Below are 57671 nucleotides of genomic sequence, written 5' to 3'. Positions count from 1 at the left end.
CACAATCCTATTGATGGTGTAAATATTAAGTTTGTAAGCGAATACGACGAAGTTACAGCGAAGGTTAATGAAGGTGTAGTTGAATACTCGCTTATTGAAGATCAGAACTACATGGTATATGTAGACGATCCTAGATATACAATAGATTCCTTCCCTATGACTATGAAGGACAAGTCTGAGTGGGGAGCAGCAAAGTATGCATTTAATCACTTCAGCTGCGGTAGTGTCAATGAGCTTATCCTAAAGCCTAAGAGCGAAGAGGGTAAGAATAACACACAGCTTATCGATATTGATAACACTACAGCTGTGACTGGTTTACACTTCGGAAATGGAGAGTATCTGGTTAGCGTTAGAAAGCTACCTAACGAAACTGTAAAGGGTCTTGAAGGAAAGGATTATGAAGTCCTAGACATCGATATGATCAACATGTATCGTACCGAGCTGTCGAAGCTTGTAAGAGGAAACTTCAAGATCAGCAGACTGGTTCCAGATGGTAAGGATGTGAAGCAGGTTTACTACGTTGATAAAGAGGGTAAGCTTGTAAAGGTTCCATTCAAGCAGATCTTAGCATCTGACGGTGGATACATCGTAGCGTTTGACATGCCTTCGATGTCGCTTTACAACAATGTTATCGAGTACACTGACCACAAGCAGGCAGAGCCTGAAAAGCCAGTAACACCAGCGGAGCCTGAGAAGCCTGTTACACCTGAAAAACCAGTAAATCCTGTAAACCCAGGAAACAATCAGGGAGATAACAATAGCACACAGCCAAACGTGCCAACTCCAGGTAATAATGGCGGAAATACTAACGTTTCGCCTGAGTATTATGTAGCGAATGGAAATCTCGCTTGGAATGGTGATGATAACGGTCTGCTCATAGTTGTTAAGTCTAAGACTGATGACGAAAAGACTTTTGAGAGATTCAAGGGCGTTGAGATCGATGGTAAGGTTGTAGATCCAAGCAACTACGACGTTGTAAAGGGAAGTGCAAGAATTACCTTACATGCATCATACTTAAGATCTCTAAGACCAGGAAAGCATGCTGTAACCGCTCGTTTCAGCAACGGTTCTGTAAATTCGGAGTTTGCAGTAGTTTCTCGCGCAGCTAATAAGGCTCCTAACGGAAAAGCTACTCTAAATGGAAAGAACATCAGAACTGTAGTTAAAACAGGTGACTCAGCAGGATTTGAGTTTATGTTTGCTTTCGTAATTGCAAGCATGCTACTAGGCGTTGTGGTTGCTATGAGGAAGAAAAACGCATAGCTCAAAATGTAAACTAGGGAACAAAAGCATTATCGAATGAGATGGAGTGCTATGCTCCATCTCATTTTTTAAACTACTTGAAAGAGAGAAAATGGGGAATGCAGAAACGCTTATTTGATAATAAGCTGCTAAGTATTATTGCGGTTATTATCCTCTCTCTTGCTTTAGCTATAGGGCTCGCAAGCTGCGGTGCTGATAAGAGCGAGAAGGGGAGAGGTAAAAAGAAGGTAGAAGTTACAAAGGAAAAGTCTGCATCTGGCAAATCATCAGATAGCTCTAAGTCTGACAACGAAGGCGAGAGTGAAGCAAGTGGTAGTGATGATTCCAGTAGCAAAACACGAGAAGAGGAAAAAGCAAAGGAAAAGAAAAAAGAGAAAGAAAAGGCAAAGGAAAAAGAGCGGGCAAAAGAGGAGAAGTCGAAAAAAGACAGTAGCGACTCTAGCCATAGTAGCTCATCCCATTCAAAGAAAAAGTGGGTGCCTGCAGTATATAAGACGGTTACGCATCCAGCGGTGACGCGTCAACAGAAATTTATCGATTATTACACTTGTCAGTGCGGTGCCACTTTCAAAACAAATGCAGAGTGGCAGTCTCATAGGCCAAAGCCTTGAAATGGACTACATACATATGCGGCTCCGCATGTGACGACCAAAACAGTTGTCGTTAAAGAGGCATACACCGAGCAGGTGCTTGTCAGTGAAGGACACTGGGAATAAGTTATTACTTTAAGGAATTAAAATGAAAATTCGTGTATACTATAGAGTAATGTATGAATAAGGCAGGTCTATAGTATGAAAGATATTCAAAATATTAAAATTCGTGAGGCGAAGCGTTCCGACATAGCTGAGGTTGGGCGCATCCTATCAGAGAACTATCATGATACATATGCAAATATACTGGATAAGAGATATTTAAGCTCTGTGAACCCTGAGAGTGCAGCGAGCAGAATGGACGCATACTTCCTTGCACCGGGAAATGAAATGTTTGTTGCTGAACTCTTATCCGATGGTGAAGAGGCTGGTGCTGGTGAAATTGTCGGTTTCGTAGCGGGCACACCCTCGCCAGATGTACTTGGTGCATTCTGGCTTGAGATGCTTCACATCAAGGCTTCCTACAGGGATTTCGGTATTGGACGAAGGCTCCTGTTTACGATGGGAAGCAGATCTGCGAGCACCGGATATTCGCAGATGGTAATAGATGTATTTGCAGGGAATACCAAGGCAGAAGAGATATATAAGCATTATGGAGCTAGGCAGATTGATGAGTTTTATCAAGATGTAGAAGGCTTTGGAGTGCTATCGTCCTTATTGAGCTTGGACGACTTGTCGGTGTTCCAAGGATAGGGGGATAGCGTGGATATAATAGTTAAAATGGTTACTTCGGCACAATTTATTAGCAGCATAGTCATCATCTTAGTCACCATCATTGCGACGCTCGTCATAGAGCATACGCATAAGCTCTATGTCAAAAAGACCAACAATACGGTGCAGATGAACGCGATAGTAAGATCGACGTTTAGACTCATGAAAACCGTAACATGGATAATTGCAGCATTGGCGGTACTCGAAGTGAATAATATACGGGTTACATCCATTATCGCCGGTGTCGGTGTTGCTGGTGCAGTCTTCGGCATGGCGATGCAAGACGTGTTCAAGGATGTTCTAATGGGTATGCATATAATTAATGACAAAGCCTTTAAAGTTGGTGATGTTATTAAGATTGATGACGATGAAGGTATAGTTACGCTGTTCACCCTTCAAACCACACAGTACACGAGCCTAAATACCGGAGACAATGTCACTATCTGTAACAGAAATATCACTAAAGTGGGCATAACTAATGGTGTATACGATATAGATATCGGCCTCAGATACGATGAAGATCCGGAGCATGTCAGGGAGGTTCTGACGGACTGCGCTAAAAAGATCAAAGCAATTAAGGGTATTAAGAATTCTGAGTACCTAGCTGTTCAGAGCTTCGATGCAACATCTGCAATATATAGAATCAGATATTGGTGTAAACCGAAGGACAAGTGGGTAACGAGAAGAGCTGCTATGGGCGTGCTGCAGAAGTGCCTGCTTGAATCAGATATCGTGCTTCCTTATAGTCAGCTCGATGTGCATGTGAACGATTCTGATGGTAAGTAAAATCCTATCAATTACAGCACTTGCAATATATTATTCACAAGTTAATTAATATTCCAAAAGACTCCTCTTGACGCATTTGCGATGAGAGGAGTCTTTTTTGAATGCAAAATTAACAGTTCTAAGAATATAAACTGGAAACCAGTGTACGCGATAAAGTGCAAATTTTCTGCATCGGTTTATCGTTGAAATTTCAATGGTTTTAGCAAATGTTAGTGAAATATCACAAAAATATATGATAAATTTGTTTAAATTACAAAAAATGGTGTTATAATACAGCATATTAAATTTCTAGATTTAATGTAACCATTGGGGTTAAAGGATTATAAGATTTTTATATCTTTACAATAAATTGTGAAACACAGTTCAAATGTAGGGGATTAGGGATGAGCGATAATAAAATTTTGAAGAGAGCAAACGAGCTCTTTGAAGAGATTAGGACCATTCGCAGAGATGTACATAAGCATCCAGAGCTTGGTTACCACGAAAACAGAACTTCGGCACTTATAAAAGCAAAGTTGCGTGAGTACGGAGTAGATAATATCGAGCAACCGACACCTACTTCTGTAGTTGCGACAATCGTTGGTAGAAAGGGCGAAGGAAAGACGATTGCCCTAAGAACTGATATCGACGCACTACCGATTAACGAGGAAACCGGACTTGAGTTTGCTAGTGAAAACGATGGAGTCATGCATGCATGTGGACATGATTTTCATGTATCGATGATGCTTGGCAATGCCGAGATGCTCTCCGAGATGCGAGATGAATTCTGCGGAAGGGTTAAGATTATCTTCCAGCACAGTGAAGATACTCAACCAGGAGGCGCAAAGGAGCTAGTAGCAAAGGGTGTTATGGAAGATGTGGATGCCATAGTTGGGCTACACGTACTACCAGACGAAAACCCTGAAGAGTATGGCAAGGTGTGTTTTAGAAGTGGACCGATGACCACATCTGCAGACCTCGTCCAAGTGACGGTGACAGGCCTTGGAGGTCATAGTTCACAGCCACATCTACTTCATGATCCAGTGCTTGCAGCCTCTCAGATGATCGTTCTGCTACAGCAGATTCAAGCAAGATATACAGATGCTAATGAGACGGCGATTCTGCCGATAACATATATTCGCGGTGATAGTGCTATCAATGTAGTTCCTGAGAGAGTTGAATTTGGTGGAGCTGCACGCACGTATAACAATGAAGTTAGAAAAGTGATTGAGGATCAGGTGTATAAGATTGGAAGAGGCGTCGCAGAGATGTCAGGATGTACTGTAGATGTCAATTATGTAAAGGGATATGCTCCAGTGATAAACGACAAAGAGCTTACAGCTTTATCAAGAGTGGCAACTGCAGATGCCATCGGGGAAGATAGGGTAATCGATTTAGAGAGACCGATGAACTTCAGCGAGGACTTCAGCGCCTACTCTGATGTGAGTGGAAAGCCTGGTACATTTATGATTTTAAAGGCTGGAAATGCAGGACATTATGCTCCGCTACATAATCCAGCTAGCACATTAAACGAGGAGACGATTCCTTACGGAATGGCGGCGATGGTTGCGACCGCTATTAGATATTTAAACGAAGACTGTAGCGCGTAATGCGTAATGTAAGGCAGTTCATAAAAGTTTATAGAGCTGATTAACAGCTTTGTAATATAGGCAGTATAGCCATGGGGTTAGGGCTATTGCCAAATAGATTAATTTATAGGATGTTATTTTTTTAGAAAACAGAAAGGACTAGAGAAACATGGTATTTTATAATGCACTATTAGCATTCGTGTTGATGGCTATCTGTTATGCCGTTGGTGAGTGGATTGCAACTGCTACCAAGGCTTGGGTACCATCCGTATTCGCATCAGCAATCCTGTATCTATTCGGATACTGGACTTTCTTCCCTAAGACAATAGGTACAGATTCTGGACTCGTTCCATTTGCAGCAACAGTAGCTATGATGCTGCTTATCGTACATATCGGTACAATCATCAGTGTTAAACATCTGCTGGAGCAGTGGAAGACTATCGTTGTATGTCTAGCTGGTCTCGCAGGAATGGTGCTCTTCAGCTGGTACCTCGCACCGATGTTTATGGATAAAACCTTGATGATAGCTGGTCTACCTCCACTAACTGGTGGAATCGTTGCCGCTACAACTATGCAGATGGCTGCTCATGCAAAAGGCTTAGAGGTAGCTGCTACATTTGCGGTAACCATCTACTGCGTGCAGGGATTTGCAGGCTATCCACTTACAGCGATCATGCTACATAAGTTTGGAAACAAGGAGCTTGCTAAACTCAGAAGTGGAGAAATTGTTCTCACAGAGGAGCAAAAGGAAGCTAACAGGCAGATCGGAATGACGGTTGTAAACGATGATTCTAAGGTTAAGAAGCTACTTCCAAGAGTTCCGGATAAGTACAATACGCCAGTATTCATGCTTTGCAAGCTAGGTCTAGTTGCGTGGTTCGCATCGCTCGCAGGACAGCTAAAGTTCGGTAGCGTTGTAATTTCTCCAGCAATATGGGCTCTAGTATTCGGTGTAATCTTCTGTGCGGTAGGGTTCCTGGATACGAACATTTTGAACAGAGCAAATTCATACTGGATCAGCATGTTTGCACTTATGATGATTGTGTTCGACGGACTTAAGAATCTAACCCCAGCAATGCTTAAGTCAATCATAGGACCGATGGTTATACTCATCGTTATAGGTGTTGTAGGTATGGCTGTATTCTCGTTCATCATCGCAAAAGTATTCAAGATGTCATTCTATCTTGCTTTTGCAAATGGTTTGACAGCACTTTATGGATTCCCAGCAGATGCGATCATCTCAGAGTCAACATGTGAGGCTCTATCTGATGATCCAGATGAGGTTAACTATCTCATGAGCAAGATCTTTCCATCGATGATCGTTGGCGGATTCACTACAGTAACTATCACATCTGTTTTCTTGGCTGGTATATTCGCTACACTTCTATAAGTGAGAATAGGCTTAACTAGGAAAACAATATTTGGGCCGCAGAAAGCGGCCTGATCTTATCTCAGGCTGTGAGAACATTAATAGGCTAGAAAAGGCCTGCCAGGGCACAATACGTATACAATAATCTTTTTTAAAATATAGGGGGTAATATCATGGGTATGAAAGAAGTTGCAGAAAAATATTCCGACTATCAAGTTGAGATGAGACGTTGGTTCCATAACAACGCCGAAGTGAGTGAAAAGGAATATGAGACGGCAAAAAAAATCAGAGAAGAACTCGATAAGATGGGTGTTGAATGGGAACACTGCGGTCTTGAGACTTCGACTTTAGCAACAATTAAAGGTGCGAAGCCTGGTAAGACTGTACTGCTCAGAGGAGATATTGACGCCCTATCAGTAACCGAGGAAACAGGACTTCCTTTTGCATCCAAGACAAAGGGAGTTATGCACGCATGTGGCCATGACTGTCACATCTCGATGCTTCTTACAGCAGCACACATTTTAAATGATATGAAGGATGAGCTCTGCGGAACAGTTAAGCTCGCATGGCAGTCTTCTGAAGAAGTTGCAACTGGTGCTAAAGCCATGGTAGAAGATGGTGCACTAGATGGTGTAGATGCATGCTTTGCTGTGCATGTCTGGGGTAACGTTCCAGCTGGTCATATCAGCTGCGATGCAGGACCAAGAATGGGTGCTGCTAGAATGTTTGAAATCGATGTTCAGGGCAACTCTGGACACGGAGCTCAGCCGGATTTAGCTGTTGATGCTATCGTCGCTGGCTCCGCAATTGTCGGAAGTCTTCAGACTATCGTTTCAAGAAAACTCGCACCTGCTGAACCAGCAGTAGTTACAGTTGGAACATTTAATGCAGGTGAGAGATGGAATGTAATCGCAGGATCCGCTAAGCTTACAGGTACGACTAGATGCTTCAGCTATGATGTATTTAATAAGTTCCCTGAGTACGTAGAGCAGGTCGCAACAGATACAGCTAAGGCTTACGGATGCACAGCTGAGGTTAGAGATACACTCCTCGTACCACCAACTGTCAACGACGAGGGTATGTCAGCGCTTGCTAGAGCCGTGGCACAGGATATAATTGGGGAGGAAGCTCCTATACACGTTCCGCCAACAGCTGGAGGTGAGGATTTCGCTTACTTCATGGAAAAAGTTCCAGGATGTGTGCTACTACTCGGTGTTGCAGATGAGGCTTCTGGTGCTTGCTACGTTCAGCATCACAGCAAGTTCACTGTATATGAGCCTGAGCTTATAAGGGGCGCTCAGATTTACGCTAAGGTAGCTATGGACTTTAACGCAGGTAGAGAAGTTTAGAAATCAATAGTTTGATAGTTTGATTCAATCAAGTACGAATTAGAATGATGTTAGAGCCACATAGACAAAGTGATTATGAGGTGCTAATACAGGGTTAGATACAAATACATAGAATATGAATATCAAAATGGTTAGATGTTAACCAGCAAGCAAAAAGCACTGCAGTCCGTAGGCTACAGTGCTTTTTCAATTGCATAAAGTGGTGCGCCCGAGCGGATTCGAACCGCTGACCATTTCATTCGGAGTGAACTACTCTATCCCCTGAGCTACGGGCGCGCATAATCCGCAGTCCTGCGGATTATATCGTACGAATCGATATGCCTCAAATGTCCGAAGCCTTAAGCCTTGCTGTTTAAGCTGATTCAGAACACTAGAGCAAATCAATCATATCTAGTTTATACCGTTCTGTGCATTGAGCTCCTCAGCATCAGGCATCGACTGCATCGCTTCTAGGACAATCTCGAACAATTCATTGAGCTCGACGCCCATCATATCGGCTCCACGCTTTATTACATCTCTATCGCAGCCTGCTGCAAACTTCTTGTCCTTGAATTTCTTCTTAACCGACTTAACATCCATATCCTTGCAGCTGCGAGACGGTCTGAGTAAAGTCGCTGCGCCGATGAGACCGGTGAGCTCATCTGAAGCAAATAGAAATTTTTCCATCTCGTGTGTCGGCTCGACATCTACGCAGATGCCGTAGCCGTGGCTACATACTGCATGAACGAGCTCCTCTGGTGTATTGATCTCAGCGAGCAGTTCAGGTGCTTTCTTGCAGTGCTCTTCCGGCCATTTCTCAAAATCCACATCGTGAAGCAGTCCAGCTAGACCCCAGAAATCCGGATCATAGCCGTGCTTTTCGGCATAATAACGCATCACTCCCTCTACTGTAACAGCATGGTGGAGATGGAACGGCTCTTCGTTATATTTTTTTACCAGCTCCCAAGCGGAGTCTCTATTGAAATTACCTGACATAATATCCCTCCAATCCAAAATCCCTAAAATAAAATATACTCACCAAGGTGTTATAAAGCCATACATAACCCCCTGCATTATACGGCTTTTACGTTAGCAAATATGTAGAATATTATAGCAGAAAATGATATAATATGCGACATTGTAGTGTGTAAAAACGCACACATTAATTCTACAGAATCGCTGAAATTTAAGCGTGTTAGACGGTATGTGCAAGTTGCTGAGCGATGAGCACGGCTAACTATATGATATGAAAATAGGGGACGAAGATGGGAAATACGTTATATCTGATAAGACATGGCGATACAGAGGGGACACTTAAGGATTTGTTTTATGGAAGCACTGATTTACCTCTCGCTGAGCAAGGTGTACAGCAGATTAAAATGCTCTGTGATAAGGGGGCATATCCTAAAGCGGATGGTGCTAAGCTCTATACATCTGGGATGCTGAGAACTGAGCAGACATTTGAGCACATATACGGGGACATTGATCACGAAATTATTTCCGATCTCAGAGAGGTTGGAGTTGGCATATTTGAGATGAAGACAATGGATGAGGTTCTCCAGCATGATGAAGCTAGAGCTTGGCTTGAGGGTGAGAAGGAGTACATGGATTTTCCTGAAGGTGAGACTAATGATGGATTTATTGAGCGTGTATCCCGTGGTCTTGAAGTGTTAAAAAGTGATGTAACGCACTCGGATGTCATAGGGGTGTTCCATGGTGCCGTCATTTTTACATGCATGGAGATGATGTTTCCATCTGTGAAAGAGAAAGCGTGGCACTGGACACCTAATCCCGCAAGTGGGTATGCGGTAACTTTTGAAGATGGAAAGCCAGCTAGATATAGTGAAATCGGATAGAAAGATGGTTCTCTCGCTCTGCGAGAGAGCTTTTTTCGTTGTTTCATCACTTATCTACAGTTTAATGTAGTATAATTAATCGGATACACACAGATATAGGAGAGTGAATCAAGTTAAATGACACCATACATTATAAGTATTGTGATTTTGCTCGTGTTATCGGGCATTTTTTCCGCCACTGAGACGGCGTTCACTTCGGTGAGCAAGATAAAGATGAAGAATCTGGCGAGCGATGACAACGAGAGTGCGAAGCTCGTACTGGAGATAACGGAGAACTTCGATAAGTTCCTCACCACGATTTTAATAGGCAACAATATTGCCAATATCGCGACGACTTCAATAGCCACGGTTATGTTCATCAAGCTATATGGTCACTACGGAGCGACTATTTCGACCGTTGTTGTGACGGTTTTGGTCTTGGTGTTCGGGGAGATATCACCTAAGAATATCGCCAAGGATAAGGCGGAAGGGATATCTCTATTCATGGCACCGGCTGTAAAGGTCATGATGTTCCTATTTACACCGCTCAACTGGGTGTTTGGTGTATGGAAGAAGCTAGTTGACAAGGTTTTCAAGATTTCACCTGAGCAGGTTTACACAGAGGATGAACTCAAGACAATTGTCGAGGAGGCCAAGACTGGCGGGAGCATCGAAGAATCGCAGAGCGAACTTATCACTAATGCAATCGAGTTCGCTGACTTAGAAGCGATAGACATAATCACACCTCGAATAGATATTATCGCTATCGAGCTCGGTTCACCTATCGATGAGATAGCTAAGCTTTTCAAAGATACAGGTCTTTCGAGACTCCCGGTGTTCGAAGATGATCTCGATAATATCATCGGAATTCTCAATCAGAAGGACTTCCATAACTATGTAGTGGGCGAGGGCAAGAGCGTAAATCTCTATGTAAAGCCGGTTGCATACGTAGCTGAGTCGATTAAAGCATCTGTACTTCTCAAAAAGATGCAGGCAAAGGCAACTCACATGGCGATTATCGTCGATGAATATGGCGGGACTACAGGCCTCGTAACTATGGAGGATATCATCGAAGAGCTAGTCGGAAAGATATATGACGAGCATGATACCGTCGAGATGAGAGAGGTGACAGACTTAATAGACGGTTCATATTCTGTAGCTGGAGGAACTAATGTTGAAAAATTCTTTGAACTACAGGGGGAAGATATAGACATAGATGCGACGACGGTAAATGGTTGGGCGATGATTGAGCTAGACCGCATCCCAAAGGTTGGAGATACATTCGAGTATGAATCGAAACACAAGCTTTTCAAGGTCAGAGTCACAAGAGCGGATGCCAAGAGAGCACTTAGACTTCATATTCGCGTCGAAGACAAGCCTCACGAAGACGAGGATGACAACTAGGATACATAGCTAAGACAATTAGTATTAAAAGCATATATAAGGTATTATCGAGAAGGAAGGGAGCCACGTAAATGGGTTTAGTAGAAAAGATATTTGGAGACCTCAACAAGAGAGAGGTCAAGAAGATAGAGAAAATCGTAGATGTGATTGAGTCTTACGATGAACAGATGCAGAAGCTCACTGATGAGGAGCTTCGCGCTAAGACAGAGGAGTTCAAGAAGCGTCTAGGAACTATCAGAGAAGATGGCGATGAAGGTCCTTTTGAGACCGTAGATGACATTTTGCCAGAGGCATTTGCTGTGTGCCGCGAGGGTGCGGTTAGAAGTCTCGGCATGAAGCATTTCCGTGTGCAGCTAATAGGTGGTGTGGTACTTCATCAAGGAAGAATCGCTGAGATGAAGACTGGTGAAGGTAAGACTCTCGTGGCTACGCTCGCTGCATATCTGAATGCGCTAACTGGTAAGGGGGTTCATGTAGTCACCGTAAATGATTACCTCGCAAAGCGAGATGCTGACTGGATGGGAAAGCTATATACATTCCTTGGACTTACAGTTGGCTGTGTTATCAATTCGCTTGAGGGAGATGATCGCAAGGCTGCGTATTTGGCAGATATCACATACGGCACGAACAATGAGTTCGGTTTTGACTACCTGCGCGATAATATGGTTACTTATCAGGAAGAACTAACTCAGCGTGAGCTTAATTTTGCCATCGTCGATGAGGTGGACTCAATCCTAGTCGATGAAGCTCGTACTCCACTTATCATCTCCGGTAAAGGTGTTGATTCAAGCGATATGTATCGCACTGCAAATGTATTCGTCAAGACTCTCATCCGTGACACTACGAGCGATGAGGAAGAGGGTGAGAACGGAGTGCATGGGGATTACACGGTGGATGAGAAGGACAAGCAGGTTGCCCTTAATGAGGCCGGTATAAAGGCTGCAGAGGAGTATTTCGGCATCGAGAACTTCTCAGATCCAGACAATATGGAGCTTAACCACTATGTAAATCAGGCTCTACATGCTAATTATCTCATGAAGCGCGACGTGGATTATATCGTTAAGGATGGTGAGATTCTCATCGTCGATGAGTTTACTGGGCGTCTGATGTACGGTAGACGTTTCTCAAACGGATTACACCAGGCTATCGAAGCTAAGGAAGGTGTATCAGTTAGGTCAGAGTCCAAGACTCTCGCGACAATTACGCTCCAAAACTACTTCCGTATGTACAAGAAGCTATCTGGTATGACGGGTACTGCCAAGACAGAGGAAGATGAATTTAGAGATATCTACAATATGGACGTTGTTGTCATTCCGACTAACAAGCCTATTGCGAGAACAGACCTAGACGACTCCGTGTATGCTCGTCAGACTGGTAAATACAAAGCTATCGTCGAAAGAGTTGCAGAAGCGCATGAGACAGGACAGCCTGTTCTCGTAGGTACTATTTCTATTGAGATATCAGAGCTAATCAGTGAGATGCTCAAAAAGAAAGGCATCAAGCACAGCGTACTCAATGCTAAGCACCATGAAAAGGAAGCTGAGATCGTAGCTGAAGCAGGCCGTAAGGGTGCTGTTACAATCGCTACCAACATGGCTGGTCGTGGTACCGATATCATACTTGGCGGAAATCCAGACTTTGAGGCTAGACGCGAGATGAAGAAGCTAGAGTACACTCCTGAGCAGATTGCATTCGCAACAGGTTTTGAAAAGTCTGATGACGAAGAACTAAATGCCGCTAGAGAGAAATATCAGGAACTACTGAAGCAGTTTGCCGCTGAGAGAAAGGATGAGCAAGAGGAAGTAAGAGAGCTCGGGGGACTCTGCATCATCGGTACGGAGAGACATGAATCAAGACGTATTGATAACCAGCTACGTGGACGTTCTGGACGTCAGGGAGACCCTGGTGTTACACAGTTCTTCATTTCACTTGAGGATGACCTGATGAGACTCTTTGGTGGAGAGAAGATGCAGAGAATTGTCGAGACTGTTGGCCTTAGCGACGAAGATGCACTTGAAGCAAAGGTGCTTTCGAGAAGAATTGAAACCGCTCAGAAGAAGATCGAGGGAAAGAACTTCGGTATTCGTAAGTATGTCCTTCAGTACGACGACGTCATGAACAGACAGAGATCGCAGATATATGAGCAGCGTAAAATGGTACTCGACGGAGAGAATCTGCGTGACTATATAATGGGAATGGTGGAAGAGCTAGTAAATGGCATAGTTGCACCGATTACCATGGAGACTCGTTTCTCAGAGGACTGGGATATGGACGAGATATTCTACGGCTGTGAGCAGATTACCCCGGCCTTTAAGGGTAGACTCAGCTATACAGATGAGGAACTGAGAGATCTCGATGAGGATAAGCTTCGCGAGGATATCATGAATGTCTTTGAGGAGATATATCGTGAGAAGGAAGAGGAAGTTGGCATCGAGCATATGCGTGAAGTTGAGCGCATGATTATGCTCAGAGTTGTTGATAACCGCTGGATGGACCACATCGATGCGATGGAACAGCTCAAGAACGGAATTGGACTTCGCGGATACGGCCAGCAGGATCCTGCGGTTGCTTATGCAAAAGAAGGCTTCGGCATGTTCGAGGAGATGATTGCGGATATCCGTGAGGAGACTGTAAAATACTGCTTCAATGTAACCGTTGAGACCCGAACTGAACGCCGTACAGTTTCGAGGGATGAGGTTGAACGCAAGGAAGAGTATTATGATGAGGATATTGCAGCTGCTCATGGGGATGAACAGCAGTATCGCGATAACGGAGAACATGTTCAGGAACCGGTTCACCGCGACAGCCCTAAGATAGGTAGAAACGATCCATGCCCTTGCGGATCTGGCAAGAAGTACAAGAATTGCTGCGGAAAGTTTCAATAAGGAAACCCGATATAATTAGCAATGTATGATGTGAGTTCTGCAGTGAGAGCAGGGCTATAGAGTTTAGCTCAATTGATGCGCGATGCTGCTTACTGCGGCTACGCGCATCTGTCATAGATGAGAGGAATTACTATGATTGAATTGGATGAGATAAGACAGGCTTTACCGAACGAACTAGCAAAGCTTAAGGAGATTGGAGACTATCTTTGACCCAGATAGTCTTAGAAATAATATAGCGAGCATGGAGCAGGAGATGCTTAAGCCTGGTTTCTGGGACGCTCCTGATGATGCACAGAAACTGATGAAGAGGAAAAAGCATCTCGAAAGTGAGCTCGAGCGGTATGAAGGTCTACTCAAGGGATTTAATGATATATCTGAGATGATTGAGCTAGCTGAGGAGTACGAGGATTACTCTGAAGCCAAGAATATAATCAAGGAATACAAGAGGCTATGTGAGGAGATGGAAGATCTTGAGCTCAGCAGACTCCTGACCGGTAAATACGATGATAAGGATGCGATCCTCAGCATTCATGCTGGTACTGGTGGAGTGGATGCTATGGATTGGGCTGAGATGCTGATGAGGATGTATCTAAGGTATGCAGATCAGCACGGTTTCAAGACGGATGTCGTTGACATACAGAATGATACGCTAGCTGGTATTAAGAGCTGCACAATCGTCGTCAGCGGAATCAATGCATATGGATATTTACGCAGTGAGGCGGGTGTGCATAGACTCGTGCGCATATCACCGTTTAACTCTGCGGGCAAGAGACAGACTTCATTTGCTGCGGTTGAAGTCGTTCCAGACCTTGGGGATAGCGTTGAGGTTAATATCGATCCTAAGGATCTCAAGATTGATAAGTATAGGAGCTCCGGTGCTGGTGGTCAGCACGTCAATACTACGGATTCTGCCATTCGCATAACGCACCTCCCTACAAACATAGTTGTAACGTGCCAGAATGAACGCTCTCAGCTATACAATAAGGAGATGGCGATGAAGATATTGGCTTCGAGGCTCCAGCAGTTAGCTGAAGCAGAGCACAAGGAAAACCTTAATGAACTAAAGGGCGACATGAGTCAGGTAACTTGGGGTGCGCAGATTAGGTCATATGTGTTTCAACCTTATACGATGGTGAAGGACCATAGAACCAATGCAGAGGTTGGCAATATAAATGCTGTAATGGATGGTGAGCTTGACGAATTTATCAAGGCCAAGCTAACGCAGGAAGCGAAGGAGAGAAACATATAATGAAGAAATACATAGTGTTTGATTTCGATGGAACGCTCCTCGATACCGATCAACTTATCGTCGATTCGTGGCAGGCGGTTTTTAAGAGATTTAGAGGCAAGGAAGCGGATGAAAACCTCATACTTTCAACCTTTGGCGAGACTGTAGCTAATACGACTAAAGAGCTTTTTGCAGACGAAGATGTAGATGAAGTTTTAGCGGTATACCGAGGATATCAGGCGGAGCACAGCAAGGGAGCCTATAAATTATACCCTGGCGTAGAGGAACTCCTCGGCGAGCTCAAAAGACGTGGCTACTCATTATCTATCGTTACTTCAAGGCTTGGAAATACAGCGATGCAGTATCTAGGAGAGATGGGTATTAAGGATAATTTCGATGTCATCATCACAGCGGATGATGTCACTAGTCATAAGCCAGAGCCAGGTCCGCTTCTTGAAGCACTAAGGCGGCTCGGAGCAAAGCGTGAAGAGGCAATAATGATAGGTGATACGAGATTTGACATTGGCTGCTCTATCAATGCCGGAGTAGACAGCATCCTGGTATGCTGGGGGCGTAGAGGTGGTAACGTTCCGCTGGGCGGAATAGAGCCTATGTACAGAATAAGCAAACCTGAGGAGTTATTTGAAATAATCGAGGGATGAGATGCTGAACCTATTTATGGCACGAGAGTGCATGAACAAGGAGAAGTTCATATACGAGAATATAAAAGGCAAGACGTATGTATTGGTTCCGAACCAGTACACCCTTGTCGCGGAAGAACAGGCACTTAAGTACACATGTAGTGCCTGTCTTCTTGATATTGAAATTCTTTCATTAAATAGATTAGGTCAGAGGATAATGGAAGAGTACGGTAAGGAGAATATCGAAATTCTCGACAAGTATGGTCGCCATATGCTTCTGTACAAGATTATAAAGTCGCATAAAGATGAGCTTGAAGTATTTAAAGCTTCAGCTGAACAGAGCGGATTTATAGATATGGTCAATGACTTCATCGCTGATTTCAAGCAGCAAGACTGCTCACTAGATGAACTCAAATATGCAATCGATTCAGATAGTAACAGTGAGCTGCTTTCACACAAGCTGCATGAATTGATGCTTATAATCGATGAATATGAGTCGGAGCTAGAAGGTAGATACATAGATTCTGAAGACTATATCTCGATGTATGTATCGTTAATCGGAGAGTCGACGCTACTTGATAATCATTCGGTATGGGTGTATGGATTTGATACTCTTGCGCCCAAGTCGATGGATGCTCTAATCGAGATGGCAAAGCGTGTAGATGTCAATATTATGGTCAATATCAGTGACTTTGATCTAGACAACATCCTGATAGCAGCGCTGACATCTAGGGCGGATTCGGCGGGTGTAGCAATATCAAAGGAATATGTGCCTGATGAATATAGAGCATATGGTAGAGAGACACTCGACTATTTGGAGGAGAATCTATTTAGGACCGCGTTAAGCTCGAGAGAGTCCGTAATGAAGGTGCCGGATGAAGATACGGTAAATGATGAAGTAAGACTTGTTGAGTGCGCAAACCCTTTCTATGAAGCGGAGAGTGCCGCCTCATATATATATGAGCTAATTCGCGATAAAGGATACAGGATGAATGATATTGCTGTAATCTGTAATGATGATTCATCTAGGAAACCCATAATTCGCAGAACTTTTGAGGAGTACGGGATCCCACTTTTTGTCGATTCCAGAAGGACAATTACTGATTCGATGGCTGCGAGGTTTATAGTGAGCCTTCTAGAGTTTGTGCTTCAGGGGTATAGGACTTCAGCTCTGTTCGTAATGCTCAAGACTGAACTTACGAGTATTGAGAGAGAAGATATCGAAATGCTGGAGAATTATGCGCGTAATTACAAGATACGTGGTAATATGTGGACTAGAGCATTTAAGTACGGACATTTCGAGTATACTGAAGAAGAATTCGAAAGGCTTGAGAGCACGAGAAACTACATAATGGAGCAAGTTGCGAAGCTTCGTGAGATAGCGGAGAGTTCAGGGACAGTTGCTGAATTCGTGTTTGATTTGATTAAAATCTTGGAAGAGGAATGGGAGCTGCCAAGCAGATTGCAGGCTGTATCTGAAGCTCAGGCTGAAGAGGGATATAACGAGGAGGCGCAGAATACCGCCCAGAGCTATGAGGCTTGCGTCAAGATTCTGGAACAATTAGCAGCCGTTTTGGGCGATGAAACCTTTGATAAAACAAGGTCCGAAGAGATATTGCAGCTCTACAAAAAAGGTCTTGAATCCGTTGACATCGGAATTATTCCACCTGCACTGGACGGAATAATTATGGGATCTATGATTAGGACAAGACCAGGACCGCTTAAAGCGATGGTTGTTCTTGCAGCCAATGAAGGTGTACTTCCCATGGAGCCTGCTTCGGAGGGGATTTTCTCTGTAGATGAAAAGGAATTTTTTAAGGAGCACAATTTCCCTATTGGTCATCTTGATGAACTAAAGATGACTGAGGAAAACGTGGCTATGTATAGGCTAATTTCAAAGCCGTACGAGAGATTATACATGAGCTGGTCGCTTTCTGATTCGGAGGGGCAGGACTGTAAACCATCTTCGCTTGTTGATGCGTTCAGGTCGGCGCTGCCATCAATCAAGATTCACAAAGATGTCATCTCAAGTGGATTAGATATAAATGTCATAAATAATCCAAAGACAGCTATGCGCCACTTGCTCAACTATCTGAAGGGTAGGCGGTCACTAGAGCATCTAGCAGATGAGAAAAAAGCTAAGATGATTACTGATTCGATAATTGCTTGGTATCGAAAAAATGATCCGGAGACATTCGATGCAGCCATGAATGCCGCGAGAGATGATAACTCTGCGGAGCCTATTTCCAGTGTTATGGCGGAGCGGTTGTTCGCTAGGCCTCATGGTGACTTCTCGTTCTCACCGACTAGAATCGAGAGCTTTAATCACTGCCCGTTCAAGCATTTTGTATCATATGGTTTAAGACCCAGAGAAGATCGTGAGTTTAGCGGTTCCTCTCGTGAGATAGGGGATATATACCACGAATGCATCATGAGGGTCTCCAAGAAACTAGAGACTGAAGGGCTTTGGGCTAGTATTACCGATGAAGAGATTAGGAATCTTGTGAGAGCTACGCTCGAGGAAATCGCTGGTGACTATAGGGATGGTCTCTTTGCCTCCGATGGTCGTGAGCAGTATAGACTTGAGAGAGTCGCAAGGGTTTGTTCGCGTGTAGCAGGAAACCTCGCAGAACAGATTAGACTAGGTAAGGTCGAGAAGTCCTATTTTGAAGAGGAATTTAAGAGAGGCAAGCTTTTTGCACCTATTGAACTCGAGATTGATGGTAAAAGGATTTTTATCGAGGGCAAAATCGATAGGGTCGACGTTTTTGAAGGTGGCGATATAAGAATAATCGACTACAAGACCGGGTCAGATAAGGTTGATATAGAGCAGATGAGGTGTGGGTATAAGATGCAGCTCATGGTGTACATGCAGGGTGCTAAGTCTGAGGAAAGGAAGCCCGCCGGTGTGTTCTACTACAATATCAAGGATGTTTCGGTGAATGTAGAAGGCTCGAAGGATGCTTCTGAGGTGGTGGATAGCGAGCTTAAGAAAGGCTTGATTTTAAATGGACTATGTATCGATGAAAAAGATGTCATAGAAGAGATGCCAAGCTCTCTACTCGGCAGCAAAAAGATGATCATAACCCGTGATTTGTTCGAGAGTATAGAAGAGGACGTATGCCAGTCGATTCACGATATCAGTGAGCAGATTGTCGCTGGAGATGTAAGCATATCTCCAACAAAAAAACGCACTTCAAGTGATAACAAAGGAGAATGCACATACTGCAGCTATAATTCAATCTGCAGATTTGATGTAACGTATAGAGGAAACAAGTATAGGGAAGTAGATGGGTAAATTAAAGATAGCATCTATCGGAAGCAGTAGCTCCGGTAATGCGTATATCGTTTCGGATGGAAATACGAGATTGCTGCTAGATGTTGGTCTCACAGCAAAGCGAATCAAGGAGGGACTTGCTGAGTGCAGACTCGGTGTGGAGGATATTCAAGGGATATTTGTCACGCATGAACATACCGATCACGTCAAAAGCATCAGGGCAATCGCAAAGGCTTGTACGAATGCGAAAGTGTATACATCTCGAGGAACGATATATAACTGTGATAAGTTTGAATATGTAAAGCCAGAGCAGCTAGAGTGTATGGCAGCACAGGATGTGGTCAGAATTGGGGATATATGTGTAAAGGCGTTTTCCCTTTCTCACGATGCAAGTGAGCCGATAGGGTTTAGCTTTACTGAGGACGGAGAACAGCTATCTGTTGCAACTGATACAGGGATAGTTACGGATGAGATTGCTGAAGAACTTGCTAGTGCAGACACTCTCGTGTTCGAAGCGAATCATGAGGAGAGCATACTTCAGATGGGGGATTACCCATATTCGCTAAAGCGCCGTATCCTAGGGGAACACGGTCACCTTTCCAATGTGACAAGTGGGATTGCTCTTGCGAGGGGACTGCTTGCGAGAAAAGAAGCTGGTCTTCCAAGCCCCACGCAGCGAATAATGCTCGCACACTTGAGCACTCACAACAATACACCGGATACTGCGTTGCTGACTGTTAAGAATATCTTGGATGAGAATGATCTGTGTCAAGGGAATGATTTTACACTAAAGGTGGCAGCAAAGGACAAGTTAACGATGCTATAAGATTTAAATAGTAAAATCAAAGGAATTTAAATGAAGATTAGAATAATTTGTATAGGAAAGCTAAAAGAGAAATACTGGACTTCTGCTGCAGCTGAATACAGCAAGCGAATATCAGGATATGCAAATATCGAGATTGTAGAACTCAAGGAGAGTAAGCTGCCTGCAAACCCGTCTGCATCTGATGAGAATGCAGTGCTTATCCGCGAAGGACAGAACATCCTAGGCAAGATAAAGGAAAGCGACCATGTGATCGCTATGGAAGTGGAAGGTGAACATATTGATTCAGTAGAGTTAGCTAAGAAAATTCAGTATGCGTTCGATACAAAGTCTTCTACCATAGACTTTGTTATCGGCGGTAGTCTTGGACTCTCAGATGAAGTGAAAAAAAGAGCGGACTACGGATTATCGTTTTCAAAGCTGACATTCCCGCACCAGATGGCGAGGATTATGCTTCTCGAGCAGATATACAGAGCTTTTAAGATTAACAGTGGAGAGACATACCATAAGTGATTGCATCCACGCATGTGATTGTATCGGATAATCCAATCAATGTGCATGCAATGATGCATTTAGCGCAGAAATAATATACAAGAAGACCTCCACTTAAGTGGAGGTCTTCTTGTACTTTTTACTTTATACTTTGCGAACATTATGAGGGTTAGGGATGTCTCGTAATGTCGTAAACTAATTTATCTAGCTAGCTGTGGCTTTTTTATTAAAGGTGCCAATGCTGGGATGACGATGCTGGTGAGTATGAGAATTCCACCAATCATGCCAGTAGCTCCTAGCCTTTCGTTCAGGAATGTGTATCCGAGTATCGCAGTGACGAGCGGATTAAATGCACAAAATAATCCTGAGATAGATGCAGATAATTTGCTCTGTGCAACTGGCTGAAGCGTGAAGCCAAAGCAGGTGCATACTATTGCTAGGAACATTATCACGCCCCATGCCTTAGGTGCGGTAGGAAAACTTGGTCCTTCGACAACCATAGCTAGTATATATGACGAAGCTCCTATAAATGCAACCTGGACTATTCCGAGCATAAAAGGATCATCGCGCTTTGAAAATCTGTCGGTAGCCACTACAGCGCATGTGTATGCTAGTGCGCTGAGTATGCACATGAATTCTCCGAAGGTGAGTCCTATATGACCATCCTTAAGTGTCAAGAATCCAACACCAGCTAGTGCGACTAGAGCGCTGATAATTGCGGAAGCTCTAGGGACTCTTCTAACCAACAATGCATCCGCTAGCGGAACGAAAATAATCGCTGTGTTCTCTAGGAATGACGTAGTCGAAGAATTTGTCATCTTGAGCCCAATCAATTCAGTGGTCATCGTCAGCAGGAAGAAAAAACCAATGATTGAACCGTGGATGACAAGCTGCTTGTCAACTTTCTTGATATCCTTGCGGAACAGAAAGAGTAAGATAATAGCAGCAAGTGGGAAGCGGTAGCCGTTCAATGTGAGCGGCCCCATATATGATAAACCCGTTGTTGCGAATAGGAGCGAGGTTGCACGCAGTGAAATTACTGTAAACAGCAATATCATAGCGCGATTTCTTCTCTTCGTATTCACCTCTGATCCCCACTTTCTTAATGTAAACTGATGTAACTAAATTATAATAAAAAATCTATTTTGATAATATCGCTAAATAATCAACCATGTTATGATAAAATATCATAACACGGTTAAATCTTTAAAGCAGTTCTGCCATAGGTTAGAAATAAGGATATAAGAGGATATAAAATGGAAGTTGAGAAAGTCAAGGCACTGCTTCGTGCAATCGATCTGGGGAACATGTCTTCAGCAGCGACGGAGCTCGGGTATACTCCTTCAGGCATTAGCCGCATGATGGCATCATTAGAGGAAGAGACAGGGGTGCGTCTTGTAAATAGAAATAGGAATGGTATTTCGCCTACAGAGGCGTGCAATCAGCTTCTGCCTAGCTTCATATCTCTAGTTAATTCTGCCAATCACTTAGAACAAAATATCGCAGAAATTAGTGGAGTGATAACAGGCGAAGTTCGCGTGGCTACAGCTTACTCTACATACTACAAGTTCCTAACGGATCTGATCAAGGAGTTTTGCATAGAGTATCCGGGTATCGCAGTTGACGTCACTGCAGGAAGGAGTTCAGCCCTCATGGCAGAGCTTGAACGCGATAAATTGGATTTTTGTCTCATAAGCTACCGTGAGGGTACCTGTGAATGGATACATCTCATAGATGACCCATTTTACATATGGGTACCAAAGGACCATCCAGCAGTAGCTGATGGTGTTTATGATATACGTAGGATATATGATGATAGTTACATCGATTTATATCCTGGTCGAGAGAGTGACGGTTCTTTGATGTTCAAGTCATATGATATCAATCCCCCTATTAGGTATAAAACCTCAGATGCTTTCGCAGCATATTCAATGGTTGAAGCAGGATTGGGGGTGACTACTGTAAATGGAGTTTCAATAAATCAATGGCACGGAAATGTCACGGCGCTACCGATCTCACCGAGCTATAATGTTCCGATAGGGATTGCAGTTCCTGAAACTGGGAGAATATCACCGGCGGCTAAAAGATTTAGAGATTTTGCGCTTGTTTTTTTTGAAGAACATAAACAGCGTGTGATGGAAATTATTAATGATAATGATAAAAAATAGTTTAATTTATATGCGTACAATATGATATTGCTAAATGTTATATGTGGCATAATGATATAGGATATGGAGGTGCTAGGATGAACAAGAAGCATAATAAAGCTGGAAATACAGTGGATGAGCATAATTTAAAACAGGTATTTAAGGCAGATAGACCGCGCAAAAACCGCAAGGAGCGAATGGCGAGGATTATGGCTATATTGATGATTATACTTATGATAGGGTTTTCATTCATAACTGCGGGCATATTTCTTTTAGATTAGAATATAATTAAATAGATAAAAAATTGTGTAAAAATTGGTTGTGCTATATTCCATGACAAGGCTTTGACAAGTCAAAGCCTTGTTTTTTTGCCCTTTGCTTGTTTGTAAAGAATTTTGATGAGTGATATAATTCAGATTAAATCACGTCCTATATGATTTTAGGCCTTTTGGCTAATTTTACAGGACAGAAAGGATAACGCTTATGTCGATAGCAGGTATTGAAAAAGTCAGAGAAGCTGAGACGAAAGCAGCACAGATCAAAAAAACATCTGAAGAAGCTGCAGCTCAGATTATAGCTGACGGTAAGAAGGAATCTAAGGTTCTACTAGAAGATGCTGAAAAAAAAGGCACCGAAACTTACAAGGCTGCAATTGCATTCGCCGAAGCTAAGGCAGAGGAGTCATATCAAAAGAAGATAGATTCAGAAGCCGTTTTATGCGAGCAACTTAAAGCCTCAGCTAGAGAGAATCTCATGCAAGCAGCTTCAGCAATCGTCGGAAAGGTAGTGGGTACTTATGGCAACGATTAAAATGAAAAAGTTGTCCGTCATAGGTATGAACGATGAGAAGCAAGCGCTGATTAAAGAGCTCATGGATCTCGGGATAGTCGAAGTCGCAAATCCTGAAGGCAAGCTTCAAAGTGAAGAGTGGACGAACCTTGTTGTGAAGGATGGCGATGAAGCTACTTTGGCTGAATTCGACAAGAAGATCTCATATGCTGACTCAGCACTATCTTTATTAGATAGATATGACGGCAGCAAGAAGCCGATGTTTCCAGCCCGCAGGGTTGTTACGGAAGCTGAGTATTGTGAGATTTTAGGAAAAGAGAAGGAGTTTGAGGAGGAAGTACATCGCTTAAATGAGTACGGCAGTGCTATTGCCGATGCTTACAGTAAAGCAAACTCGGCAGAGGTACTCAAGCTGTCGCTTGAACCTTGGAGAGCATATAAACTTCCTATTGAGCTCACAGAGACAGAGTGTTTAAGTATTCGCATTGGACTGATGCCACTAAGTACGGATGTTCAGGAAGTCGAGAACGAACTGGAAGCTGCAGGTCTACCTTCAGTAGTACAGTGTGTAAACAAGGACAAGGAACAGATGTATGTCAGCGTGTGGTATTTTAGGGATGACGAAGATGCTGCACTCGAAATAATCAAACGCTATGGCTTTACCCTTGCTCCAATTGCAGAGCTTGAAGGAACGGCAGAGGAGAATATCTCTAGAGCTGAGCAGGCGATCGCCGATGCTAATAGTGAGAGAGAGAGTCTCGAACTCAAGGTCAAAGAGATGGAGAAATCCAGAGCTGATGTTGAGTGTTACCACGACATCATGGTAATTGGTCGCGATAAAGCATTCGTTCGTAGTAGACTTCTCACAACTGAGGAGACGTTCACCTTTGATGGATGGACACCAAAATTCGCTTCTAGCAAGGTTGAGAAACTGCTAGAAAAATACACATGTTGGTACGAACTGACAGAACCCGATGAAGATGACGATGTACCGGTGCGTCTACAGAACAAAAAGTTCTTTGCACCAATCGAATTTATCACGGAGATGTATTCGTTACCTAATTGGAAAGAGATTGATCCGACATCGATTTTCGCGATTTTCTATATCATATTCTTCGGAATTATGTTCGGAGATGTGGGATATGGAATCATATTATGCGTAATGTCGGTATATGCACTTAAGAAGAACAAACTGTATGAGGGAGGACCATATAAGCTCCTGAAAGTATTATTCTACAGCGGAATCTCCAGTATATTCTGGGGCGTTATGTTTGGAAGTTTCTTCGGAGACCTCATCCCTGTAGTTGCAAAGACGTTCTTCGGTAAGACAATTGTCATCAATCCGTTATGGCTGGATCCAGCTAAATCACCGATGATATTCCTCGTGTTCTCATGCGGTCTCGGCGTTATACACCTGTTCGTCGGAATGGGGATCAAAGCGTACGGAGAGATAAGGGATGGAAAGTTCCTCGATGCATGTAAGGATGTATTTGCATGGTATCTAATCGTTGCAGGAATCATACTGATGTTGTTTGGAGCTAGAGTTTCTTCTGGAGCTCCTGGCATTGGTAAGATTATGGCAATAGTAGGTCTGGTTGCAGCTATAGTCCTTCCGTTCATAACCAATAAAGGAATTACGAAGGGACTCGGCATCTGGGACATCTATAGTGGATTGACAGGAAATCTGTCCGATATACTCTCGTATTCGAGACTTCTCGGACTTGGTCTAGCTTCTACATCAATAGCTCAGGTATTTAACTTCCTGGCTTCGATGGGAGGCAAAAGTGTAGTCGGAGTGGTTATGTTCCTGGTAATAGGAATTCTAGGACACACACTAAACTTCGGAATCAATGCCCTGGGAGCATTTGTTCACTCCTGCAGACTTCAGTACGTAGAGTTCTTCGGTAGATTCTATGAAGGTGAAGGTAAAGCATTTGAACCGTTAAGCAGAGATACGAAGTATATTAATGTAATTAAGGAGGCAAAATAATGAGTTTAGGTCTAACATTAGCTGTACTAGGTGCAGCAATTGCGACAATCGCAGGCGTAGGTAGTGCTATTGGTGTTGGTATTGCCGGTGAGGCAGCTGACGGTGTAATGTCTGGTGACAAGGTGAGCTTCGGTTCAACTCTTGTACTTCAGGCTCTTCCTGGAACACAGGGTATTTACGGAATGGTTATCGCTATCCTGATTCTTACTAAGATTGGAATTCTAGGTGGCAACCTTGTAAATGTTTCTACAACACAGGGACTTGCATTCCTGTTTGCTGGAGTTCCAATCGGAGTTGTAGGTATCGTTTCTGGATATACACAGGGTAGAGCAGCAGCTGCTGGTATGCAGCTCATCTCCAAGAAGGACGGAGCTCTAGGTAACGCTATCATCTATGCTGTAATGGTAGAAACATACGCTATCCTAGCATTCATCATCTCGTTCCTTATGTACAACGGCGTTCAGATTGGTTAATCGCACACAAATCGTTGTAACTAATTTATAGAAAGGGACGGTAAGAATGAGTATAGAGTCTATAACTGAGCGAATCCTAAGGGAGGCTCAGGCTTATTCCGACAGTCAGAGAAGCGAGGCAGAAGCAGTCAAAGCCGAAATACTCAAAGAGGCACAGGTAGAGGCAGATGAGCTCCTACGAGGCTACGAGGAAAAGGCTAAGAATGATGCCGAAGTCCTAGTTAGCAGAAGACAGTCGGTTGCGGACCTCGATGCGCGCAAGATGAAACTCGCTGCTAAGCAGGCTGTTATTGATGAGTGCTACAAAGAAGCAGTTGATATGATTCTTAACCTAGAAACCGGAGAGTATGTTAAGTTTATCTGTAGACAGCTCGGTGCATATCAGCAAGAAGGTGGAGAGGTTCTGCTTAATAAAACAGATAGAGACAGAATAGGTGCTGATCTTGTAAATCTATTCAAAGGTACAGCGCTTACACTAAGTGATGAAACCGTTGATATTGAAGGTGGATGTATACTTAGAAGAGGTAATATCTCATACAATGCTTCGTTAGAGAAGCTATTATCAAATGCAAGAGAAGAGTTGACCGCAGAGGTTGCTGGAATTCTGTTCAAGTAACCGCTTTAACCAGAAAGGAGGCATATTTTGGGAACTGATTTCGTATATGCGAGCTCATATGTGAGAAGCCAAGAAGGCAAGTTGCTCTCAAGTGAGCAGTTACGCAGTATGACAGAGTCTAAAAATATCGACGATATATGCAAAGTTCTGCAAGATGCTGGTTATGGTTCTGAAGGCAACGCTTTAACTGCGGCAAATTATCAAGAAGTGCTTAAGGAAGCCGAAGCTTCGTTCTTCGCTGAGGTGAAAGAACTTAGCAAGGACAGTAAGGCACTCAATATATTCTGCTATCCTGCTGACTACCATAATTTAAAGGTACTACTTAAAGCAGAGTCACTAGGTGTTGATAGAGACGAGCTGCTTATGGAAAGTGGAACTATCAGTGCAAGCGAGATGGCTAAGAGCGTCAAGGAGCGTTCTACTATGAACCTCACAGAGAATATGGCAAGTGCACTCGCTGAAGCGGTGGATGTTCATGCTCGTACTAATGATCCGCAGATGATTGATTTTGTCTGTGACAAGTACTGCTTTGCAGATATTATCGAAGCAGCAGAAGCATCAAAGAACAGCTTTGTTAAAGGCTATGTATCGCTTTGGATTGACACTGTTAACCTCAAAACATTTGCGAGAGTTAAAAAGATGGGACAGCCATGGAATTACTTTGAAAATGTATTTATTCCGGGCGGAACTGTAGATTTACAGGTGTTCCTAGGTAGTTATGAGGATGACTTCAAGCAGGCCACAGAAAAATTCCAGGCTTACAACATCGCAAAAGCAGTGAGCGAAGGAGGAGAACAGATTGACAATAGCGGTGATTTTACACTGCTTGAGAAGATTTGCGATAACCTTCTCGTGGAATACAGCAGAGAAGCTAAAACCGTGACATTTGGTCTTGAACCATTGGTTTCATATCTAGTGGCTAGGCAGAATGAGGTGAAGGCTATCCGCATCGTGCTTGCTGGTAAGCTTGCTAAGATGAGCCCAGAATTAATTAGAGAAAGACTGAGGGAGACTTATGAGTAAGATTGGTATTATTGGTGATGCCGATAGTGTGCTAGGCTTCAAGGTCTTTGGGCTAGATGCATTCGCGTGCAGAAACAAGGAAGAAGCCGCAGATAAATTGCATAGTATCGTAAAGGATGATTATGGAATCATCTATATCACTGAAAAGTATTACAAAGAAATAGGTAATGAAATCGCAAAATATGAAACCCTTCGTATTCCAGCAATAGTTCCAATTCCTGGAAGCGATGGGGGCTATGGCGCAGGCCTTAACAACGTCAAGAGGGCTGTTGAGAAGGCTGTTGGTGCTGACATACTATTTGGCGATAAATAATGGAGGTAATCATGGAACAAGGTAAAATCGTTAAGATATCCGGACCTCTAGTAGTTGCTTCGGGCATGAGCGACGCAGATATGTATGACGTAGTTAAGGTCGGAAATCAAGGCCTTACTGGAGAAATCATCGAGATGCGCGATGGAAATGCCTCGATTCAGGTATACGAGGAAACCGCTGGTCTACAGCCAGGTGAGCCAGTTTACTCTACTGGAGCACCGCTATCTGTAGAGCTCGGACCGGGGCTTATTGAGACCATTTACGATGGAATTCAGAGACCGCTGTCTGTGCTTCTCAAGAAGACAGGCACCAATATCGCTAGAGGTGTATCGGAGCCAGCGCTTGACCGCGACAAGAAATGGGATTTCGTTGCAGCTACAAAGGTTGGAGACGAAGTTTCGGCAGGAGAAGTTCTGGGTACGGTTGAGGAGACAATCGCCGTAACACAGAGGATTATGGTTCCTTACAAGGTTAGCGGTAAGGTTAAGAGCATCGAAAGCGGTAGCTTTACAGTTGATGAGACTGTAGCAGTTATCGAGGATGCTTCTGGAAAAGATATCGAAGTTAAGATGATGCAGAGATGGCCAGTAAGAGTTGAGCGTCCTTACAAGGAAAAGCTTTCACCTGAAGAGCCACTGATCACAGGACAGAGAGTAATCGATACAATGTTCCCAATCGCTAAGGGTGGTGTAGCTGCTGTTCCGGGACCTTTCGGTTCAGGAAAGACTGTAGTACAGCACCAGCTAGCTAAGTGGGCAGATGCTGATATCGTGGTTTATATCGGATGCGGAGAGCGTGGAAACGAGATGACAGACGTACTCAATGAGTTCCCTGAGCTCGTTGACCCTAAGACAGGTGAATCTCTAATGAGAAGAACTGTGCTAATCGCTAACACTTCCGACATGCCGGTAGCTGCGAGAGAAGCATCTGTATATACTGGAATCACAATTGCAGAGTACTTTAGAGATATGGGCTACTCAGTAGCTCTCATGGCTGACTCAACATCTAGATGGGCTGAGGCTCTTCGTGAGATGTCTGGTCGTCTTGAAGAAATGCCTGGTGAAGAAGGTTATCCAGCTTACCTAGCATCCAGACTTGCACAGTTCTACGAGAGAGCTGGTAAGGTTGTATGCCTTGGTGGTGAGGGAAGAGTTGGAGCTCTATCCGCTATCGGAGCTGTATCACCTCCGGGAGGAGATATATCCGAGCCAGTATCACAGGCTACACTTCGTATAGTAAAGGTATTCTGGGGACTGGACGCTAATCTAGCACATGCTAGACATTTCCCTGCAATTAACTGGTTAAACAGCTATTCGCTATATGCAGATAGACTTAACGTATGGTTTGCAGAGAACGTTAACAAGGAATTCCCAAATCACAGAGCAAGAGCTCTCAAGCTGCTTCAGGAAGAAGACGAGCTAAACGAAATCGTACAGCTAGTCGGAGTGGACGGTCTATCTAAAGAAGACCAGCTCAAGCTTGAGGTCTGCAAGATGATTCGTGAGGACTATCTACACCAGAATGCGTTCCACGAAGTTGATACATTTACATCTACGAACAAGCAGTTTAAGCTTCTAGATTTAATCCTTCGTTACTATGATGAGGGACTAAGAGGACTTCATGAGCATGCTGACTTTAAGGCAATCACTTCACTGCCTCTAAGAGAGGACATAGGAAGATTCAAGTACCTTGAAGAGGATGTGGTAGATGGAGAATATGCTGCACTTGTTGGCAAGCTAGAGGCTTCTATAGAAGAGCTTATTAAGAAGGCAGGTGAACTGAATGATTAGAGAATACAAGACTATTTCTGAAGTAGCCGGCCCTTTGATGGTTGTTAAGGGTGTAGAAGACGTAGGCTACGATGAACTAGGTGAGATTGAGCTTGCAAATGGTGAGCTTAGACACTGCAAGGTTCTCGAGCTTAACGGCACTGACGCTGTTGTACAGCTGTTTGAAAACTCCGCAGGAATGAACCTCAAAGAGAGTAAGGTAAGATTTCTTGGGCACGGAAATCAGCTAGGTGTATCACTCGATATGCTCGGAAGAGTATTTGACGGAATGGGCAGACCTATAGACGGTGGTGCTGAAATTATTCCTGATGAATACCTCGATATTAACGGACTAGCCATGAATCCGGCTGCAAGAGAGTACCCATCTGAGTTCATTCAGACTGGCGTATCCGCAATCGACGGACTCAACACCCTAGTTAGAGGACAGAAGCTTCCTATCTTCTCTGGATCAGGACTTCCACATGCTAACCTTGCAGCTCAGATTGCAAGACAGGCTAAGGTTCGTGGTACAGACAGCAAGTTCGCTGTAGTGTTCGCAGCTGTAGGTATCACTTATGAAGAAGCTGAGTTCTTCATGACAGACTTCCGTAAGAGTGGTGCTATCGACCGTTCTGTAATGTTCCTAAACCTTGCTAACGACCCTGCTGTAGAGCGTATTGCGACACCTCGTATGGCGCTAACTGCTGCTGAGTACTTGGCGTTTGAGCAGAATATGCACGTTCTCGTTATCATCACTGATATTACGAACTACGCTGAATCTCTTCGTGAGGTTTCTGCTGCTCGTAAGGAGGTTCCAGGACGTCGTGGTTATCCAGGATATCTATACACTGACCTCGCTACTATGTACGAGAGAGCTGGTAAGAAGAAGGGAATCGACGGTTCGATCACTATGATTCCAATCGTTTCGATGCCTGAGGATGATATCACTCACCCAATTCCTGACCTTACAGGATATATCACAGAGGGACAGATTATCCTATCCAGAGATCTCTATAGAAAGGGTGTTACACCGCCAATCGATGTACTTCCTTCACTATCACGTCTAAAGGATAAGGGTATCGGCGAAGGCAAGACTCGTAAGGATCACGCAGACGTACTAAACCAGCTCTTTGCTATCTACGCAAGAGGTAAGGAGTGTAAAGAGCTAATGGCTATCCTAGGTGAGGCTGCGCTCAGCGACGTTGACAAGCTATATGCGAAGTTTGCTGATGAATTTGAGAACAAGTATGTATCCCAGGGATACGAGAAGGATAGATCCATTGAGGAAACACTAGATGTTGGCTGGGAGCTTCTCAGAACGATGCCTAGATCAGAGCTCAAGCGTGTAAAGAAAGAGTACCTCGATGAATTTTATGACAAGAAGTAGCTCAGTAAGAAAGGGATGATCTTATGGCAAGACTAAATGTTAACCCAACTAGAATGGTCATGTCTAAGCTTAAAGGGCAACTCAAGGTGGCTATCAAGGGTCACAAGCTCATGAAGGATAAGAGAGACGAACTTATGCGAATCTTTCTAGAACTCGCTAGAGAGATTAAAGCACTTCGTGAAGAGGTGGAGCCAATGCTTGAAGAGGTATATGGAAGCTTTTCAGTAGCGCGTGCCGTAATGACACCAGAGATGCTAGAGGAAGCTCTAATGTATCCTAAGCAGAGTGTAAAACTCGTTGCAGAAGAGAAAAATGTAATGAGTATCGATGTTCCGTCCTTTGATTTTGAGCAGGAGAATACGCAGACAGGAAGCGTGTACCCTTATGGATTTGCGACCACATCAGGTGAACTCGATAAGTCTATTGAGAAGCTCTCCATTCTTTTCCCTAAACTGCTTCAGCTTGCTGGAATGGAGAAGGAGGCTATGCTCATAGCTGACGAAATCGAGAAGACCAGAAGACGTGTTAATGCTCTTGAGTATGTCAAGATACCGAACTACAAGGAGACCATCAAGTATATCAAGATGAAGCTTGATGAGAACGAGAGAGGTAACCAGACAAGACTCATGAAGGTAAAGGACATGATGCTGAAAGAGAATATCGAGCAGCAACGTGAAAAGGATGCTGAGATGCTCGCCCAGATGGCAGAGTAGCAGCCTAGGCATAACAATCTAATAAGAAATGAGCGAGATGCAGCCTATCTGCATCTCGCTTTTTTAGTGGTAATTATTGATTTTAGTATCCAAGGTTCGTAGGAATACGTGCTAAGAATGTACATTAATTGTACAAGAGAATTTATTGACAAATGATATTAAAATGATATCATAATCATGTAAATTGTACAGCGATTACGACGAGGGTAGAACATCATCCCACAATCGTTTTTATGGTAAGAGCGATAAATGCAGTAAAAGAGTCCATTGTATGATTACGTAAAAGGGCATGATTCCGTAACCCTGAAGGGAGGATGAAATGAAAAAGATTGCAACATATATAAAAAATCATATCCCTCTAAGGCAGGTTATTCCATTAATTCTGCTAACGATAATGTTCCGATTAGCTATAGTGAGGCTATATGAATTTTCTATCGAATTTTATATAGGTGCTTATGGTAATGAGAGTCTAAATGCATATGTATCTGGCTTACATATAGTTCTCACGGGATTTGGTATATTCATGTGTTTATACGCTATAGTTGTCTATATCGTTGAGAGGCGCAACAACCTTCCATTTTGGTATGGGAGATGCCAGAGCGCGGGATCTAATGCCAATGCAGTTTTTGAAGCAGCAATTGGAACGTCTCTATTACGTCTTTCGCCAGCTGTAACGGTAGTCATTGCAATGTTGTTCAGTATTATATTTACAATAGTAAGCAATATAACGGCTAGACATAGAGAAGAATTAAGTCAAAGGTATGTAGGTCACGTTGGACGAACGCTAGATGATTTGAAACTCAAAGGCAAAGTAGATTTTGGCGTAGAGGTACTACATGCTCTCGGTAGAGAGGTTATTCCTAAGGATACAGAAGTTAAAGTTGTAGACGTTGATGGGTATAATATCGTAGTAGAGAGACTTATAAAAGAATAATGATAAAAGAACTCCGAAGTTAACTTCGGAGCTCTTGCTTTTGTATGTTGTAATTATAGCATGAATTTAGTTTTTATAATTTTGTAAATTTAGCAGAGTACGGAAATATCGATTCCTTCTCTATCTTCGAGAAATTCCTTGATGAGAGCAAGTGCTAGCTTCACTCCGCCCTCACTACTGGACTCAACATTGAGAGGCATCACTGGATCATGGAGTGACTTTCTGAGAAGGAACCAGCCATCGTGACCACCAAGGCTATAATTGATGCGGACTCCTTCGTAGTTAGGTAGTTCGAGCGATAAGCCTTCAGCCTGTTCTGCCCAAACTTTCATATCTTCAAGGATTTTGTCGCCGACTTCGCTGAAGTTATCTGCAGTTAGATTAAATCTAATCTCTACTGATTCTGCAGGTTCAGCAAGATCTGCAATCATGTGCTCTATCCCTTTTCCTTCCCTTTTGAGGTTAGCTGCATTTATGATAGTCTGTACAGCAAGGAATGCACCGTCATCCAGGTAGAAATTGTCAGAATATGCCGCATGACCAGAAGTTTCGATAGCAAGGAATGCATTTTCCCCCTCTTGTGAGAGCTCAATCGCTTTATTAATGACGTTCTTGTAGCCTCTCTTGTACCTGAGGTGTTTCAAACCGAGGTTATCCTCCAGGAATGTGTGCAGCTCGTTAGAAGTGATGCTGTCTGTAACGACAGTGCCACCAGGATAGTCATCGGCACCGATTGCTGCCGCAAGAGCAACGATTGCATTTCTGCTGATAGGCTGACCCTTAGATGTTACTGCGGCACTTCTATCAACGTCAGTATCAAATATTATTCCAAGGTCAGCGCCTGTCTCGCGCACCTGCCTACAGATTGACTCCATTGCCTCTTTGTTCTCAGGGTTTGGCTGATGGTTTGGGAAAGTTCCATCTGGGTCGAGAAACTGACTGCCACTGATATCTGCACCGAGAGGTGCGAGGACGTTATTTGCAAAGAATCCTCCAGCACCATTTCCAGCATCTACAACGATTTTCATATTGCTCAAATCTCCACCTACTCCCGTGCTGATCATCGAGCGGAGGTGAGCGGCGTACATCTGCATCAGATTTACGCTTTCGGCATTGTATTCGAAGGGAAGTATGTGGGCACTTGCCGCATATTCGAGAACTTCCGTGATGTCTGCCTTGTTCAGTCCGCCTTCAGCGGTGAAGAACTTGAATCCATTTCTGTTGAATGGCAGGTGGCTAGCCGTGACCATTATTGCTCCATCGAACTCATAGTATGGCATAATTGTCGACATATACATCGCCGGTGTGGAAGCGAGCCCAGCATCGCTAACCTGGACACCAAGATATGCCATGCCAGACATGAGCGCATCTGCTAAGTCTGGGCCAGTGATACGTGGATCTCTGCCAACACATATCTTCAGGTCAAATGAATTTTTTCCAACCTTAAAACCTAACCAGTGTGCAAATGCCGCGCCAATTGCAAGTGCGTTGTACCTTGTAAGGTTTACATCTTCACCTTCAACCCCGTTCATGGCGATTCCTCGAATATCGCTACCGTTTTGAAGCTTTAAAATTTCTTTGCCCATATTCTACTCTCCATATATAAATGTATTTAGCATGTTAAGACGTAAATCACATAACCGTCAAAATCATTGTTTGCAAATTGCTATAATGAAACTTACACTGATATCATTATACAGAATTATTCGATGAATATGTATGATACTTGTTAATAATGCATTTCGGTTCATGATATTGAGTTAAATATTTTGCAGTGATATAATTTAGTTTCATTAGGTGTGTTCGTGAGATTTAATATAGAAGGAGTTTGCTATGAGAAGTGACAAATCTAAAGACATTGTAGCAGGAGACCGTGATTACGAAACTTGCGTGTTAGAAGCAAAAGAAGCCGATGAGATAACGGTAGATAAAAAAAGTGAGAAGGATAAGAAGGAAAATATGAGCAAAAAGACCAATAATAGGGTCAAAAGAAATAGTGCGATGGACTGGGCATTTAGGGTAATAATATTCTGCCTAGTTTGTGTAATTGTTATTAGTGGGTATAAAGTTGGAACGGCGCTTTACAAATATCACCATTCTAGAAGCGGATTTAAGCAGGTTGCGAAGGAAGCAAAGGTAGATCCTAATCAGTTTACCGGGGTCGTGGATTTTGCAGCTCTACAGAAGATTAATCCTGATGTAGTTGGATGGATTTATCAGAAGGATACCATAATCAACTATCCAATCATGCATGGAAGTGACAACGACATATATTTACACTCAGATATCAACAAGAAGTACAGTGTATCTGGTTCGATTTTTATGGATTATAGGAATAGTGCTGACTTCTCTGATTTCAATACGATTATCTATGGTCATCATATGCATGACGGCAGCATGTTCAAGTCGCTAAGAGGATATACGAAGGAGACGGACTACTACAAGGATCATAAGACTTTTGAGCTTATTACACCTGATAAAAAGTATCACCTCCAGATAATCTCGGCATTTATTACCCCCGCTACTAGCGAGGCCTATACTTACTCGTTTAATTCAAGTGCTGACAAGCAGGCATTTTTGGATTTTGCTGCGAAGAATTCAAAGGTTTCCACAGGCGTTACAGCGACGACAGATGACAAGATTATCACACTCAGTACATGTGCTTATGACTATGATGAAGCCAGATATGTAGTCGTTTGTAAAGCAGTTCCTTGGACCAAAGCTGAGATAAAAGCAGGTAAGAAGTTACAGGCGAAGATAGACAAACAGAAGTAAGTTATCTTCTAGATTCCAAATTAATGAAATCTTATCGCAAAATATAAAGATTAGGGGAAGATGAGACCTTCCTCTTTTTTATTTGTGAGATAAACAAATTGATACCCTAAAATCTTTTCTCATCTACATTATTAGTACCTGTACGGATAATCCTGTATAATTAATATATAAGATGTTAGAGAGGTGACACTATGGGTATCGACAAAACCAAAATTCGTGATGAGCTACTACCAGAGGTGCGTAGTTATGCGGACAATACTCCGCTTGCCGATAAGGATACACTCGACTGTAGCCTTGGTATCAATCCGTATGGCTTCCCAGATGTAGTGATCGATATTGTTCATAGTTTCGATGTAAATAGGCTGTATCAGTATCCTCACAGCGATGAGGCTCAGGAAGCAGTGGTCAAGTACTGGCAAGACTACGCCTTCATAGAGCCGGAAAATGTCGTTATGACTGACGGAAGCATTTCGGCACTAAATTTGCTTGTAAATGTATTTGCAAAACCAGGAGCAGAGGCTGTTATGTTCATGCCGACATTTACCGACATGGTCGAGTATTCGCGAATGATGGGTATGAAAGTTCACGGAGTAGCGAATAGCAGTGAAGATAATTTCAAAGAGGATGTAGACCGACTTATCTCAGCGATTACAAAGGATACATCGTTTGTGTATATCGATAATCCCAATAATCCAACAGGTCAGGTTATGTCGAACGAGGAGCTAGGACGTATTTTAAGCAGATGCGAAGAACTAAGCGTCTATGCGATTGTCGATGAGGCATATGCTGATTTTATCCCTAGGGAAGAATCAGCGGTAATGCTCGGATCCAAGTATAATCACATGATTAGTGTTCGCACCTTCTCAAAAGGGTTCGGACTCGCAGGGGCGAGAGCGGGTTACATAATCACCAATAAAGAGCTTGTGAAATACATCAAAAAAGTTAGCAATCCTTACATGATGAACGAGATGAGTAGAGCGATAACGGCTGCGATACTCAATTACGATGTGCAGCCAGTTGAGCACGGAACCGACTTTACAATTATTAAGGGGGCTCTTCGTGATGCCTGCGGAGATAAGCTAATAATGGCAGAGACGGATGATAGAGTGCCTATATGCCTACTCAGACACATTGATGAAAACGTTGATCTGCAGAGGCTACTCATAAATGAAAATATCTTGACTTGTAGTGGCAGCGAATTTGAGCCACTTGGCAAAAACTTTGTAAGAATGCGTGTACCGAAAATTGCTGAAGCGGGCAAGCTGATACAGGCGATAAAAAAAGTGGCCCTCTGATATAGTCATATCGGTGAAAGTTTCTTGTTAGCATGAGTGGATGCAAGTTTAAAGAAATAGAGGGGAGTAAAAATAGTGATTAAGGATTTAATTAAGAAGAATCGAAGCGTAAGGGGATACGACAATTCTCGCGATGTTACTATAGAAGAGCTTCGCGAGATGGTTGACTGTGCGAGACTCTCAGCGTCTAGTGTCAATATGCAGCCATTAAAATACATACTAGTAAACACAGTAGATGGAAAGGCACGTGTACTTAAGCAGGTTTCTTTCGCAGCAAAATTATCCACACTTAAGCTTCCTCACAGAGGGAGTGAACCGATGGCATACATTGTAATATGCCAAGATGAACAGATAAGCAAAAGTGAGACAGGGTTTCTGCGGGATGTTGGAATTGTCGCTCAGTCGATAACTTTAGCAGCGACGGAGCTGGGATTAGGAGCTTGCATGCTGGGATACTTTTCTCCAGACAAGTTAAGGCAGGCTCTAGATTTATCAGAAAATTTAAAGCCACTGTTAGTTATATCACTTGGCAAATCAGTCGAGGACATAAGGATAGTGGAGATTGAAGAAGGTGAATCTACAGACTACTACCGTGATGAAGCTGGGATTCATTACGTTCCTAAACGCAAGCTTGATGATGTGATAATCACAAGGTAGTAGTTTGAGACAATTCTTGAAGCAATTGATATTAGAAAAGGGTACACTTCAGATGAAGTGCACCCTTTTGTTGTGCTAATCGTATTTTTTAAAAAGAATTATAAAATCTGTCCATCTTTACCGAACAGTGGCAGTTTCTCTAGGAAGATAATATCGTCTCTGTCAGCTGCATCGCCCTCCGCAAGGACCGCCATCTGGCCGACTATATTTCCTCCAACTGCATTCACAAGCTTATCCAGTGCGGTTAGTGATTCGCCAGTGCTGATTACATCGTCAACTATCAGTATTCGCTTGCCTTCCATGGCTTCACGCTCTTCGCGTCCTACGCATAAAGTCTGCATGTGGTCTGTTGTAATCGAATCAACGCTTACTGTAATGAGGTCATCCATATAAATCTTAGGACCCTTACGCGCTACGATATAAGGTTTATTACCTGCCTGTCTTGCCATTTCATATGCTAGAGGGATTCCCTTTGATTCAGCAGTAATTATCACATCGAATTCAGGCGCTTTCTCAAGAAGCTTACTTGCACATGCAACGGTAACTTCAACATCGTTGAACATTATAAAAGCTGCGATATATAAGTCGTCTGAAACCTTGCATAGAGGAAGGTGTCTCTCTAGTCCTGCAACATTCAGTAAATAATCCATTTGTCATCCTCCGTGTCGTATCTTCTATCTAAAAGCATTTAGTGAAGAAAATCTTGATTGAATTATTATAGCACTGCTGATGATAGGCTTGCAAACATTGCAATATAGCGCAAAAAATGATAAAATTTCATGATACACAATAATAGTATAATTGCTTAGTATGTGCACTTTTAGAGGCATAGATATAAAGGGACATGGGCATTAGATATGAATAAAAAGAAATACGAAAATCAACTATACGATGTTAGCTATGTTGAAACTCTCAAAGAGCTAGTAGATAATTCTGTTCTGAAATTTTCGGGCAGAGCTGCGTATATGTACAAGGATGATCACAAGGAACCATTCAAAACGATGACTTATGCCGAGTTCAAAGATGATCAGAATGCAATCGGTACAGCGCTTATTGAGAGAGGTTTCAAGGGCAGCAAGATTGCAGTAATAGGTGATAACTCTCATAGGTGGGCACTATCATATTACTCGGTTGTGTGTGGCGTGGGAGTAATTGTGCCTATAGATAGAAATCTTGAAAAGGGCGAAATCACCAATCTGCTGCAGCGTGCTGATGTCGAGGCGGTATTTGCGTCGACTAAGCTTGCTAGTACGATAGCGTCGTTACTAGAAGAGCTACCTCTAGTTAAAAAAGTTATCATCATGGCGGCACCTGGAGATGACGTTAACGAATTCCTCGAAGACGAGAGATTCATGACTATGGAGCAGCTCGTTGCAGAAGGAAAAGAACTTGTTGCTCAAGGCAACCTTGATTATATAGATGCAGAGATTCACGCAGAAGATCTATCGACAATCCTGTTTACATCAGGAACGACTGGGTTAGCTAAAGGTGTAATGCTGTCACACCGAAATCTCTCTCAAAACGTATTTAATATGTCAAAATACGTACAAATTCCAGATGGAGGCAGAGTGCTCGATGTGCTTCCGATGCATCACGTATACGAGATGACCTGCACCGTTATGACGAGCTTTTATCAGGGAGCTACTGTCGTGATTTGCGAGGGGCTCAAGTATATACAGCAGAATTTCGTAGAGGCTGAGTGCAACATCGTGCTTGGTGTTCCGCTGATTTTCGAAAATATATATAGAAAGATTTGGACTAAGGCCGAGAAAAGCGGAAATGCTGATAAGCTGAGACGAGCAATTAACATGTCTATGAAGCTTGATCTTAGAAATAAGAAAGTAGTAACTAAGAGACTTTTCAAGGCGGTTCACGATATATTCGGCGAAAGCCTATATATTCTAATAGCTGGAGGCGCAGCAATTGATCCAAATGTAATTTCTGAATTTGAAGCTATGGGTCTCCCTATGATGCAAGGATACGGTATGACCGAAAACTCTCCTATCATTGCAGTAAATCAGGACAGATACGGAAAGGCTGCTTCGGTGGGAAAGCCGATGCCTGGAACAGAGGTACGAATAGTAGATAAAGATGAAAGTGGAATTGGTGAAGTAATATGTAAGGGTCCATCGGTGATGATGGGATATTACAAGGATGCAGAGAATACGGCCAAGACTATCAAGGATGGATGGTTATATACTGGTGACTATGGATATCTGGATGAAGATGGATTCCTTTATATCACAGGCCGCAAGAAGAATGTAATCGTAACTAAGGGTGGTAAAAATATTTTCCCTGAAGAGGTAGAGTATTACTTGCTACTCAGTGACTTTATAAGTGAAGTAATCGTTTACGGTAAGCACGAAGAGATTAAGGACGATCTGATTTGTACAGCGATAATGTATCCGGACTTTAAGGCTCTTGAAAATGCAGGGTACATGACCGACGAAGAGAAGTACCGCAAGCTGAAGGAAGCTGTTGAAGAAGCAAATTCCAAGATGCCTCCTTTCAAGCGTGTTAAGAGAATCGAGATTCGTGAAGACGACTTTATCAAGACGACGACACTTAAGATCAAGAGATTCGAGGAAGAAAACTATGAGTATAAATTCGACGACAGAGACTTCGAGAAGGGACGCAGATTCTAAGGTGGAAGATAGCAGCGATATTAGAGAAGAATACCGTCAGATTAAGGCGAGAGAGATGGAAGAGATGCAGGCTATTATGGATGCGATTAAAGAATCCAAAGATCCTGCAATCAGACATACATGGCGTCGCCCTGTTACAGATATTAAGAATATACTAGAGACTAGTGCGGAGCTGTATGGAGATAAACCGTTATTCCTGCAAAAGTTCAACAAGGACGAACCCTTCCAAGAGATTTCGTACAGCAAGGTGCTAGCAGATGTAAATGCTCTTGGAACTGCACTTATCGAGCTTGGACTAAAGGGGAAACACATCGGTGTAATTGGCAAGAACTGCTATGAGTGGGCGGAAAGCTATCTAGCAGTAGTTGGTGGAACAGGTGTAGTCGTACCACTCGATAAGGAGCTCAATGAGGAAGAATTATCTCAGCTGACTACGAGTGGAGAGCTCTCAGCGGTTATCACCATGGATAAGCATTATGATATATTTAAACGAATTAAGGAGAGAGATGATAATATACTTGATTTCGTTATAAATGTAGGAATGCACAGCAACGAGAATGCTGACAAGGGGTTACTATCATGGCATAAGCTTAGAGAACATGGGTATGAACTCGTAAAAGCCGGTGATAAAAGCTTTATAGATGCAGAAATCATAAACACTGATATGGCGATTATCCTATTCACATCTGGAACTACAGGAACCTCTAAGGGGGTAATGCTTAATAACAAGAACATCTGCTCTAATGTCATGGTAGCACAGACGTACTTAAATATTGAGGTAGGAGATATATTCTTCTCCGTGCTTCCGATACATCACACCTACGAGTGCACGTGCACTTTCATCGAGTCGATGTACTGTGGAGCTACGATGGCATTTTGCCAGGGCCTAAAATACATAGTCAAAGACCTACAGGAGGTAAAACCGCACCTGATGCTTGCGGTGCCACTTATATACGAAAACTTCTATAGTAAGATTTCTAGACAGATTAAGAAGAGCGGTAAGGAAAAGCAGCTTAAAGCTCTGATGAAGATAAGTAGGATTACTAAACATGTTGGAATAGACGTGAGTAAACCTGCGACAAAAAAGATTACAGACCTTTTTGGTGGACGCATGAAGATGCTCATTGTCGGAGGGGCTGCAATCGATGGGGAGATTATGGATTTTTATAGAGACCTTGGGATCACTGCAGTTCAAGGATATGGACTGACGGAGACATCGCCGATGGTGTCGCTGAATCCGGAGGATGCAAAGCTCATCGACAATGCATCTGCAGGGCACCTGCTACCTTTTGTTGAGTGCATGATTAGTGATAAGGATGACGATGGAGTGGGAGAGATTTGCTTCCGCGGACCTAATATCATGATGGGTTACTATAAAAATAAAGAGAGCACAGATGAGGTAATCAGGGACGGATGGTTCCACACTGGTGATCTAGGATATCTGAGCGACAAGGATTACGTTTATATTACGGGGCGTAAAAAGAATGTAATTATCGCGGCTAACGGCAAGAACGTTTTCCCAGAAGAACTCGAGTTCTACCTTATGAAGAACGAGTGCATTGAAGAGTGCATGGTATGGGGTGATGAGGATAATGATGACCAGCTGAAGCGCGGCATATATGCGACTATTAAGCCTAATAGGGAACTGCTCACCGAGGAACTCGGTGGAGACGTAACCGATGAACAGGTGAGGGAGTATATAGAACGCATTGTAGACAAACAGAATGAAACAATGCCTCTCTTCAAGAAAATAAACCACGTCATCATACGTGATAGAGATTTCAACAAGACAACGGGTCTCAAGATTAGAAGGTTCGTTGAGGACAACAAGTGGTCATAGAAAGAGAGATGATTGATATGGCAGAATATAAATATCCGGCGCTCCTTCATGATAGGGCTAAGCTGGTCAGCAACGTGAAGAAACTCTCGGATAAATGCGGTGAGCAGGGGATCCAAATTGCGGGCATCATCAAAGCTACAAATGGTACAGTTGCGGCTGCCGAGGATTTTGTAGCAGGTGGAGCAAAACTTATTGGTTCATCTAGACTTGAACAACTTAAACGAGCTAAAGATGCTGGCATAAAAGTGCCACTTCTTCTAATAAGAGTTCCGATGCTATCTGAAATTGACGAGATGGTGGATATTGCAGATATAAGTCTGAACAGCGAACCTTTAGTATTAGAAGCCATCAATAAGGCAGCACTTGATAAAGGCATTACTCATAAGGTAATTCTAATGGCTGATCTTGGTGACCTTAGAGAGGGATTCTTTAATCTCGATGAACTAGTTGAGACTGCTGCCAAGGTGGAGAACGAGATGCCGGGGCTTGTACTTGCTGGCATAGGGACTAACCTTGGATGCTATGGCTCTGTAATTCCTACAGAGGATAAGATGGTAGCACTCGCCAAACTAGCGGAGAGGGTTGAAGCTGAGATTGGTAGAGAATTAGAATATGTATCTGGTGGAGCCACAACGAGCTTGCTTGGAGTGTACCATGGGTACATGCCAGATAAAATTAATATGCTGAGACTAGGGGCTGGACCTTTAATTGGTCCACTAGAAGATGTCAGATTGTGTTATAATCTTGAGGCTATGGATGAATTAGAGTGCCCCTTCGTGCTTAAAGCAGAGGTTATAGAGCTTAAGGTAAAAGCTAGCTATCCGCAGGGTGAGCTCGGAGTAGATGCTGCGGGCAAGAAGCGAGAGTATGTTGATAGAGGCATGCGTATGAGGGCGCTTCTAGCAATTGGAAGAGCTGACTATGGCGATATAGATGATTTGGTTCCTGAGATGGAAGGAACAACAGTTATTGGCGCATCAGGTGATCACACCATCGTCGATGTCGAGGATGTAAAGGACACTGTTAAAATCGGAGACATCATGACGTTTAGGCTGAAGTATTCCGCACTGCTGAACTTAGCAGAAAGCGAAAATGTAAAGAAATACGAGATTTAATAACAGAAGGTTGAAAGGAGTAAGAGACCAATGGCAACACATGATAATGAAATGACAAGAGAGGGATATGAAGCCCTGCAGAAAGAACTTGACCACCTAGTTACGGTAACTAGAAAGGAAAATGCCGAGAGACTTAAGGAAGCCATCTCATATGGAGATATCTCTGAGAACTCAGAGTACGATGCGGCAAAGGATGCGCAGGCAGAGACAGAAGAAAGAATTACCACTATTGAAGCGATGCTTCGTACAGCAAAGATTGCAGACGAAGATGAGACACCTGATGAGGGTGTAATTGCTACTGGTCGTACAGTAACACTTCATGATCTAATTTACGATGAAGAGGTTACTTACAAGATTGTAGGAAATACAGAGGCAGATCCATTTAACGGTAAACTTTCAAATGCGTCAGCAGTAGGACAGCACTTGCTCGGTGCAAGAGCAGGGGATGTGCTAGAGTTTCCAGTTATAGATGGAACTGCAAAGTACAAGGTTCTTGACGTCAGAAAGTAAAAATCCGTTCAATAAGTGCATCGAAGATATTAAATGCGGTGCACGACAGTATATTTATATAGTTCGTGAGAAAGGTTTATGAATCACAATGAGTAACGACAACGTAAAGACTCCTGAGCAGGAACAGCCGGAGCTTACAGCAGAAGAAATAAGTGAGCAGCGACAGATCAGAAGAGAGAAGCTGCAAGAACTTCGTGAGATGGGCAGAGATCCATTTGTGCAGGAGACATACAATGTAACTGCTCACAGTAAGGATATCAAGGACAACTATGATGCTCTTGAAGATCAAGAGGTAGCGATTGCCGGTCGTATTATGAGCAAGAGAATCATGGGAAAAGCGGCATTCTTTGATGTTCAGGATAAGCAAGGCAGAATCCAGTGTTATGTTAAGCGCGATGATATTGGAGCTGAAGAATATAAAGTTTTCAAGACATATGATATAGGTGATCTCGTTGGCCTTAAGGGAATCGTCTTCAAGACCAAGACTGATGAGATATCGATTCATGTACATGAGCTTACACTTCAGGCAAAGTCCCTGCAGGTGCTTCCTGATAAATGGAGTGGGCTAGTTGATACAGACCTAAGATACAGACAGAGATATGTAGATTTAATCGTAAATTCAGACGTTAGGGATACATTCTTAAAGCGTGCAAAGGTAGTAAGCACTATCCGCAGAGTGCTCGAGGATGATTATGGCTTCCTTGAGGTTGAAACTCCAGTGCTACAGACGATAGCTGGTGGTGCTAACGCTAGACCGTTTAACACACACCACAACGCACTAGACTTCGACCTTCACCTTAGAATTTCTCTTGAGCTTCCGCTAAAGAGACTGATTGTCGGTGGACTTGATAGAGTGTATGAACTAGGCAAAGTTTTCCGTAACGAGGGTATGGATAAGAATCACAGCCCTGAATTCACTTCGATGGAATGCTACATGGCATATGGAAATCAGGAAGATATGATGGACCTCATGGAGCAGATTGTATATAAGTGCGCTATGGAAGTAAATGGTTCGCCTATTATCTCCTATGAAGGCAAAACTTTCGACGTTACACCTCCATGGAATAAGATTGACATGACAGAATCTGTAATTAAGGTTACAGGAATTCCGTTCGATAAGATCGATGATGATGCGGAAGCTCGTGAGCGCGCAATCGCTTACGGAATGGATGCTGAGGAAGTTAACAATTGGACTCGTGGAAAAATCATCGCAGAGATGTTTGATGAGTACTGCGAAGATATCCCAGGACTGCTTGATGGACCAGTGTTCCTAACAGGGCACCCAGTAGAGGTATCGCCACTTGCAAAGAAGGATCCAAAGGATCCTCGCATTACTCGCAGGTTCGAAGCCTACATCAACGGATGGGAGCTATCAAATGCTTTCTCAGAGCTAAACGATCCAATCGATCAGTACGAGAGGTTCGCTGAACAGCAGCGTGAACTTGATCTAGGGCTTGACGATGAAGCTCATCCTATGGACATGGATTTCGTAAATGCGCTAGAGGTTGGAATGCCTCCAACTGGTGGACTTGGAATCGGTGTTGACAGACTTGTAATGCTGCTAACAGATTCATCGACTATCAGAGACGTACAGCTATTCCCTGTTATGAAACCGCTTGGAAAAGGCAGCGGCTCTGAAGAAAAGGCTGAGAGAAAGCTAGACCTATCAAAGGTTAAAGTTGAACCATTGTTTGAAGAATTCGTAGACTTCGATACATTTAGCAAGTCTGATTTCAGAGTAGTTAAGGTTCTAGCTTGTGAGGAAGTGCCTAAGAGCAAGAAGCTTCTTAAGTTCACTCTTAATGACGGTTCAGGCCAGACTAGAACAATACTATCCGGTATCAAGGAGACATACTCTGCAGAGGAGTTAGTTGGAAAGACTCTCGTTGCAATTACAAATCTTCCGCCACGCAAGATGATGGGACTTGAATCATGCGGAATGCTGCTGTCAGCAATCTGTGATTATGATGGAGAGGAAATTCTAAACTTATTAATGTTAGATGATTCGATTCCAGCAGGAGCGAAGCTATACTAATATAACAAAATCATGATTATTACAGGGCTCAGGAAAAGGGCCCTGTATTTTTATGCTTGCATGCAGGTAAACAATATATAAGATATAAAATAAATCTATATCTCGCTATGGGTAATAAGTATTTCCATAAAATTTTACTTGATGGTAATCTATGTTTAGCAAACAAGAGGGGGTATGTATATATGAGCAATGAATTAAAGACACCATTTAGATATGACTATGTAGGAAGCTTTCTTAGACCACAGGCACTTAAGGATGCAAAGGCGCAGTTAAGAAAGAATGAGATCAGCAAGGAAGATTACGACAAGATTGTTGATGAAGAGGTTGCAAAGCTTGTAGCTAAGCAGAAGGAACTCGGTTACCACGTAATTACTGATGGAGAGTTCAGAAGAGCTTTCTGGCATCTCGACTTCATGTGGGGGTTTGAGGGCGTTGAACATGAGAATACAGGTGGCGGTATTCAGTTCCACGGCGAGCTCGCGTTGCTAGATGATACATACCTAGTAGGTAAGCTTAAAGCTAAGCCCCATCCATTTGTAGAGTATTTTAAATTCTTAAAGCAGTTTGAAGATGAGAACACTGTTGCCAAGTATACGATTCCTGCACCTGCGCAGACATTCCAGCAGTTCATCATTCCAGATAACCTCGAGAGCACTAGAAAGTTCTATGAGACAAACGAAGAACTGATTCATGATATTGCCAATGCTTATCGTGAGGTAATTAAACAGTTCTACGATGCTGGTTGCCGTAACTTGCAGTTCGATGACTGCACATGGGGCGCAGTTGTAGGAGATGCTGCAAAGCTGAGATATAAGGCGTTAGGTATAGATTTAGATACAGTTAAGTCACAGCTGCTTGAGGTGAACAACCTCGCACTTGAAGGAAAGCCTGAAGATCTAGTTATCACTTCACACATCTGCAGAGGAAATTACAATTCGACATACTTCTCAAGTGGAGCATACGATTCAGTTGCAGATTACGTGTTCGCAAGAGAGAATGTAAATGCGCTGCTACTCGAGTATGATGATGAGCGTTCGGGAAGCTTTGAGGCACTTGCAAAGGTTTCTCCTGACAAGAAGGTGGTTCTCGGTCTTATCACTACGAAGTCGCCTAAGTTAGAAGATAAAGAAGCAGTTATTGCAAGAATTAAGGAAGCAAGTAAATACGTACCTCTTGAGAGACTGTGCCTCAGTCCTCAGTGCGGATTTGCATCTTGTGAGATAGGGAACAAGCTAACTGAAGAAGAGCAGTGGGCTAAATTGAGATTAGTTAAAGAGATTGCAGAGGAAGTTTGGGGATAGGCTCTGCGAAGAAAGACTAGAGGTAAGAGATGAGCAATTTAAAAACACCATTTAGATATGATTTTGTCGGAAGTTTTTTAAGACCAGAGAGACTTAAGGAAGCGAGAAGAGCTTTTGATAACGGTGATATCGGCTACGATGAGCTGAAGAAGGTTGAAGACGAGACAATTACTGAGCTCGTATCCAAGCTCAAAGAGCTAGGATATCACGTGATCACAGACGGTGAGTTCAGAAGAGCGACTTGGTATCTTGACTTCATGTGGGCACTTGACGGTGTAGGACATAAGCCAACCAAGACTGGACTGCCATTTCATGGAGAGGATGCACTTGTAGATGATACATACCTGGTTGGCAAATTAAAGCTATCGGGAGAGCATCCATTCGTAGATCACTTTAGATTCGTAAAGCAGTTTGAGGATGAGAATACAGTTGCGAAGCAGACAATACCTTCACCAGCACAGTTCCTCGCACAGTTCCTATTCCCGTTCAATCTGGAGTCAACCTTTGCTCAGTATGAGAGCGAAGAAGCATTTATCGATGATGTAGTAGAAGTATACAATGAGTTCATCAGGCAGCTATATGATGCAGGCTGTAGAAACCTTCAGCTAGATGACTGCACATGGGGAATGTTCACAAACAAGTCCGGCTCCATTCTGTTCGGAACAACTAAGGAAGGTACAGTTGAAGTTCAGAAGAAGTACAAGGACGTTAACAATAGAGTAATCGATGCAGCACCAGATAACCTAGTGGTTACTACACACGTGTGCCGTGGAAACTACCACTCAACATATATCAGCAGCGGCCCATACGATGCAGTTGCAGATGTTCTGCTCGGAGAAGAGAATGTCTCTGCGTTCTTCTTAGAATTTGATGACGAGAGATCTGGGGGATTTGAGCCACTTGCAAAGGTACCTGAGGATAAGAAGGTAGTTCTCGGATTAGTCACTACCAAGAGGCCGGAGCTCGAAGATAAGGCGGTTCTTCATGCGAGAATCAAAGAGGCAAGTAAGTATGTGCCTCTTGAGAGGCTTTATCTCAGCCCTCAGTGCGGATTTGCTTCATGCGAGATTGGTAACAAGCTTACTGAAGAAGAACAGTGGGCTAAGCTAAGACTTGTAAAGGAAGTAGCAGAAGAAGTTTGGGGACAGAACTAAAACTCTGTTAGATAGACTAAAAGCATGTGATTGATAATAATTCATTAGAGGGCAGCCCGAGGGCTGCCTTTTTCTTTAAATAAAGCATTGAAAAAATTGCTACAGTGTATATAATTAAATTGTACACAAGCTATATGGCGGATTCAGATATATGGAATAGATTATGTGATTTCGCCGATAAGGAGAAGAATAATGAGTAAGAATATATATTTTGCCGGTGGTTGCTTCTGGGGCACAGAGAGGGTGTTCAAGGAGATACCAGGGGTTATAGAGACGACTGTTGGGTATGCGAATGGAAGAGTTGAGAATCCTTCGTATGAGCAGGTTTGTAGAGGTGATACTGGCCATAGGGAGACTGTTAAAGTCACATATAATCCTGAGAGACTATCACTCGAGAAGTTAACGCATGCTTTCTTTATGGTCATCGATCCAACTGTTCAGAATAGACAAGGACCTGATATAGGTACGCAGTATCAGACAGGTGTGTATTATGAGGATGAGCAAGATTTGCCGATATTAGAGAAGGTATTCGGACAGCAGAGAGATATTAATGAAGAGTTCTACGTAGAACTAGAGCCACTTGGTTCATTCTATGCTGCTGAGGATTACCATCAGGACTATCTCGATAAGAACCCAGGTGGATACTGCCACATTACAAATTATGAGATTGAAGAAGTTAGAGCGCTGTTCGCTGCAGAGTCTAGAGAGGCGGGTCAGGAGATAAAGGATGATCTATATCCATCAGACGAGACTGAGGAGGAACTATTTTACCGCATTGGACCACAGGCGTATAACGTCGTTAGAAAGGCGGGGACAGAGAGAGCTTTTTCTGGTGAATACGATGACTTCTTTGAAAAGGGAATCTATGTAGATGTCGTGAGCGGTGAACCGCTGTTCGTATCGACGGATAAATTCAACTCTGGCTGCGGATGGCCTGCATTTACAAGGCCTATAAGTGAGGAGCATGTGGTCTATCTACGAGACACTACGTTCGGTATGGAGCGCGTTGAGGTTAGAAGCAAGGGCGCAAATTCTCATCTAGGACACGTATTTCAGGATGGACCGGCAGAAGATGGGGGCATGAGATACTGCATCAATTCGGTAGCTCTAAAATTCATACCAGTTGAAGACATGCTAGAGGCAGGTTATGGTGACCTGATTGAACTTGTAAAATAAGAGGGAGGATTACTATGAAAGTTCTATTTAATGAGTATCCAAAATGCAGCACATGCAAGAAGGCTAAGAAGTGGCTCGATGACAATGGTGTCGCTTACGATGACAGACATATAGTTGAAAATAATCCGACTAAAGAGGAACTTAGGGACTGGCTGTCGAGAAGTGACAAGCCGGTGAGAAAGTTCTTTAACACAAGCGGAATGCTCTACAGAGAAATGGAGCTAAAGGACAAGCTAGATGCGATGAGCGAAGATGAGCAGCTCGAGGTTCTAGCATCTAATGGAATGCTTGTAAAGAGACCGCTAGTCGTTGGTGATGACTTCGTGCTCGGTGGCTTCAGAGAGAAGGACTGGGAAGAGAAACTTCTGGGATAATGGAAGAAGATTATTCCACTATAATGCGTTTAGGAAAGAGCCTCGAGGGGCTCTTTTTGTATGTGCGAAATGTAAAGTTTAGTTGACTGTGATTTTAGTAATTGAGTTCAATATGGTTTCATAAAAGTATGTTACAATAGGGTAATTTATATTAGTGCAGTAAAGGGGTGCTCAAATGTCCGAAAGCTATACAGGCAGAATCAATCGCAAATTACAGCGCAAACAGAAAGTCATAAGGGCTGCGGCAGGCAAGTGCAAAGCAGATTTAGTTCTTAAGAATGCAACATATGTGAGTGTATTCTCAGGTGAACTACGGAACGCTGACATAGCAGTTACGAATGGGTTGATCGCTGGAATTGGTGAGTATGATGGTGAAAAGGAAGTGGATATGACGGGCAAAATCGTGTGCCCGGGATTTCTAGATGCACATATCCACCTTGAGAGCTCTCTTGTTACGCCGACTGAATTTGTAAGGGCGGTGCTTCCTCATGGAACGACTACGGTGGTAACGGACCCTCATGAGATTGCAAACGTCATGGGGACAGATGGAATCGAATACATGCTCCAGGCGACCGAAGGGCTCCCGATAGACGTGCGCTTTATGCTCCCTTCATGCGTTCCTGCAACTCCACTTGACGAGTCTGGTGCAACGCTCGATTATAGAGCGATAGACAGTTTCTACGAACATCCTAGAGTGCAGGGACTCGCAGAGATGATGAATTATGTCGGTACAGTCGCTGCAGATGAGCAGGTTGTAGAAAAGATAGTCGCTGCACAGGCACACCACAAGAAGATAGACGGCCATGCACCAGGGGTGAAGGGCAAGGCTCTAAATGCATACGTTGCCGCTGGCGTGTATTCCGACCACGAATGTGCTACAGCAGAAGAAGCGATAGAGAAGCTTGAACTCGGTCAAGTAATAATGATAAGAGAAGGTACAGCAGCCCATAACCTCGAGGCGCTGATGCCGCTTTTGACAGACAAATACGCAGATAGATGTATGTTCTGCACTGATGATAAGCATCCGTCAGACCTGTTGGAGAAAGGGCATATAGATTATATAATTAAGAAAGCTATCTCTATGGGAGCAGATCCGATACTGGCTATTAAGGTTGCGAGCACCAACGCAGCTAGATATTTCAGATTGAATAACCGCGGCGCAATTGCACTCGGGTATCTTGCTGATTTCGCCATAATAGATAATTTTGAAAATTTTACAGTCGAGCAGGTCTACAAGAAGGGCAAGCTTATGTTCAATAATGGCAAGCTCAAAGAGTTTAAGGCTCCGGAAGTAGATGAATTCCTGACTACAAGGGCACATAGTACGTTTAAGGTCGATAGGTTAAAACCTGAAGCATTTAAGATAGATAGACCTAGAGGTGTGCTTGGCATGGTTCCTGGTGAGCTGATGACCATAGATGAAGGGTATGCAACTGGTGTGGATGTTGCCGAAGATATCCTTAAAATCGCTGTAGTGGAGAGACATAACTATACGGGACATATCGGAATCGGATATATAAAGGGGTATGGACTAAAGAGTGGTGCAGTTGCCACTAGCATATCACACGATTCACATAACATCATAGTTGTCGGAACCAATGATGAGGATATGGCTGCTGCAGTTAATCATATTGCGGAAAATGGCGGGGGAATAACGGTATTTGACGGCGGTAGATGCATCGGAGATGTGAAGCTGGGGATTGCTGGTCTCATGAGTGATGCTCCGCTTATTGACGTGAATAGAAATCTTGAAGATGCAAAGGCGAGAGCTTTTGAACTCGGAGTGAGCAGATCGATAGATCCGTTTATGACGCTTTCCTTCATGAGTCTTCCAGTTATTCCAAAACTAAGACTCACAACAAGAGGTGTGTTCGACGTTGAGAGTCAGAGCTATGTGTAGGCAAGAATAATTAAATGAATGAGATAGATAAAACGATAATTGAAAAGTTAGCCTCCCGGGTGGCAGAGCTTGGAGGGCGTGCGTACATGGTAGGCGGAGCCGTTCGTGATGAGATTATGAAGCGTCCCATTAAGGATGTGGATATTGAAGTACATGGAATCTCTGAGGAGGTTCTAGAAGCGGTGTTAAAGGAACTTGGAAAGCCAATTCGATTCGGCTCTGCTTTTGGTGTGTACTCGCTTGCTGGTCATCAGATAGACATTGCTTTACCGCGTTCAGAGCGTAAGGCGGGGAATGGGCATCGTGATTTTGAAATTGAAATCGATCCGTTTATCGGAATCAAGGAAGCAGCACGGAGGCGCGATTTCACTATGAATGCGCTTCTCAAGGATATTCTGAGTGGTGAAATCGCAGATCCGTATGGAGGCACGGAGGATATCAAAAACCGAATAATCCGTCACATAGACGATAAGAAATTCGGTGAGGATCCACTCCGTGCCCTCCGTGCTGCCCAGTTCAGATCCAGGTTCGGATTCCAGGTCGCGCCTTCCACGATTTCAATCTGCAGGGCGCTGGACCTCAGGAATCTTTCGGCCGAGCGCGTCGAGATGGAGATGAAGAAGGCGCTCCTGGAATCCCGCCGGCCATCCGAATTCTTTGAATGCCTGCGGGAAATGGGCCAGCTCGGATACTGGTTCCAGGAGCTCGAACAGCTGATCGGGCTAGAACAAAATCCTAAGTTCCATCCAGAAGGTGATGTCTGGACTCACACCATGATGGTTCTGGATAGAGCGGCCCATTTCAGGCCTTCTGCGAGTGACCCATACGCGTTTATGCTGCTGGCTCTCACTCATGATTTCGGCAAGATCACGACGACTGAATTCGTTAATGGCGCAATTCACGCGTATGGTCACGAGCTACAAGGAGCAGAAATCGCGGAGCGATTTCTGGACCACGTGTGTCATGGCAGCGATATAAAGAGGTACATAGCCAATATGCTTCCTAACCATATGCGCCCAAACAAGATTGCTGAAGCGAGATCGTCGGTCAAGAAGACGAACCGAATGTTTGACGATGCTGTTGCTCCTATTGATCTTATATATTTTGCAATCTGCGATAAGCCAAAATTGCCACACCTGGATGCTCATAATCTGAGTCAGGCGTCAAACGAGACACACGAGACACAGGGCAATATTGAGATAGAATCAGAGCTTTACACAGCTGATGAAAAATTAAGGGAGCAAGAACTGATAAAGTTCTTGTTCGATAGACTAGATCTGTACAGAGACATGATGGCGAGACCTTATGTTGCAGGAAAGGACTTGATCGATAGGGGAATTATGCCAGGCGATGACTTCGGCACAATCCTCGAATATGCGCACAAACTGAGACTAGCTGGTGTATCAAAGGATGATGCGCTTAAGCAAACACTTTCCTATGCGAGGAAATTAAGAAAAAATATTAAATGATAAAATTCTTACAATAGTGTATAATGTACCTATTAGGTAATATTTATCAAAGAGTTATTACTAAAAGCGTAACGTTTGAACATCTTTGTATTTTAATTAAATAAATAAGAAAGAAGGAACAATTATGGAAAAAAGGCAAGCGTTGTCAGTTCGCAAATTATTCGTTTTGCTACTATCATTTCTGATGATGATAGGGATAGCTGCACCGAATATGGAGGTTTTTGCGGTTGAGAATACAACGACTGATCTTAATCTAGCAAATCTCAACCTATATGAGTTCAAGTGCCGACAGGAGAATATGCAGGTCGTTAGCACTGGCTCGGGAACTCTGAAAGAAGTAGTGACCCCAAATGGCTCGTGGACTAAGAGTACGGTGTTCATGCACAAGTATGAGAAGTCCAATTCGAAGCAGGATTACGATAATGTGCTAGAACTTCTATTCACTAATGCTGGTGAAGTAAATGGCAAAAAGGTCAACGTGAGAGTGAAGGTTTCTCACCTACAGCTGAATCCAACGGTATATTACGGGCAGCAGGCAAACTTTAATGATGCCAATGCAGGGGTGCCTTTTTTGACGGTTGACCAAAACTGGGGTGATAGTGGTATTCAGCTGATGGATTATGTATATCCTGATCATCCTAATTTTACTAATGACAATATTTGGTCTTTCAACACTAAGACAGACGTTACAGCAACTCTCGAGTATGCTGATGGTACACCTTGCGATTTAAAACTGACGATGCAGCCAGCTGATATCGATGTGAAGCCAGGAAATCCAATCGCTGGGAACCGCAGATTTTCTTTTTATGAAGAGCTAGGGGTCAAGAATCTTGATAGCACTATTGATAAGATCGTTTACAATAGAGCGGTTAGTTTGGATGAGGAAAATGGATCTGGCAACTGGCATTGGTGGAAAGCGAATGCGAGCATCACTGCAGCTGGAACTAGCGGGCAGGATGAGTATAACAAAACAGGATTTGTTATGCGCAGCAAGACAAACTCGATTACTTTTGCCTATAATTCTTCTGTAACGAGCGGTGGTCTGTTTAAGTTCTTTGCTGAAGTTCCTTACCATAATAATCCTGGTACAGCAGCTAAGAAAACTGTAGATAAAGCACAGGCACCAAAGCGTGTTGGAGAGCCTATCAACTACACTGTAAGGTACACAGTCCCAAGACCGGGTACTGATATAATTGATGATATTAAGTCGTTGAAATTTGCCGATACCTTTGATAAGAAAGTAGATTTCAAAGAAGCAATCGTTAAGTTTGATGGCAACACTCTAGTCGAAGGGCAAGATTATCGTGTGACCGTGACACCGGATAATGAAAATGGTCAGGACCACGTAGAGATTAATATCATTAAAAATGCTCTGTTCGCAAGAGATAAGGGCGGCAAAGTTTACGAGATAACTTATAAGACTGAGACAAATAGCAGGGCGCTAGTGGAGGGTGATAATACTATTACAAACTCAGCAGCAAAGATGTATTTTGATAATGTGTCAGTTCCTACGAATACCGTTGAGACTAAGCTACTACCACCAACTAAGCCTAAGAAGGACGTTTTTAAAGACGATATGTCCACTAGCGTTGACGGAAAGACAGTTAAGGGTGGAGATGTACTTACATATAAGATAACGTATAAGAATACAATCGGACGAGCAGATGATGTGACGATTACAGATGCTATTCCTAAGTACACGAAGTACGTTTCAGGTTCCGCAGATAATGGTGGGGTGGAACAAAACGGTGTCATCACTTGGAGAAAGACAAATCTCGGTAATGACGAGACATTTACGGTGACTTACAAGGTTAAGGTAGATGAGGATATTAATGGAAAGCCAGTAGATAATCAGGCAAAGGTTAGCACAAACTATTACAAGTTTGACACTAATAAGACCCATAATCCGACACCGGTTATGCCAAAGAAGCCTGTTATCAACAAGCATAGACACACACCTAAGACAGGTGATAGCAATGGGCTTCTTCCTTACTCAATTGTGTTTATAGGATCTGCACTAGCATCCCTCGGCTTGTTAGCAGCTAGAAAGCGCACGGCAAGGTAGCATATCGCCAACCTTTCAAAATTAACATGATACGAAAAAAAGCGGGACCTGCGTCCCGCTTTTGTAATGTAGCAATTTCTTACCATAGTTCCTTTGGATATTTTCCGTCAACCTTCATCTCGGAAAACTTCGCGGCAACCTCATCCTTATCCTCTTTGTAGGTGACACCGAACCACTTGTCGCTTGACTGAAGGACTGCAACGGTAGCTCTACCAGCTTTGACCTCTGTATCGATGCAGTAAGGAAGGAAGTACTCTCCCTTCAGTGGATTTTGCTCTATGATTTTATCGAGTGCAGCCGGAAAACCAGCTTTCATAACCTCGAGGAATTCAGCACCAAACCCCCATAGGTTCATGGATACCGATTGACCATCAGGTACATCGTGTCTCACACCTTTTGAACTTGTTGCTCGAATTACACCGTCACTCTCACGTATAACATCCGAATGCTCCTCGATATCCGTTAGATATCCATCCGTAACCTCACAGAGCCCACGAGCAACTGAACCATTTTGAGAGAGCGTATTCTCAATCTTGAAGCCTACCATACAGTGGTGTGTAGCATCGGCGGATTCACTGAGGAATTTGTATATCTTCTCAAATGCTTCCTGACCATAGTAGTCATCTGCGTTAATAACAGCGAAAGGTGCATCGATATAATCTCTTGCTGCAAGGACGGCATGACCAGTACCCCAAGGTTTAGTTCTTCCATCTGGAACAGAGTAGCCTTCTGGTAGATCGTGAATATCCTGAACTGCGTAGTGAGTTTCAAACAGCTTGCCAGCTCTTCCTTCGATATGGGCTCTAAAGTCCTCTTCAAAATCCTTCTTAATTATAAAAGCGACTCTCCTAAAACCTGCCTGATATGCGTCATAGAGGGAAAAATCCATGATAATGTCACCCTCAGACGTAATCGGATCAATTTGCTTCGGTCCGCCATATCGACTTCCCATTCCGGCAGCCATTATTACTAGAATTGGTTCCATTTTATTTCTCCTCTTCTATCATTCGGTTAATTCTGGCTTTGACCATATCTTCGCCCATAATCTGCTGTATTGCCCATACATCAGGAGACTGTGCACGGCCGACGAGAGCAAGTCTGATAACTGTGCTTACGTGTCCAACGTGCCCCTTATAATCGTCTGGATTCTTTTTATAGTCCTTAGGCTTTGCAGCATAACCTAGGTTAGTTGCAATTTCTCTTATCTTATTGAACCATTCTTCCTGTGTATCAGCGTGGTTGTAAGACGATAGGTATTCCCCGAGAATCTTTACCTTATCTGCTTCAGCTTCGGCAGGGACTTCATCAACGATTTTAAAACTCTGATCATAGAAATAGCTGATGAATTCCATAATCTGCCTTGCGTACACGAGGTCCTTGCGAGGTTTTTTCTCATCTCTACCTAAGTCAAGAATTTTCACTAGAAGATCCATGTCATCGAATATGTAACTGTACTCAGGGGCGAACTCGAGTGACCAATCCTTTAAAAACTCAGCGATTTCATAAGCAGGAATGTGTAGCATAGCTTCCTTGCTCACGTCATTAAGCTTATCGAGGTCAAAAAGTGCACCAGAGTTACTCATCTTCTCAGTGGTGAATTTGAATTCATCAATATCTGCCTCTGGATTCTCCATGCGCCATTCCTCGTAATTTGAGTTCAAAATAGTTAGTAGATACTCCCTAACTGCAGCAGGATGATATCCCTGATCTCTATAATAATCCAGTGAAAGCTCTGGATCCTTACGCTTCGACAGCTTCCTCTTGTTGCCATCTTCTCCTATTTTCATCAGCTGAGCAGTGTGGCAGTATACTGGAAGTTCAAATCCTAGCTTCTCAAAAAGCTCGACATGAATTGGAAGTGAAGGAAGCCACTCTTCTCCGCGTATGACGTGAGTCGTTCTCATCAGGTGGTCGTCAACGGCATGTGCAAAATGATAAGTCGGAATGCCTGTAGTCTTAATTATTACAATGTCCTGAAAGTTTTCCGGCACATCAAGGGTGCCTCTTATTCCATCAACGACTTTATTTCTCTTGATATCCTCGCCGGTAGCGTTAGGGGTACCGTCTGACTTTAATCTTATTACAAATGGGTCGCCTGCATCGATGTGGTCAGTAACGAGCTTCTGAATCTCTGGATCCTTATCCCAATCCCTATACTTTGACCATCCTGCATAGATTCCAGGAGCGATCTTTTCCTTTTCTTGCTTCTCTCTAATCGCGCTGATTTCTTCTTCTGTTAGGAAACAAGGGTATGCTTTGCCTTCAGCGAGCAGCTTCTTGGCATAGAATCTATATATTTCTCCGCGGTGGCTCTGCGTATAATCGCCGTAGCTACCGACATCACCATGTTCAGTGACACCTTCGTCGAACTTGATTCCGAAGAATGCTAGAGACGAGATAATTGTTTCTACGGCATTTTCGACAAACCTCTTATCGTCAGTATCTTCGATTCTAAGATAGAAGACACCATTGCTCTGGTGAGCGAGTCTCTCGTCTACAAAAGCACCATACAGATTTCCGAGATGAATAAATCCAGTAGGGCTTGGACCAAGTCTGGTGACTTTAGCTCCCTCCGGGAGATTACGCTTAGGGTACATGGCTTCGTAGTCAGTATCGTTTGCAATCTCAGGATAGATGAGTTCGCTGAGCTCAATTGAATTCATATTAATCCTCCTGCGTTTAAATCTAATTAACTAATTAAGTTTACCATATTAATGCCATCAGTTGTAGAGCAGTGGGCATATATCCTTAACTTATATAACCTATAAATTGCTTGAGAAAATCATTTAAGGAGAATATTGATTTCGAAAAAAGACGTTTTATGAAAACTGTATCTTTTTTAATCTTATGGTATAATACATTCTGTATACATGTGAGATAATGAAGCAAAAAGTGTGGGAGGAAAGCCCGTATGATATTGTTCAAATACATATTGGCGCTGCTGCT

At 43.2% G+C, this 57671-nt stretch carries 49 protein-coding genes and 1 tRNA gene (2 of these 50 running past the window's edge); 43 read left to right on the top strand and 7 right to left on the bottom strand.

The features are described 5' to 3' along the window. The 7 genes from C5Q96_RS05065 to C5Q96_RS05035 form a co-directional block, all read left to right on the top strand. Positions 1-1263, top strand: partial view of a hypothetical protein gene (locus C5Q96_RS05065; RefSeq protein WP_106057321.1) — the 3' portion only. 1908 nt of this gene lie to the left of the window's left edge; the window shows 1263 of its 3171 coding nt (coding positions 1909-3171); the start codon falls outside the window, past its left edge; it ends in the stop codon at positions 1261-1263. Positions 1264-1361: 98 nt separating this feature from the next. After that, on the top strand, positions 1362-1874 hold the full coding sequence (locus C5Q96_RS05060) for a hypothetical protein (protein WP_106057320.1): 513 nt from the start codon (positions 1362-1364) through the stop codon (positions 1872-1874). 180 nt (positions 1875-2054) lie between these two features. Further along, entirely contained in the window at positions 2055-2606 is a 552-nt protein-coding gene (locus C5Q96_RS05055; protein ID WP_106057319.1) for a GNAT family N-acetyltransferase, read from the top strand. A 9-nt stretch (positions 2607-2615) separates the two neighbouring features. Continuing rightward, positions 2616-3410 carry a mechanosensitive ion channel family protein gene (locus C5Q96_RS05050; protein ID WP_106057318.1) on the top strand — a complete coding sequence of 265 codons (795 nt, stop codon included), beginning with the start codon at positions 2616-2618 and terminating at the stop codon, positions 3408-3410. A gap of 383 nt (positions 3411-3793) precedes the next feature. Then, positions 3794-4999, top strand: a complete 1206-nt coding sequence (locus tag C5Q96_RS05045) for a M20 metallopeptidase family protein (protein WP_106057317.1) — start codon at positions 3794-3796, stop codon at positions 4997-4999. A 148-nt stretch (positions 5000-5147) separates the two neighbouring features. Next, positions 5148-6368, top strand: coding sequence for a hypothetical protein (locus tag C5Q96_RS05040; protein ID WP_106057316.1), 1221 nt, complete (start codon positions 5148-5150; stop codon positions 6366-6368). A gap of 152 nt (positions 6369-6520) precedes the next feature. Then, positions 6521-7696, top strand: a complete 1176-nt coding sequence (locus C5Q96_RS05035) for an amidohydrolase (RefSeq protein ID WP_106057315.1) — start codon at positions 6521-6523, stop codon at positions 7694-7696. 200 nt (positions 7697-7896) lie between these two features. Here C5Q96_RS05035 and C5Q96_RS05030 read toward each other — a convergent pair. Together C5Q96_RS05030 and C5Q96_RS05025 are read right to left on the bottom strand one after the other, a co-directional pair. Continuing rightward, positions 7897-7972: transfer RNA gene (locus tag C5Q96_RS05030), tRNA-Arg, on the bottom strand. 114 nt (positions 7973-8086) lie between these two features. Continuing rightward, entirely contained in the window at positions 8087-8671 is a 585-nt protein-coding gene (locus C5Q96_RS05025) for an HD domain-containing protein (RefSeq protein ID WP_106057314.1), read from the bottom strand. 269 nt (positions 8672-8940) lie between these two features. Here C5Q96_RS05025 and C5Q96_RS05020 point away from each other — a divergent pair, with 269 nt between their 5' ends. The 8 genes from C5Q96_RS05020 to rlmH all read left to right on the top strand — a co-directional run bounded on the left by C5Q96_RS05020 (position 8941) and on the right by rlmH (position 20281). Then, positions 8941-9531, top strand: coding sequence for a histidine phosphatase family protein (locus tag C5Q96_RS05020; RefSeq protein ID WP_106057313.1), 591 nt, complete (start codon positions 8941-8943; stop codon positions 9529-9531). Between the two features lie 117 nt (positions 9532-9648). Continuing rightward, entirely contained in the window at positions 9649-10914 is a 1266-nt protein-coding gene (locus C5Q96_RS05015) for a hemolysin family protein (RefSeq protein WP_106057312.1), read from the top strand. A gap of 71 nt (positions 10915-10985) precedes the next feature. After that, positions 10986-13799, top strand: a complete 2814-nt coding sequence (gene secA, locus C5Q96_RS05010) for a preprotein translocase subunit SecA (RefSeq protein WP_106057311.1) — start codon at positions 10986-10988, stop codon at positions 13797-13799. A 132-nt stretch (positions 13800-13931) separates the two neighbouring features. Then, positions 13932-15048 (top strand): peptide chain release factor 2 gene (gene prfB / locus C5Q96_RS05005; RefSeq protein WP_245905549.1). Its coding sequence is split into 2 segments (ribosomal slippage): positions 13932-13997 and positions 13999-15048, totalling 1116 coding nucleotides; the frame shifts between segments, so codons are not numbered across the junction. Further along, positions 15048-15689: an HAD family hydrolase gene (locus C5Q96_RS05000; RefSeq protein ID WP_106057310.1), complete on the top strand. Its 642-nt coding sequence runs from the start codon at positions 15048-15050 to the stop codon at positions 15687-15689. The genes prfB and C5Q96_RS05000 overlap by 1 nt, the downstream gene beginning before the upstream one ends. Before the next feature lies 1 nt (position 15690). Next, a complete protein-coding gene (locus tag C5Q96_RS04995) occupies positions 15691-18966 on the top strand; it encodes a PD-(D/E)XK nuclease family protein (protein WP_106057309.1) in 3276 nt (1091 codons plus the stop codon). Next, positions 18959-19771 carry an MBL fold metallo-hydrolase gene (locus C5Q96_RS04990; protein ID WP_106057308.1) on the top strand — a complete coding sequence of 271 codons (813 nt, stop codon included), beginning with the start codon at positions 18959-18961 and terminating at the stop codon, positions 19769-19771. Before C5Q96_RS04995 ends, C5Q96_RS04990 begins: the two co-directional genes overlap by 8 nt. Before the next feature lie 30 nt (positions 19772-19801). After that, positions 19802-20281, top strand: a complete 480-nt coding sequence (gene rlmH / locus C5Q96_RS04985) for a 23S rRNA (pseudouridine(1915)-N(3))-methyltransferase RlmH (RefSeq protein ID WP_106057307.1) — start codon at positions 19802-19804, stop codon at positions 20279-20281. Between the two features lie 179 nt (positions 20282-20460). Here rlmH and C5Q96_RS04980 read toward each other — a convergent pair whose 3' ends face one another. Continuing rightward, positions 20461-21345, bottom strand: coding sequence for a DMT family transporter (locus C5Q96_RS04980; RefSeq protein ID WP_158696692.1), 885 nt, complete (start codon positions 21343-21345; stop codon positions 20461-20463). A gap of 171 nt (positions 21346-21516) precedes the next feature. Here C5Q96_RS04980 and C5Q96_RS04975 point away from each other — a divergent pair, with 171 nt between their 5' ends. From C5Q96_RS04975 to C5Q96_RS04920, 12 genes are all read left to right on the top strand, one after another. Beyond that, positions 21517-22428: a LysR family transcriptional regulator gene (locus tag C5Q96_RS04975; RefSeq protein ID WP_106057305.1), complete on the top strand. Its 912-nt coding sequence runs from the start codon at positions 21517-21519 to the stop codon at positions 22426-22428. A 77-nt stretch (positions 22429-22505) separates the two neighbouring features. Beyond that, positions 22506-22688: a DUF4044 domain-containing protein gene (locus C5Q96_RS04970; RefSeq protein WP_106057304.1), complete on the top strand. Its 183-nt coding sequence runs from the start codon at positions 22506-22508 to the stop codon at positions 22686-22688. A gap of 202 nt (positions 22689-22890) precedes the next feature. Beyond that, positions 22891-23217, top strand: coding sequence for a hypothetical protein (locus tag C5Q96_RS04965; RefSeq protein WP_106057303.1), 327 nt, complete (start codon positions 22891-22893; stop codon positions 23215-23217). Next, on the top strand, positions 23204-25186 hold the full coding sequence (locus C5Q96_RS04960) for a V-type ATP synthase subunit I (protein ID WP_106057302.1): 1983 nt from the start codon (positions 23204-23206) through the stop codon (positions 25184-25186). The genes C5Q96_RS04965 and C5Q96_RS04960 overlap by 14 nt, the downstream gene beginning before the upstream one ends. Further along, positions 25186-25659 (top strand): V-type ATP synthase subunit K, encoded by a 474-nt coding sequence (locus C5Q96_RS04955; RefSeq protein ID WP_106057301.1) that lies wholly within the window; start codon positions 25186-25188, stop codon positions 25657-25659. Before C5Q96_RS04960 ends, C5Q96_RS04955 begins: the two co-directional genes overlap by 1 nt. Before the next feature lie 46 nt (positions 25660-25705). Beyond that, entirely contained in the window at positions 25706-26275 is a 570-nt protein-coding gene (locus C5Q96_RS04950) for a V-type ATP synthase subunit E (RefSeq protein WP_106057300.1), read from the top strand. 27 nt (positions 26276-26302) lie between these two features. After that, positions 26303-27298, top strand: coding sequence for a V-type ATP synthase subunit C (locus C5Q96_RS04945; protein WP_158696691.1), 996 nt, complete (start codon positions 26303-26305; stop codon positions 27296-27298). Further along, complete coding sequence (locus C5Q96_RS04940; protein WP_106057298.1) at positions 27291-27611, top strand: V-type ATP synthase subunit F; 321 nt, start codon at positions 27291-27293, stop codon at positions 27609-27611. Before C5Q96_RS04945 ends, C5Q96_RS04940 begins: the two co-directional genes overlap by 8 nt. An 11-nt stretch (positions 27612-27622) precedes the next feature. Further along, positions 27623-29401, top strand: a complete 1779-nt coding sequence (locus tag C5Q96_RS04935) for a V-type ATP synthase subunit A (protein WP_106057297.1) — start codon at positions 27623-27625, stop codon at positions 29399-29401. Further along, entirely contained in the window at positions 29394-30767 is a 1374-nt protein-coding gene (locus C5Q96_RS04930) for a V-type ATP synthase subunit B (protein WP_106057296.1), read from the top strand. The genes C5Q96_RS04935 and C5Q96_RS04930 overlap by 8 nt, the downstream gene beginning before the upstream one ends. A gap of 23 nt (positions 30768-30790) precedes the next feature. After that, complete coding sequence (locus C5Q96_RS04925; RefSeq protein WP_106057295.1) at positions 30791-31480, top strand: V-type ATP synthase subunit D; 690 nt, start codon at positions 30791-30793, stop codon at positions 31478-31480. A gap of 319 nt (positions 31481-31799) precedes the next feature. Beyond that, positions 31800-32414 (top strand): NfeD family protein, encoded by a 615-nt coding sequence (locus tag C5Q96_RS04920; protein WP_106057294.1) that lies wholly within the window; start codon positions 31800-31802, stop codon positions 32412-32414. Positions 32415-32503: 89 nt separating this feature from the next. On the opposite strand, the gene C5Q96_RS04915 is transcribed toward C5Q96_RS04920, so the two are convergent. Further along, a complete protein-coding gene (locus C5Q96_RS04915; RefSeq protein ID WP_106057293.1) occupies positions 32504-34000 on the bottom strand; it encodes a phosphohexomutase domain-containing protein in 1497 nt (498 codons plus the stop codon). A gap of 247 nt (positions 34001-34247) precedes the next feature. Here C5Q96_RS04915 and srtB point away from each other — a divergent pair, with 247 nt between their 5' ends. From srtB to C5Q96_RS04900, 3 genes are all read left to right on the top strand, one after another. Continuing rightward, positions 34248-35189: a class B sortase gene (srtB, locus tag C5Q96_RS04910; RefSeq protein WP_106057292.1), complete on the top strand. Its 942-nt coding sequence runs from the start codon at positions 34248-34250 to the stop codon at positions 35187-35189. A gap of 191 nt (positions 35190-35380) precedes the next feature. Next, positions 35381-36484, top strand: a complete 1104-nt coding sequence (locus C5Q96_RS04905) for a pyridoxal phosphate-dependent aminotransferase (RefSeq protein ID WP_106057291.1) — start codon at positions 35381-35383, stop codon at positions 36482-36484. A gap of 75 nt (positions 36485-36559) precedes the next feature. Then, entirely contained in the window at positions 36560-37141 is a 582-nt protein-coding gene (locus C5Q96_RS04900) for a nitroreductase family protein (RefSeq protein WP_245905548.1), read from the top strand. A 98-nt stretch (positions 37142-37239) separates the two neighbouring features. Here C5Q96_RS04900 and C5Q96_RS04895 read toward each other — a convergent pair whose 3' ends face one another. Beyond that, positions 37240-37791: a phosphoribosyltransferase family protein gene (locus C5Q96_RS04895; RefSeq protein ID WP_106057289.1), complete on the bottom strand. Its 552-nt coding sequence runs from the start codon at positions 37789-37791 to the stop codon at positions 37240-37242. Between the two features lie 207 nt (positions 37792-37998). On the opposite strand from C5Q96_RS04895, the gene C5Q96_RS04890 reads away from it, so the two are divergent. The 12 genes from C5Q96_RS04890 to C5Q96_RS04835 all read left to right on the top strand — a co-directional run bounded on the left by C5Q96_RS04890 (position 37999) and on the right by C5Q96_RS04835 (position 54725). Further along, positions 37999-39786, top strand: a complete 1788-nt coding sequence (locus C5Q96_RS04890; RefSeq protein ID WP_106057288.1) for an AMP-dependent synthetase/ligase — start codon at positions 37999-38001, stop codon at positions 39784-39786. Continuing rightward, the gene (locus tag C5Q96_RS04885; protein ID WP_106057287.1) at positions 39737-41626 is read left to right on the top strand and encodes an AMP-dependent synthetase/ligase; all 1890 of its coding nucleotides are present in this window, start codon (positions 39737-39739) and stop codon (positions 41624-41626) included. Before C5Q96_RS04890 ends, C5Q96_RS04885 begins: the two co-directional genes overlap by 50 nt. 17 nt (positions 41627-41643) lie before the next feature. After that, the gene (locus C5Q96_RS04880) at positions 41644-42741 is read left to right on the top strand and encodes an alanine racemase (protein ID WP_106058006.1); all 1098 of its coding nucleotides are present in this window, start codon (positions 41644-41646) and stop codon (positions 42739-42741) included. Between the two features lie 30 nt (positions 42742-42771). After that, on the top strand, positions 42772-43251 hold the full coding sequence (greA, locus tag C5Q96_RS04875; RefSeq protein ID WP_106057286.1) for a transcription elongation factor GreA: 480 nt from the start codon (positions 42772-42774) through the stop codon (positions 43249-43251). A gap of 88 nt (positions 43252-43339) precedes the next feature. Further along, a complete protein-coding gene (lysS, locus tag C5Q96_RS04870) occupies positions 43340-45286 on the top strand; it encodes a lysine--tRNA ligase (protein ID WP_106057285.1) in 1947 nt (648 codons plus the stop codon). Positions 45287-45468: 182 nt separating this feature from the next. Then, positions 45469-46587, top strand: a complete 1119-nt coding sequence (locus tag C5Q96_RS04865; RefSeq protein ID WP_106057284.1) for a 5-methyltetrahydropteroyltriglutamate--homocysteine S-methyltransferase — start codon at positions 45469-45471, stop codon at positions 46585-46587. A 29-nt stretch (positions 46588-46616) separates the two neighbouring features. Then, complete coding sequence (locus tag C5Q96_RS04860) at positions 46617-47741, top strand: 5-methyltetrahydropteroyltriglutamate--homocysteine S-methyltransferase (RefSeq protein WP_106057283.1); 1125 nt, start codon at positions 46617-46619, stop codon at positions 47739-47741. A gap of 192 nt (positions 47742-47933) precedes the next feature. Then, positions 47934-48917 carry a peptide-methionine (S)-S-oxide reductase MsrA gene (msrA, locus tag C5Q96_RS04855; RefSeq protein WP_106057282.1) on the top strand — a complete coding sequence of 328 codons (984 nt, stop codon included), beginning with the start codon at positions 47934-47936 and terminating at the stop codon, positions 48915-48917. A 14-nt stretch (positions 48918-48931) separates the two neighbouring features. Further along, positions 48932-49291 carry an arsenate reductase family protein gene (locus C5Q96_RS04850; protein ID WP_106057281.1) on the top strand — a complete coding sequence of 120 codons (360 nt, stop codon included), beginning with the start codon at positions 48932-48934 and terminating at the stop codon, positions 49289-49291. A gap of 175 nt (positions 49292-49466) precedes the next feature. Further along, positions 49467-51191, top strand: a complete 1725-nt coding sequence (ade, locus tag C5Q96_RS04845) for an adenine deaminase (protein ID WP_106057280.1) — start codon at positions 49467-49469, stop codon at positions 51189-51191. Positions 51192-51205: 14 nt separating this feature from the next. Beyond that, positions 51206-52660 (top strand): CCA tRNA nucleotidyltransferase, encoded by a 1455-nt coding sequence (locus C5Q96_RS04840; RefSeq protein ID WP_106057279.1) that lies wholly within the window; start codon positions 51206-51208, stop codon positions 52658-52660. Between the two features lie 124 nt (positions 52661-52784). After that, positions 52785-54725, top strand: a complete 1941-nt coding sequence (locus tag C5Q96_RS04835) for an Sgo0707 family adhesin (protein WP_106057278.1) — start codon at positions 52785-52787, stop codon at positions 54723-54725. Between the two features lie 79 nt (positions 54726-54804). On the opposite strand, the gene C5Q96_RS04830 is transcribed toward C5Q96_RS04835, so the two are convergent. Both C5Q96_RS04830 and C5Q96_RS04825 read right to left on the bottom strand, forming a co-directional pair. Next, positions 54805-55710 (bottom strand): nucleotidyltransferase family protein, encoded by a 906-nt coding sequence (locus C5Q96_RS04830; RefSeq protein WP_106057277.1) that lies wholly within the window; start codon positions 55708-55710, stop codon positions 54805-54807. A gap of 1 nt (position 55711) precedes the next feature. Continuing rightward, positions 55712-57388, bottom strand: coding sequence for a glutamate--tRNA ligase (locus tag C5Q96_RS04825; RefSeq protein ID WP_106057276.1), 1677 nt, complete (start codon positions 57386-57388; stop codon positions 55712-55714). Positions 57389-57636: 248 nt separating this feature from the next. Here C5Q96_RS04825 and C5Q96_RS04820 point away from each other — a divergent pair, with 248 nt between their 5' ends. Further along, on the top strand, positions 57637-57671 hold the beginning of the coding sequence (locus C5Q96_RS04820; protein WP_106057275.1) for a hypothetical protein. Its footprint extends 190 nt past the window's final position; the window shows 35 of its 225 coding nt (coding positions 1-35); the start codon lies at positions 57637-57639; its stop codon lies beyond the right edge, outside the window.

Origin of the sequence: Mogibacterium diversum (genome assembly GCF_002998925.1) — a bacterium.
Lineage (GTDB): Bacteria > Bacillota > Clostridia > Peptostreptococcales > Anaerovoracaceae > Mogibacterium > Mogibacterium diversum.
The sequence above is the reverse complement of the archived record's forward strand: the minus strand, read 5'-3'. Positions and strand labels throughout refer to the sequence as shown.

What these genes read in the sequence shown, in the direction of transcription:
- C5Q96_RS04990 (WP_106057308.1), top strand. Translation starts at nt 18,959, where the DNA reads ATGGGTAAATTAAAGATAGCATCTATCGGAAGCAGTAGCTCCGGTAAT.
- C5Q96_RS04920 (WP_106057294.1), top strand. Translation starts at nt 31,800, where the DNA reads ATGAAAAAGATTGCAACATATATAAAAAATCATATCCCTCTAAGGCAG.
- C5Q96_RS05045 (WP_106057317.1), top strand. Translation starts at nt 3,794, where the DNA reads ATGAGCGATAATAAAATTTTGAAGAGAGCAAACGAGCTCTTTGAAGAG.
- C5Q96_RS05015 (WP_106057312.1), top strand. Translation starts at nt 9,649, where the DNA reads ATGACACCATACATTATAAGTATTGTGATTTTGCTCGTGTTATCGGGC.
- lysS (WP_106057285.1), top strand. Translation starts at nt 43,340, where the DNA reads ATGAGTAACGACAACGTAAAGACTCCTGAGCAGGAACAGCCGGAGCTT.
- C5Q96_RS05000 (WP_106057310.1), top strand. Translation starts at nt 15,048, where the DNA reads ATGAAGAAATACATAGTGTTTGATTTCGATGGAACGCTCCTCGATACC.
- C5Q96_RS04935 (WP_106057297.1), top strand. Translation starts at nt 27,623, where the DNA reads ATGGAACAAGGTAAAATCGTTAAGATATCCGGACCTCTAGTAGTTGCT.
- C5Q96_RS04960 (WP_106057302.1), top strand. Translation starts at nt 23,204, where the DNA reads ATGGCAACGATTAAAATGAAAAAGTTGTCCGTCATAGGTATGAACGAT.
- C5Q96_RS04830 (WP_106057277.1), bottom strand. Translation starts at nt 55,710, where the DNA reads ATGGAACCAATTCTAGTAATAATGGCTGCCGGAATGGGAAGTCGATAT.
- C5Q96_RS04895 (WP_106057289.1), bottom strand. Translation starts at nt 37,791, where the DNA reads ATGGATTATTTACTGAATGTTGCAGGACTAGAGAGACACCTTCCTCTA.
- C5Q96_RS04905 (WP_106057291.1), top strand. Translation starts at nt 35,381, where the DNA reads ATGGGTATCGACAAAACCAAAATTCGTGATGAGCTACTACCAGAGGTG.
- C5Q96_RS05025 (WP_106057314.1), bottom strand. Translation starts at nt 8,671, where the DNA reads ATGTCAGGTAATTTCAATAGAGACTCCGCTTGGGAGCTGGTAAAAAAA.
- C5Q96_RS05060 (WP_106057320.1), top strand. Translation starts at nt 1,362, where the DNA reads ATGCAGAAACGCTTATTTGATAATAAGCTGCTAAGTATTATTGCGGTT.
- C5Q96_RS04890 (WP_106057288.1), top strand. Translation starts at nt 37,999, where the DNA reads ATGAATAAAAAGAAATACGAAAATCAACTATACGATGTTAGCTATGTT.
- C5Q96_RS04965 (WP_106057303.1), top strand. Translation starts at nt 22,891, where the DNA reads ATGTCGATAGCAGGTATTGAAAAAGTCAGAGAAGCTGAGACGAAAGCA.
- C5Q96_RS04950 (WP_106057300.1), top strand. Translation starts at nt 25,706, where the DNA reads ATGAGTATAGAGTCTATAACTGAGCGAATCCTAAGGGAGGCTCAGGCT.
- C5Q96_RS04885 (WP_106057287.1), top strand. Translation starts at nt 39,737, where the DNA reads ATGAGTATAAATTCGACGACAGAGACTTCGAGAAGGGACGCAGATTCT.
- C5Q96_RS05040 (WP_106057316.1), top strand. Translation starts at nt 5,148, where the DNA reads ATGGTATTTTATAATGCACTATTAGCATTCGTGTTGATGGCTATCTGT.
- C5Q96_RS04995 (WP_106057309.1), top strand. Translation starts at nt 15,691, where the DNA reads ATGCTGAACCTATTTATGGCACGAGAGTGCATGAACAAGGAGAAGTTC.
- rlmH (WP_106057307.1), top strand. Translation starts at nt 19,802, where the DNA reads ATGAAGATTAGAATAATTTGTATAGGAAAGCTAAAAGAGAAATACTGG.
- C5Q96_RS04970 (WP_106057304.1), top strand. Translation starts at nt 22,506, where the DNA reads ATGAACAAGAAGCATAATAAAGCTGGAAATACAGTGGATGAGCATAAT.
- C5Q96_RS04880 (WP_106058006.1), top strand. Translation starts at nt 41,644, where the DNA reads ATGGCAGAATATAAATATCCGGCGCTCCTTCATGATAGGGCTAAGCTG.
- C5Q96_RS04865 (WP_106057284.1), top strand. Translation starts at nt 45,469, where the DNA reads ATGAGCAATGAATTAAAGACACCATTTAGATATGACTATGTAGGAAGC.
- C5Q96_RS04925 (WP_106057295.1), top strand. Translation starts at nt 30,791, where the DNA reads ATGGCAAGACTAAATGTTAACCCAACTAGAATGGTCATGTCTAAGCTT.
- C5Q96_RS04940 (WP_106057298.1), top strand. Translation starts at nt 27,291, where the DNA reads ATGAGTAAGATTGGTATTATTGGTGATGCCGATAGTGTGCTAGGCTTC.
- C5Q96_RS04975 (WP_106057305.1), top strand. Translation starts at nt 21,517, where the DNA reads ATGGAAGTTGAGAAAGTCAAGGCACTGCTTCGTGCAATCGATCTGGGG.
- C5Q96_RS04850 (WP_106057281.1), top strand. Translation starts at nt 48,932, where the DNA reads ATGAAAGTTCTATTTAATGAGTATCCAAAATGCAGCACATGCAAGAAG.
- ade (WP_106057280.1), top strand. Translation starts at nt 49,467, where the DNA reads ATGTCCGAAAGCTATACAGGCAGAATCAATCGCAAATTACAGCGCAAA.
- C5Q96_RS04955 (WP_106057301.1), top strand. Translation starts at nt 25,186, where the DNA reads ATGAGTTTAGGTCTAACATTAGCTGTACTAGGTGCAGCAATTGCGACA.
- C5Q96_RS04915 (WP_106057293.1), bottom strand. Translation starts at nt 34,000, where the DNA reads ATGGGCAAAGAAATTTTAAAGCTTCAAAACGGTAGCGATATTCGAGGA.
- C5Q96_RS04840 (WP_106057279.1), top strand. Translation starts at nt 51,206, where the DNA reads ATGAATGAGATAGATAAAACGATAATTGAAAAGTTAGCCTCCCGGGTG.
- C5Q96_RS05020 (WP_106057313.1), top strand. Translation starts at nt 8,941, where the DNA reads ATGGGAAATACGTTATATCTGATAAGACATGGCGATACAGAGGGGACA.
- greA (WP_106057286.1), top strand. Translation starts at nt 42,772, where the DNA reads ATGGCAACACATGATAATGAAATGACAAGAGAGGGATATGAAGCCCTG.
- C5Q96_RS04835 (WP_106057278.1), top strand. Translation starts at nt 52,785, where the DNA reads ATGGAAAAAAGGCAAGCGTTGTCAGTTCGCAAATTATTCGTTTTGCTA.
- C5Q96_RS04930 (WP_106057296.1), top strand. Translation starts at nt 29,394, where the DNA reads ATGATTAGAGAATACAAGACTATTTCTGAAGTAGCCGGCCCTTTGATG.
- C5Q96_RS04825 (WP_106057276.1), bottom strand. Translation starts at nt 57,388, where the DNA reads ATGAATTCAATTGAGCTCAGCGAACTCATCTATCCTGAGATTGCAAAC.
- C5Q96_RS05035 (WP_106057315.1), top strand. Translation starts at nt 6,521, where the DNA reads ATGGGTATGAAAGAAGTTGCAGAAAAATATTCCGACTATCAAGTTGAG.
- C5Q96_RS05055 (WP_106057319.1), top strand. Translation starts at nt 2,055, where the DNA reads ATGAAAGATATTCAAAATATTAAAATTCGTGAGGCGAAGCGTTCCGAC.
- srtB (WP_106057292.1), top strand. Translation starts at nt 34,248, where the DNA reads ATGAGAAGTGACAAATCTAAAGACATTGTAGCAGGAGACCGTGATTAC.
- C5Q96_RS04860 (WP_106057283.1), top strand. Translation starts at nt 46,617, where the DNA reads ATGAGCAATTTAAAAACACCATTTAGATATGATTTTGTCGGAAGTTTT.
- msrA (WP_106057282.1), top strand. Translation starts at nt 47,934, where the DNA reads ATGAGTAAGAATATATATTTTGCCGGTGGTTGCTTCTGGGGCACAGAG.
- secA (WP_106057311.1), top strand. Translation starts at nt 10,986, where the DNA reads ATGGGTTTAGTAGAAAAGATATTTGGAGACCTCAACAAGAGAGAGGTC.